Source organism: Rhizobium vallis (genome assembly GCF_003985155.1).
GTDB lineage: Bacteria > Pseudomonadota > Alphaproteobacteria > Rhizobiales > Rhizobiaceae > Rhizobium > Rhizobium vallis.
The window spans coordinates 110,008-167,025 of sequence record NZ_ML133687.1; the positions used below are offsets into that span (position 1 = coordinate 110,008).

Sequence of the window (57,018 nt, forward strand, 5' to 3'; positions counted from 1 at the left end):
CGATGGTAACAATCCGATTTTGCCGGATCGCAAGCGCCTCAGCTCTCGGCTGGGCATCGTCCATGCTGAGAATTTTTGCATTGTGAATAATGAGGTTGGCGGGTCCTTGCGTCATGTCGTCTTCCAAATTTCGTAGCGAGCGGCCACCAACCGCCGGCTTGGTGCCGGCGGGTGGACACTTGTGGAGGTGGGAGCGAGTTACTTGCGGAGGTTCGTCCAAATCTTGTTGTACATCGTGACGACCTCGGATGGGCACGGCGCCACATATTCTGGCGTGACGCCTTCCGGGCGCTTGATCTCGGGCGCGCCGCTGAAGTCCTGGGCAAGATATTTGTCCGATCCAACGATGCCGTTGTTGTACTTGGCGAAATCGGAGATCAGCGCGGCGTTCTCCGGATCCATGATGAAATTCTGGAAGAGCTTCGCGTTTTCGATATTGGCCGCGCCCTTAAGGATGACGACGTTGTCCATAAAGCCCTCGATCCCTTCCTTGGGATAGGCGAAGACCAGAGAGTTGCGCTGGGCACGTGCGCGAAACGCGGCGCCATTCCAGATCATCGCCGCATCGACGTCCTTGGCGGCGAGTAGCTGGAGCGAGTCGTAGGAAAAGGTGCGCCAGGAAGGTTTTGCCTTGTTCAAGAGCTCGTTGACCGCCTTCAATTGCGCCTTGTCGGAGGTGCAGCGCGGGAATCCGAGATAGCGCTCCGCCGCGTGCATGATCGCCGTCATGTCGTCGAGCATGTTGACACGGCCTTTCAGCTCGGCCGGAGGATCGAAGAGAATGGAGTAGGAGTTGACGTCGCCCTTATAGACTGCCGTATCGACGACAAAGGAAGTCAACCCGAGTTGCCACGGCACGGAATAATGCCGGCCTTTGTCGAAATAGATGTCGACGATCGCCGGGTCCATGTTCTTGAAGTTTGCCATCGAGGCCGGCTCGGTCTTTTCCAGCATGCCCGCCTCGATCATGATCGCAACGGCATAATCACTAGGCACGACGATATCGAAACCGGAGCCGCCGGCTCGAACCTTGGACATCATCGTTTCGTTGGAATCGTAGAAATCCAGAGTGACCTTGACGTCGTAGGTCTTCTCGAATTTTTCGATCAGCTTCGGGTTGGTGTATTCGCCCCAGTTGTAGATATGCAGCTCTCCCGCGGCCAAGGCCGAGGAGGCGGACAGGGCAAATGCTGCAATGGCGAGCCAGGTGGATTTCAGCATGTCACATGTTCCCTTTTTCTGGAGGAGGTGCGCGGGCTTCATTGGCTCCGGCGCTTTGATATCGCGAAGGACAGGATGATGAAGATGAACGAGATCATGAGCAGCAGCGTGCACATGGCATTGATCTCCGGGGTCAGCGACCGCCGGATGCGGGTGTAAATGTAGAGCGGAAGCGTGGTTTCCCCCGGCCCGGCGATCAGCTGCGTAATCGTGAAATCGTCGAAGGAAACGATGAAGGCCAGCGCTGCGCCGGAGGAGATGCCCGGCACGAGCAGTGGCAGGGTTACATAGCGGAATGTCTGCCAGCGTGTGGCGTAGAGATCGGCGGCCGCGCTGTCGAGGGTCTCATCCATGCCTTCCAGTCGAGCCTTGATTGGCAGGTAGGCAAAGGGGATGCAGAAGGTCACATGGGCGATCAATAGTTTGCCGAGGCCTAGATTGATATCGACAAGCGCGGCGAGGGCGGCAAAGAAGGCCAGGAGAGAAATGCCCGTCACGATTTCAGGAACTACCAGAGGCGTGGTGAGGGTAATGAAGGCGGCGGTTTGGCCCCGCCACGGCCTTCCACGTGTCGTGCCCAGGGCGGCAGCCGTGGCCAGGACCGTGGCGATTGCCATGGCGGCGAACGCCAGAACGATGGAGAGAATGGCCGCGTCGTAAAATTCCCGATTTTGCAGGGCCGAGGCGTACCAGTCGATCGTGAAACCTGTCCAGGCTGCTCCGATATTGCTCGCTGCGTTGAACGAGTAGATGGCGATGATCATCAACGGCAGGTAGAGCACCGCGATGCAGATGGCCGCGATGAAGGCAAAGCCGGGTTGCCTTTTGACGTCGGCAGCGCCGTGGGTGAACCCGTTAGCCATGGCTGACCCCCATTGCCTTGCGCGCCTGGATATAAAGCGCCAGCAGGACGAACCCCATCAGAACGGTTGCGAAGGCGGAACCCAGTGGCCAATTCCTGGAAGAGCCGAATTGCAGCGCAATAAGGTCGCCGATCATCATATGGCGGCCGCCGCCGAGCAGAAGCGGCGTTACATAGGCGCCAAAAGTGGGGATGAATACCAGAACGCAGCCGGTAATGATTCCGGGCATGGCAAGAGGAATGATAATCCGCCATAAGACCTGGAAGCGGGAAGCATAGAGATCGAAACCGGCTTCGGCCATCCGGAAGTCGATTTTCTCGAGTGCCGCGTAGATCGGCAGGATCATGAAGGGCAGGAAGCTGTAGATCAGGCCGACTATGACTGCAAAATCGGTGAAGATCATGCCGACCGGCCTGTCAACAAGGCCTACCGATATCAGGGCTGTGTTGATCAGGCCTTCATCGCGGATGATGAACATGATGGCGATCGTCCTGACGAGCAGGTTCGACCAGAAGGGGATGGTGATCAGAAGCACCCATCTGTTGCGCGTATGCGGCGGTCGCGTCGCCATGAAATAGGCCGTCGGAAATCCGATCAGCAAACAGAGTGTCGTCGTGGCTACGCCGAAGGCCAGCGTCCGGACGAAGATGATCAGGTAATCCGGCGAGAAGGTGAGGGTGTCGTCGAAGATGTCCCTCTGGAACAGCAACGAAATATAGGCGTCGGATGAGAATCGCCCAATCACGCCGCCATATTCCGATGGCTGCATGAGAGAATAGCAAAGCACGGTGATCAGCGGCACCATGCCGAAGAGCAGAATGCAAAGCAGGGCCGGCGTGGTAAGCCATCGTTTATGGCTGATCTGCGCTTCCGCGATATCGAGATCGGCTGCCATGATCAATCCCTCAGCACTTGTGAGGCCCCAGCGGGCAGGATGAGGCCGATCGGGGTATTCGGTTGCGGGATGCCATTGCCGTCCCGGCGGTTCTGCTGGCGGACAACGATTGCCGTTCCATCGGCAAGGCTGGCATGGACGTGAGTGTCCGTGCCGAAATAGACGATTGTGGTGACCGTCGCCGGGATGGAACCCGCCGTATCCGGCGGGGCGATTTCGATATGTTCTGGGCGGATGACGATGGTGGCGGTGCCTTGGCGCGGCGCCGCGTCCGAAAGCCGGGCCGCTACGCGCACGCCGCTCTTGAGCCGTATGGTTCCAACGCCACCATCAACGGCCTGAAGGTCGCCCTCAAGAAAGTTGGTTTCGCCGATGAAGCCTGCCACGAACCTGTCGGCCGGATGCTCGTATATATCCCGGGAACAGCCGACCTGCAGGACCTTGCCGGCATTCATGACCGCAATGCGGTCGGACATCGTCAACGCTTCTTCCTGGTCGTGCGTAACGAAGATGAAGGTGATGCCTGTCTCGGACTGGAGACGTTTGAGCTCGATCTGCATCGATTGTCGCAGCTTGAGATCGAGCGCGGAGAGCGGCTCGTCCAGCAGCAGGATTTGCGGACGGGGCGCCAGGGCACGGGCGAGCGCCACGCGCTGCTGCTGACCGCCCGAAAGCTGGGTCACACGCCGGTCGCCGCGCCCTTCGAGCCGCACCAGGCGCAGCATCTCGTCCACCGTTGCAACGATTTCGGATTTCGGCCTGCCCAGCATCTTCAGTCCGAAAGCGATATTCTCGGCAACCGTCATATGCGGAAACAGTGCGTAGTTCTGAAAGACTGTGTTGATCGGCCTGTGGTTGGGCGGAAGATGCGAAATATCCTTTGCACCGAGAAGAATGCTGCCGGCGGTGGGGGTCTCGAAACCAGCCATCAACCTAAGAAGGGTCGTCTTGCCGCATCCCGAGGGGCCAAGCAGCGTGAAGAATTCGTTGGGCTGAATCTGCAGGGTCACATTTTCAACGGCCCTGAAGGTCCCGAAATCCTTGACGATGCCGAGCATATCGACGGCACTTCCGGATCTGGCCTGCGATTGTAGTTCGCTCATCTGATTCCCAGCTTCAGTTCGTAATCATTGCGGCGAATTGGCATGCGCACGCAGCCCCTCGCGCAGAAGGTCCGCGGCTCGGCGCCGGAAGGTCCAGGGTCATATGGAGGTGCAATAGCTGGCACCGCCGCGGGAAATCCGCCGCGCGATGCGGCCTCCTATGACCACATATGAGATTGCGTAGGGCAGGCGGCAGAATGCGGGCCGACCGGGTTCGGCCGGAAGTCCGAATGCTGCATCGCTGCCATCGCTCTCAGGTGCAAAACCTCATGATCCGCTTGATATCCATCGTTCCCATTCTTGTTTTTATGTTTGTCAATGCATGCACTGTATGTCACAAATAACTTGTGTCAATAAAATATTTTATTGCATAAAAAAGGTGAAGCATGGAGAAGACGCTGGTTGAGGACAAACCGCCGGGGCTGCGTTCGCGGCAAAAAACTCAGCGACGGGACGCCATCCTCACAACCGCCAAACGGTTGTTCGAACAGAACGGTATCGAGAACACGACGATGGCCGCGATTGCCGCGGATGTCGGCGTTTCGACGCCGACGGTCTTCAACTATTTCGGCACGCGGGACGAACTCCTGCTGGCCATCATTCTCGACGGCCACGTTCGAGCGGTTGAGAGCAACAGACGCATTCCCATGCGAAGCGGCAAGGGGTTGGCGGCAGACCTGACCGATCTGCTGACACGCTTCACAAAATACTCGATGGAGATCTTCAACAAGCCGGTCTGGCGATATGCCGACTCCGCGGCCATTCGCCAGCCGAAATCGGAGTTCGTTCAGCGTTATGCGCAGATCGACGAGGTGTTGAGGGAGGAAATCGAGAACGTCCTGAGGGATCAACCGAGCGAGACGCGTCGGGGAGGCGGCTTTGATACCGCCGCGCTGGCGGCCATCATCTACAATCATTGGAATGCGCACTATATCGCCTTCATCAAGGACGATGACATGAGCATGGAAGCCCATCTGGGAGCGCTCTCACCGCAGATAAGGGAATTACTCAGTCTTGTCTTTGCCGATGAGCATCCGGACGCATGAGTTGGTGAGGGCGAAACGCTGGAGTTAAGCGCCGTGGGCCAAGCGAATCTGAAAGATCGCGACGCGCTTTAGGGTAATCCGTTGCCTAGGTCGTTCCCAAGTGGTTCGCTTTGCGCCACTCCTCGTACTCTCCGCGGGCATCGTCATGAAGCGGATAGTAGCGCTGCAGCGACCCGCCCTCCATAAGCTTCGCCCGCGAAAACTCCTCCCAATCGTGATGCTTTTGCGCCTCGTCGATTACCTTCGAGGCCATAGCGACCGGAAGCACCACCACCCCGTCATCGTCGGCGACGATGACGTCTCCGGGCATGACCGTGACACCTCCGCAGGCAATCGGCACGTTGACGGCGTTTGGATAGATGCTGGTCTGGACATGGTAGTTGGGCGTCCAGCCGCGCAACCAGAGGGCGAGATCGAGCTTTTCGACATTGGGCCGATCGCGCATGCACCCATCAATCACGATGCCAGCGCCGCCTCTGCCTTTGAAATAGGTCGACATCATATCGCCGAAGACACCAGAACTCATATCGCCGCGCGCGTCGACCACGACCACATCTCCCTCCTGCACGTGATAAAGCACGTGCCGGTGCAACTGCGTCTCCGGATCTGCATATTCCCCCTCGTTGAAAAGGTCCGGACGCTGAGGCAGGAACTGAAGCGTCAGCGCCGGGCCCACGATCGACTTCCCGCGGCTCTGCGATACCGGGCCGACCATATGCGGATTGCGGAAGCCCATGTGGCCGAGCGTACCGGCAATGGTCGCGGCGCCGATCTCCTCCAACGCGTCGATCAGCTCTTTGGGCGGTCGCGTAATGTCGGACGTATGGGTCATTTTAAGCTCCGGTGGATGAAACTACCAGTTTGTGACAGAACCGTCGCGGCGCTTCAGGTGAGGCGCTTCCCAGAAACGAAAGCTCTCCGCCTTGACCGCCTCTTCGTTGACCTCGACGCCGAGCCCCGGCAGGTCGCTCACCGGATAGTCGGGGCCGTCGAGCCGTGGTTGCACGGGGAAGAAGTCGGAATTGTCGAAGCCGAGCTTTGCTTCAGGCGCCCTGGTCTCGAGCCAGGCGAAATTCGGGACCGCGGCGGCGAGATGGATGGTCGCGGCCGTGCAGACTGGACCAAGGGGATTGTGTGGCATCAGATCCACATAGTGCGCCTCGCTCCAACCAGCGACCTTCATCGCTTCGGTGAGCCCGCCAACGTTGCAGACATCGAGCCGGTTGAACTGATGGATGCCACGCTCGATATAGGGCAGGAACTGCCACTTGCTGGCAAATTCCTCGCCGATGGCAAAGGGGATGTAGGTCATCCCCCGCAGGGATTCGTAGGCCTCGGGTGTCTCGTCTCGTATCGGCTCCTCGAGGAAATCAAGCACGCCGCGGCCGAGCTTGTTGCAGAAGCTCGCCGCCTCTGCCACCGACAGCCGATGGTGATAGTCGATGCCGAGGACGACATCGTCGCCGAGCGCCTCGCGCGCCTTGTTCAGCATACGTGCGGTAGCGCCTATCGACTCTCGTGGCTCAAAGATGTCCTTGCTGCTTTGCCCGATGGGGAAGAAGCGGATCGCCTGCCACCCCTGTGCACGGAGTTCGTGGGCTCGTTCGATGGCAACATCGCCCTCGGCCTCGTCGCCCGTCGAGGCGAAGGTCGGGATGCGGTCGCGCTGCTTGCCACCCAGCAGTTCGTAGGCCGGCACGCCCAGCGCCTTGCCCTTGATGTCGTGAAGGGCAATGTCGATGGCGGAAATCGCCGCCTGCAGAACGCGCCCGCCTTCGAAGTATTGGCTGCGATAAATTTCCTGCCAGATCCGACCAATCTGCATCGGGTCGCGACCGATGAGAAACTCGCGATAGTGCTCGATCGCGCCGGTCACCGCCTTCTCGCGGCCGCTCAAGCCGCTCTCCCCCCAGCCGAAGATGCCGTTGTCGGTCTCTACCTTGACCAGCATCTGGTTGCGCGTTCCTACCCATACTGGATAGGGCTTGATCGCCGTGATTTTAAGCTTCGCAGTCATCAACGCCCTCGTTTCGCACGCATCCGCCTGGTCTCAGTTGGCCTTGAGGGCCATTTCCGTTTCGCCGTCGAACAGATGCATCCGCTCCTGATCGAACTCGAGCCAAATCTGTTCGTCGGGCGCGACGGCAATGGTCGGCGGGACGCTGACATTGACGATAGCCCCGGAGAGAAACGCCTGCACGAAGGTGACGTCTCCGGTCGGCTCCACCGTGTAGGCCTTGGCAGGGACGCTTCCAGGCGTCGCACTCTTATGCAGCTTGATCGTCGAGTGGCGTGCACCGAGCACGACTTTCCTGGTGGATGACCTTGCAACCTTCTGGGCGTTGTGTGGCGAAAGCTCGAGACGCCAGCCCTCCGCGCCGGTCAACACGGTCTCGCCGCCTGCCGTTGACGCCTCCAATGGGACAAGGCTCATCGCCGGGCTGCCGACGAAGCTGGCGACAAACATGTTCACCGGATGGGCAAAAACCTGCGCCGGAGTGTCGTATTGCTGGAGGTAGCCGCCGTTCATCACGGCCATCCTGTCGGCCATGGTTACGGCTTCGAGCTGGTCGTGCGTCACATAGATGATCGTTGCCTTGAGATCCTGGTGGAAACGCTTGATCTCCGAGCGCATCTGCACGCGCAGCTTTGCGTCGAGGTTGGAAAGCGGTTCATCCATCAGGAATACCGCCGGATCGCGAACGAGCGCACGGCCGAGCGCCACGCGCTGCTGTTGGCCGCCCGAAAGTTCGCGTGGTTTGCGCTCGAGCAGCTGAGTCATGTCGAGCACGCGCGCCGCTTCCCTGACCTTCTTGTCGATCTCGTCCCGTGGCAATTTGCGCATCTGCAGCGGGAACGCCAGATTTTTGTAGACCGATTTCTGCGGATAGAGCGCGTAGTTCTGGAACACCATTGCGATGTCCCGGTCCTTTGGGTCGAGGTCGTTGACCACCCTGTCGCCGATGACGATGTCGCCCGATGTGATCGGGATGAGCCCCGCCACAAGATTGAGCGTGGTTGTCTTGCCGCAGCCTGAAGGGCCGACGAGCGCAACGAATTCGCCGTCATTGACCGTCAGCGAAACATCGTTGACGGCTTTGAAGGCGCCATAGGTCTTGACCAGATCTTTGAGGACCACGTGGGCCACCGGCAACTCCCTAGTGCTTGACTGCGCCTTCCGTGAGGGCGCGTACGAAGTATCGTTGAAGAACGAGGAACAGGACCACGACGGGCACGCTCATCATGAAGCTTGCTGCCATCAGGCCCGGAAAGTCCGTGGTGTTTTCCGAGAAGAAGCGCTGGATGCCGACCGGCAGCGTCAACTGTTCGTTCTTGGAGAGGAAGGTGTAGGCGTAGATGTACTCGTTCCACGCGCCGATGAAGGAATAGATCGCCGTGGCGATGATGCCCGGCGCCGAGAGCGGCATCACGATCAGGATAAAGGCCTGGAACCGCGTTGCTCCGTCGATGCGTGCGGCCTGCTCGAGCTGCACCGGGATATTGTCGTAGAAGCCCTTGAGGAGCCAGATTGCCAGCGGCAGGCCGAATGTGAGGTAGGTGAGGACGAGTGACCCATGCGTGTTCACCAGCCCGATCGCGCGCATCAGGATGAAGAGCGGCACGAGAAAGATCACCGCCGGGAACATGTTGCGAAGCAGGACAGCGAAGAACAGGAAGTTTCGGCCCGGGAAGGTGAAGCGCGAAAACGCGTAGGCCGCCGGAACTGCCACGATCACCGAAAGGATGGTCGTGGCAGTAGAGACGAAAAGGCTGTTCCAGAAGAAGCGCAGGAAGTCCTGGCCGACGCTGTTTTGCGGATCGAGCAGCTTCTGGTAGCTGGCGAGGGTGGGTTGGTCCGGCCACCATTGCGGCGGGAATTGCATGGCCGCGAAGCCGGACTTGATCGAGGTGATCAGCATCCAGATCATCGGTAATGCGGTGTAAAGCAGCATAAACACAAGGAAGATGCGTCCGCCCCACCGCCATCCATCGATGCGCATACGGTAACGCGCCTGGCTTCGATGAGCAGTCTCGGCAACAGCGCTCATTCGCTTCCCCCCTTCTGTTCGTTACCACTCAGCGCACGGACGTAGAAGTAGCCGAGCGACATCAGGATCAGGAACAGCAGCACTGAATAGGCCGATGCCACCCCCCAGCGCTGGCGGCCGAAGGCGAGTTCATAAATGTGGGTGATCCAGATATGCGATGCGTTCGACGGGCCGCCGCCGGTCATGATCCAGGGGATGATGAAAGAATTGAAATTGGCCACTGCGAGCAGAAGGATCGTCACCGTCGAGACGTTTCTCAAGTGCGGAAAGGTGACGTGCCAGAACCGCTGCCATGCATTGGCTCCGTCGACTTTTGCGGCGCGCAGCAACTGGTCGGGAACCGTCTGCAGGCCAGCCATCATCATGATCATCGCAAACGGAAACTCCCGCCAGATATTGACGACGATCAGCGAGGGCAGCACCGTGCTGACGCTGTCGATGAAATTCGGCGGCCGGTCGGCCAACCCGAGGCCGACCAGCACCGCGCCGATGATCCCAAAGTCCGAATGGTAGATCCACTTCCAGATATAGGACGCGGCGACCGCGCTGATGACCCAGGGAATGATCAGGATGGCGCGCAGGATTCCGCGGCCGACAAAGTCGCGATGGAGCGCCAGTGCGCAGGCAAACCCCAGGACAAATGAAATGAGAGTGGATCCCAGTGTCCAGATAAGAGTATTCGAGGTGACTTTCCAGAACACCGGACTTGTGAGGATGGCGGTGTAGTTGTCGAGGCCGACAAAAATCTTGTCCCGGAGCTGCAGGCCAGGCGGTGTGTTGAAGAACGACAGTTCGATCGTGTAGTAGATAGGGTAGGCGATGACGATGAGCATCACGGCGATTGCGGGAAGCACATACGCATAGTCAGCGCGGTGCTCCCAAATCTTTCGCAGCACGCCGAACCTGTCGGGTTGCAGTCTTCGGCGAGCCTCGGCCTTGCCAGTCAAGATCGTCACTGTGCCTGCCCTCGTTCTTCGGAAGAAACCGGCTGCAGTCTCGGCGCAGCCGGTCAGATCGTGGTCAGGCTCGGACTAGAGTCCGCCGTCCGTCAGGTCTTTTACCTTCTTGGCTGCGTCGTCCGCTGCTTGGTCGACGGTCATGGCTCCAGTCAGGGCATTCTGCAGCATGTCGGGGACGATGATGTTCATGATCTCGGGCGACTGTGGCAGCGCCGGGAATGGGATGCCGTATGGCAGCATCGAGGTCGTGACATCAAGGAACTTGATGTTGTCAAGACGTTCCTTCATCCATTTGGTCGTGAAGCCGTTAAGGTTTCCCGGATTCGAGCCGGCATAGGCCATCTTCAGCGACCATTCGGGGCTCGTCCACATGCAGATGATAGCCTTTGCAGCCGGCTCGTCCACCTTGCCGCCTTCGACATATTCGGGCTTCAGGATGTGAATGTTGGAGCCGCCAAACACGACGGCACGCTTGCCGTCGGGGCCAGTCGGAATCAGGCCGTAGCGCATGTTGTCGATGACGGTCTGCGCCTTGTCCTTATCGCTGCCTGTGGTCTTCTTCTGGAGGTCGAGCATGACATTGTAGTCGGACGGGTGCGAGATCATCATGCCGAGCTGGCCAGCGAGGAAGAGGGGCTGGTTGTCGGCCTGCTGGTTGGTGAGCGCCGAAACCGGAACCGACTTGTCGCGAACATACATATCGTAGGAGGCTTGCAATGCCGCCTTGCTCTGCGGGCTATCGAGCTCGATCTTCTTATAGGTCGGGTTGGCGGTGGCTTCATCGAAGACGCCGCCGCCATAGGCCCACAACTGCGGCATGAAGCGGTACGGCGTATTGCCGGCATTCTTGCGCGCCACGAGGCCGTAACCTGCAATGCCGAGCTTGTCGTGGATCTGCTTGGAATACTTGACGACGTCGTCCCAGGTTGCCGGAGCCTTGTCCGGATCGAGGCCTGCACGCTTGAAGATGTCGGCGTTCCAGATGAACGCCATCGTCTCGTTGTTGGTTGGAATGCCGTAGGTCACCCCTTCCCAGGTTACAGCCTTCATTGCGCCGGGCCAGAAATCCTCGGTCGAATACCCTACATCCTCGGGTTTGAGCGGCTCCAGATAGCCCTTTGAGGCGAACTCGGTGCCACCAAGGATTTGCAGGCGGACCGCCATGGGCGCTGCATTGCCCAGGAGCGCAGTCCGGAACTTGTCCAGAAGGTCGTTGTAGGTGAGGGCTTGTTCCTCAAGCTGGATGTTTGGGTAGGTTTTGCGGAAGGTCTCGAAGAAGTCCTTGTAATACTGCCGCAGGAGGTCGGGGTCGCCCTCGAACACGCCCTGATACCAGAAAGTCAGTCGCCCCTTGTAGTCGAGCGGAGTGACCTTGGCGCAATCGCCGGCCGTGTCAAAATCCTGCGTGCCGGCGATGGAGCGAACGTATTGCGGCGACCACTTGCTCAGGTCAACCGGCGCAGCCAGCGCAGACGCGGACATCAACGATACCATCAAAGCAGTCGAGACAGTGCCGCGCAGGACGGCACGGCCGAGTGAAATCCTCGTCATAGGTAACCTCCCAGGTTCTCTCCCATGCCGCTCAGCGTCAGGCGAGCGGTCTTTGCTCCCCGGCCGCGGGATTTTCCTAATGTATCCCTTTGACCTGATCATACGTTTTCAGATCAAAGATTGCCTGTCAATGAGTAAGATCGTACATTGTTTACGGAAACTTCGTGTGATAACCGAATAATGTGTGTATTTTTTGGGGACAGCCTTGGCCGAAACAAGCGATTTTAAAGCACAGCCACCCGAAGGGATCGACGCTATCGGAGCCTCCAGCGAGGGGGCCTCGCTTTATCAACTGATCCGGGAAGACATCATCGAGGGCCGGCTCGCTGCCAACGAGCGGCTTGTGGTCACCGATCTCGCCCGGCGCCACGGCACCTCAACCAACCCCGTGCGCGAGGCTCTGCAACTGTTGCGCGGGGAGGGCTTTGTCACCTTCGTTCCCAACCGCGGAGCACGCGTGAGGCCCATAGATCAGGATTTTGTTCGGGACATCTACGAGATAGGAGTCTTGATCGAACCGGCACTGACGCGATGGTTCGTGAATATGGCCACCGTCGAGGACATTGCTGAACTCGAACGCATCCAAGACCTGATCGAAGAGAACAACTTCGCCGACACGTTCAGGCACAGCGAGCTGGACACCGCCTTTCACACTGTAATGTACCAGAAGCACTACAACCGCCATGCCGCCGAGCTTTGGTGGAAGCATCGCGAAGTGCTGCGAGCCGTGAGCCGACGTTTCAACTTCACGCTCGCCCGGCGTGCCGCGATCCTTAGCGAGCATCGCGAGCTCATCGCGCATGTAAAAGCGGGAAATGCGAACGAAGCGGGCGACCTCATTGCACGCCATGTCGAGGGCTCCGGCCGGCACATCCTCGAACACATGCGTGCGCGCAACGCCGCTCGGGCAGGATAGAATCCATAAGCTGAATATCATTATCCCGACCACTTCCGTTAAAGGCAGTTCAGATGAAAATCACCAGCGTTCGGCCGTGGCTGATCAGATCCGATGCTTCTTATTGGGGGGAGTTCCTTTTCGTCGAAGTGATGACCGATGAGGGGGTGAGCGGCTGGGGCGAGATCACCACCACGACGAGGCTCGCCAATCGCGCCCTCTGCACGATCCTGCGGCAGATCGGTGCCGCTATAACAGGCGAAGACCCGGCGCGGATCGAGTATCTGTGGCACAAGATATTCCGCAGCTTCACCTACATGGGCAGTCGCGGCGCCGCAGTCGAATGCATAAGCGCCATCGATATAGCCCTCTGGGACATCCGCGGCAAAGTACTTGGTAAGCCAATCTACGAGCTGTTGGGCGGACCGGTACGCGATGAAATCGCGCTCTACACCCATCCCAACCAGGCCAAGTTTACCAGCAAGGAGGCAGTGGTCCGGGAAATTCGAGATATCGTCGAGTCCGGCCACACTGCGCTCAAGTTCGATCCTTTCCCCCATCAGGGCCGCACCGCCGATGGGCAGCCGCGCGAACAACGGGACGGCTATCTCGATGGCAGCATGACCCGCAAGGATGAGCGCGAGGCGGCCGAACTCACGGCCCTGATCCGGGAAACGGCGGGCTCTGATGTTGACATCCTCATCGATGCGCACGGCCGCTTCGACGTTCCCACCGCCATTCGCCTTTGCCGGAGCCTCGAGGAAGCTGGTCAGATCGACTGGTTCGAGGAGCCCTGTCCACCCGAGAGCCTCAACGCTCTCAAGCAGGTCCGTGAGAAGGTCAGCGCCGCTATCTCGTGGGGCGAGCGCGGCCACACGAAGTGGGATTTCGTGCCGGTGCTCGAAAACAGGCTGGCCGACTACATCATGCCTGACGTCACCTGGACCGGCGGCATTACCGAACTCAAGAAGATTTCCGCCCTCTGCGAAGCCTATTACATCCCGGTCTCGCCGCATGACGCTGCAGGGCCGATCAACGTGGTTGCGGGAGCGCAAGTGATGATGACCGTTCCCAACTTCTACAAGCTCGAAACGTCGGAATGGAACCTCGGCAAATACGATCACCTCATCGACAGACCACTCGATGTTTCGAACGGCAGCCTCAAGCTTACGCCCAAGCCTGGTCTCGGCGTCGAAATGAACCGCGACTACCTTGAAAGCCACGAGATAGAGCTGGACTAGTCAGCAACGCTCTACGCCGCCCGAGCGTGCGCGGCGGCGTGCCCCACCCACCAGAACGAGGATAAATCATGTCAGAGGCACATGGAGCCGACGAGGCGCTCAATCGGGTGAATACGCATTCCAAGCCGTCCGACCTTCGCATCACCGACATGCGGGTGGCCGAAATTGTCGGCGCGCCATTCTCCTCAGTGCTGCTCAAAATTTACACGAACCAGGGCATCGTCGGGCTTGGCGAGGTGCGCGACGGTGCCAGCGCCACCTACGCGCTGATGCTGAAGAGCCGGTTGCTCGGCGAAAACCCTTGCGACATCGACCGCCTCTTTCGCCGCATCAAGCAGTTCGGCGGGCACGGCCGGCAGGGCGGCGGCGTGTCGGCGGTTGAAATCGCGTTGTGGGATCTTGCCGGCAAGGCTTATGGCGTCCCTATCTACCAGATGCTTGGCGGCCGGTTTCGGGAGAAAGTGCGCGTCTACTGCGATACCGACGCCACTGTGCCGAGCGGTACCGAGACCGGTAAGCGCCTCAAACAGCGCATGGAACTCGGCTTCACCTTCCTCAAGATGGATCTGGGATTGATGCAGATCGCCGATGTGCCCGGTGCGGTCGTGTTTCCGGCCGGCTCACTGGAAGGATACCGCAACCATCCCAGTCGCGGGCCGCTGAAGACCATTGAAGAACGGCGTCTCCGCAACGCTGCTTACGATCTGCACAACGTCCAGCACCCGTTTACCGGCCTCCACTTTTCCGACAAGGGCCTCGACCTGCTGGAGCAATACATCGCCGAGGTGCGTGAGGTCATCGGCATGGACGTGCCGCTGGCGATCGACCATATCGGGCATATCTCGATGCAGAACGGCATTCGCCTTGCCAGGCGAATTGAAAAATACGTGCCGGCCTGGCTCGAGGATGTGATCCCATGGCAGTATAGCGAGCAGTACCGACAACTCCAGGACGCCACCACGGTGCCGATCTGCACCGGCGAGGACATATACCTCAAGGAGGGCTTCGAGCCTCTGCTCGACAGCGGCGGCGTCTCCGTTATCCACCCGGACCTGCTCACCAGTGGAGGCATCCTCGAGACCAAGAAGATCGGCGACATGGCGCAGGACAGGGGTGTCGCCATGGCCATCCACATGGCGGAAAGTCCGATCGCGGCGATGGCCGCCGCACATGTCGCGACCGCGACCGAAAATTTCATGGCGCTCGAATACCATTCCGCCGATGTCGACTGGTGGGACGATATCGTCACGGGCCTTCCGAGGCCGCTGGTGAAGAACGGCTTCATCACTGTTCCGGACAAGCCGGGCCTGGGGATCGACGATGTGGTCGACGAGATGATCTTGCAGCATCTGCAGCCGGGCGTCGCCGGCATCTGGCAGCCTACCGACCACTGGGACAGCGAGTATTCCTGGGATCGCACCTGGAGCTGAGGCAAAGGAAACAAGATGAAGATCACAGATCTCCGCTGTGCCGTTATCGGCAGGCACCCGATCGTCCGGATCATCACGGACGAGGGCCTCTATGGCCTGGGCGAAGTCGAATTCACCAAGACATACCTCAAGCCCTTTGTACTGCATTTCCGTGAGGCGCTGATCGGCGAGGACCCGACCGACGTCGAAAGAGTCATGCTGAAAATCCGCCAGCGTGGCTCCTTCAAGCCATATGGCGCCGCAGTGAGCGCTATTGAGCATGCGCTGTGGGATATCGCTGGCAAGGCTGCGGGCGTACCTGCGTATAAACTGCTGGGCGGCAAAGTGCGGGATAAAGTCCGCGTCTACAACGGCTCGGTTCGCCAGAAACGCACGGGCGACCGGCCGGAGGATTACGCCGCTGACGTCAAATGGATGATGGAGCAGCCGCAGAATTTCTTCATGGTCAAGCAAGGAATCTCGTTTCACTCCAACATGAAGGACACCATCGACGGTTTCCACTACGGCGTGACGCAAAAGAAGGCCGGCTATCACGGCGCCATGGATCAGGGCGTGATCAGCGAGCGCGGATTCAACCACATGCTCGACTGCGTGATAGCGATGAAGGAAGTGCTGGGCGACAAAGTCAGCCTGGCGCTCGACTGCGGCCCGGGCTGGATGCTGCCCGATGCGATCAGGTTCGCTCGCGCCGTGGAGAAGTACAACTTGATGTGGCTCGAGGACATGCTGACCGGCGACTACGTGCCGTGGGTCAACCCTCAGGCCTATCGGGAACTGACAACCTCCACCTTGACCCCGATCCATACTGGTGAGCAAATCTACCTCAGGCACAATTTCAAGGAATTGATCGAGACGCAGGCGGTACGCGTTATCGGGCCCGATCCAGCCGATATCGGCGGCATTGCCGAACTCAAATGGGTCGCCGAGCACGCTTACATGCACTCGATCCTGATGGCACCGCACGGCACCGCTAACGGGCTGCTCGGCCTCGGCGCATTGATCAACGTCTGCGCCACGTTGCCGGCAAATTACATCGCTTTCGAATATCCGACGGCTTCCGACCCCTGGTGGGAGGATCTGGTCATCGGCCTGCCGTCGCAGATCGTCAAGGACAGCATGGTGGACCTACTGGAAGCGCCAGGGCTGGGGCTCGACATCGACGCCGAAGGAGCCAGGAAATATCTCATGGAAGAGGATGCGGGCTTTTTCGACTGAAGAGGCGCGGCCACGCATGTTGCGTTCAAAATATCGTCCGCCGTTTATCTGGCGCCCGCGTTCGTCCGCTCAATACCCAACCAACTGTCGAGGCTGCGATCTCATTCGACTTCGGGTTCCTCTTCACCGCGGTGGTAATCTCGAGCTTGCCGCTGCTGCTCCTCTACCTGCCGAGGAATGTACCGCGGTACGCTGGCTATCACCGTCTACGGGGCGATCTTTACGGCAGCTGAGCGCTACGGGCAGGCGCGCGTTTCCGACACTGATTGGCAGGGATGCCGCAGTATTGAGAGCGGCATCGACAAGCGACCAATCCTGCTCGTCGTTGCCAAACAGGGAGGCCGAGACGGTGACGCCCCAACTTTCAATTGATTCCAGCTGGAAACGCGCGCCAAAGGCCTGCTCCAGGCGGCGTGCAACTTCGGCAAGGACTCGACCGGCGGCGCCCTCCCCGAAAAATTCCGCGATGTCGCTGAGATTGTCGATGGTGACAAAGAATGCGTAGGGAACTCTCATCCCACCGGTCCTCGCACAAGCCAGCCGAGAACTCCGCCGAGGACCAGTGCAGCATAGGTGACGCCGGCAAGCGTGAACTGACCGGCAAAGACAAATCCCGTGACAGCCCCAGACAGGGCGGTCAGGACGTAGATAGGAATGGCGCCCCTTTGCCCTTGCGGATCGTCATCGGCGGTACGCTGCCGTTCGGCGGGGGTTTCGCCGATATCGCAAGGGTTGTCTCTGGAAAGAACAGCCCTGTGGTCGCGTGGATATTGCCCTTGCTCGCACGCATCCACCCCGTCGTTTCGCCCGTGCCTGCCATGCATCAAAAGATCGCCTTTCTATCCGCCGCCCGCCCGCTTCCACTTACTCATCAATCGTCGCTTCTTCGTGGAGGATATATGGAAGCGACGTGGAGGGTCGCGATCGGCGGTTTACTTTCCTCTGTTACGTTTGCTTCGTGACAACCGTCTTAGATTGCGCAAAACAAAGATCTCCCATCAAAGCGGGATCAAACACCTTTAGGAGAGAAGCAGTGCGCAGGCCGCTAAGTCGCGTGCGTGTTATTGGCCCTGTCGTCGATTCCGGGCTCAATAGTCAGATCGTCTGGACGAATTTGGGTTGTCCGGGGTCGCAGTTCAGCGGACAATTATGAGCTATGCTCGCGCATGCTATTTCCTGCGCGTGCTTCCCACTCTTTTCGCAGAATTGCGTATTGCATCGTATTCTCAAAAATCGGATCGCCGTATTCGTCGTTTTTGAACGAAACGAACTCTCTGAAAAGCCCCTCCGTCCGCATCCCCAGTCTCCCGCACAGACGCTGCGAAGCGATGTTGTGGTCCTCGACATAGGCGTAAAGGCGGCGCGCCTTTTTTACGCTGAAGAGATATCCGAACAGGGCATGCGCGGCCTCGGAAGCAAATCCTTTTCCACCGGCGTCTGCGTTAAAATTCCAACCCACCGAAAATGTGTCTCCTTCGGGCATAGCGAACACATCACCGATCAGCCTATCTGATCCTTTCAAGCATACGGCAATGTACTCATGGCTTCTGCTTCGTTTTTTTACCTCCGCTTCTGCTGCGGACAGGTCCTCGAGCGCGAGCGAGAGGAAGCAGCTGGCCACCGGTTCATGCAGATAAAGGAAAAGATCCGGAGCGTCCCGCTTTCTGAAATTTCTCAGAACAAGCCGGTCGGTTTCTATAGCGTCCATGTCACCTCTCTGTCGTTGGCGCTCTACGGTGGGATGGTGTTTTTAATTGTGCACTCGGATGATCACCCGTTGGCCAATCCTGAAGGAAGCGTCCTGGCTGATCATGACGATAGCGGTCGCCGTGCCACCACAGATGACCGAACGGTTTTGTGACGACGATTTCTCTCGAGGGTTAGTAGTGACTGGGTTTGATCGAGAAAGTGTGGAGAAAACTCGAGGGTTCAGTGGCGTGAGTCCGGGCGCTCTACGCGATTGAATGGCCAACGCAGCCAAGCAAAACAAATCATCGCGCCAGTGCGTCTTTCGGAAATCCGGCAGCCAGACAGTCGATGAACTTGCGCACCGCAGGTGGCAGGCCGCGGCGCGTCGTGAACACGAGATGCACCAGACCTCGTACGCCGCGCCATGGGGGCAGGATGCGCACGAGCTTGCCTTCATCCAGCGCTCGGCGGCAACTGTGATCCGGCAGGAGTGCGACGCCAAGTCCCGCCACTGCCGCGGCGCGAACGGCCGTGAAGTCGGCGCAACTCATCCTTGGGGCGTGGTTCAGTACATGTCTCTGGCCATCTTCGGTCTCCAGATGCCAGTCGACGTCGCCCAACTCGTCGCTGCTCGCGAGTGTCGGTTGGTTGCCGAGATCGTCGATCCCGGTGATCCGGCTGGCAATCTGTGGGCTGGCGACGAGGATGCGGACGGAGTTGCCCAGTGAGCGCATGGTCAGCGAGGCGTCGCCGTCGAGTGAGGTGCGGACGCGCAGCGCTACATCGATACGCTCCTCAATCAGATCGACCGGGCGGTCGATCGCGACGAGCTGGAGGCGCACCTTCGGATGCCGCGCCAGGAACTCGTTCAGAAGCGCCGAAATCGGCTCGACCAAACCAGTGGGGCAGCTCATGCGGATCAGCCCGTGCGGCTCCGACTGAGCCTCGGCTACCAGCGCTTCCGCCCGCTCGGCTTCCGCGACCATCGCCTTGCATCGTTCGTAAAAGGACTGGCCGACATCCGTCACACGGAAGCGGCGGCTCGAGCGCTCGATCAGCCGAACGCCGAGCCGCGCCTCGAGTGCCGCAATGCGTCGGCTGAGCTTCGATTTGGGCTCACGCAGGGCGCGTCCCGCGGCGGCGAACCCGCCATGCGCAACCACTTCGACAAAGTAGACAAAGTCGTTCAGGTCGTATCGCGTCATCGTTCTTCCTTTGGAACGCTGGGTAGCATTTTTGCTCACTGTTTGCATCAGCGTTCTATTGCCATCTTCTTGTCAACGGCAATACGCCGGGCACACAAGGAGCAGCCCAATGACAAAGAAGTTCGAAAACAAGGTTGTGGTAGTAACGGGTGGCACGAGCGGCATTGGCCTAGCCACCGCGAAAGCTTTCTCGGAGGAGGGCGCGTCGGTGTTCATCACCGGGCGCCGCAAGGAGGCGCTGGAGGCCGCCGTCAAGGCGATCGGCGGTCGCGTGACCGGTGTCCAGGGCGACATGGGCAAACTGGCCGATATCGATCGGCTCTATGATGCCGTCCAGCAAAAACACTCCCATATTGATGTCGTGTTTGCCAATGCCGGCGGCGGCGAATTCGCCCCCCTCGGCGCGATCACCGAAGAGCACTACCAGAAGACCTTCGACACCAACGTCAAGGGTGTGCTGTTCACCGTGCAGAAGGCGCTGCCGTTGCTGCGCGACAGCGGCTCCGTCATCCTCACGTCCTCGACGACCAGTATTTCCGGCACGCCTGCCTTCAGCGTCTATTCTGCGACCAAGGCCGCCATCCGCAACTTTGCCCGTAACTGGATTCTCGATCTGAAGGACCGTCATATCCGGGTCAACGCGATCAGCCCCGGAGTGACCGACACCGCGGGCGTAGACGAGCTTTTTGGCAATGGCGAAAACGCCGAAAACACCAAGAACTACCTCGCCAGCCTTATCCCGGCCGGCCGTATCGGCAAGCCGGAAGAAATCGCCAAGGCGGTGATGTTCCTTGCTTCCGACGACGCGTCTTTCGTCAATGGCATCGAGCTCTTTGTCGACGGCGGCCACGTCCAGATTTGAGCCACGAGCGAACCGGAGAACGACCATGGCAGACATAGCAATCCTGCTCGAACGGAATCTCCAGGAAATCTTTGCGGAGGGCGATGCAGCCCTCCGCCGGAAGGTTGCCGAAGAAATCATGCACGACGACGCCGTCTTCGTCGAACCGCACGGCGTCTACACCGGCAGGGATGAAATCGTCAGAATCGCGGGGGTTATCCGCGCAACGCATCCGACGTTCAGATACACGCCGCTCGCAGCGCCGGAGGTCCTCCATGACCAGGCCGGACGGGTGAAATGGGTGGCCGGAGAGCCTGGCAAGCCTCCGGTCTACGCTGGCACTGACTTTGTCGTAGCAAGAGACGGGAAGATTGCCGCCATCTATCTCTTCTTCGATGGTCAACCCGATCCGACCGGACCTGCGTTGCCCACCTGACGCTTGCCCGGCGGCGAGCCTACCGCCCCGCAACCACACCTTTCCGCTGCCGCATTGCCGCGGGGACGCGTTACACCATGGATTGCCGACGTCCGACCCGCGTTAGCTGCCGAAGGCGCGCGCGCATCTTTCGCCCATGGGCCATAAGCATGCTCTACTGGATGTCCGCCATAACCTCTGAAATAACCGCGAATTTCGAGGCCTGCCACCGTCTGTAGTCGAGGGCAAATTTCGCGGAAATCCAGCAATCCCCGCTCATTTGGGTAGCCTCCCATCCCAGTAAGCCCCGATTTTGCGCGGCCGCAAGCAATCTGCCGACTTGACTGCGGGAAATTACATATTCGGCCGCCATAAGTCGGGCAGAGACATCGCCGACCCAAGTGCGCTCACATAAGACCTGTGCCAGGGGCACACGTGACATAAGGTCATGCAATATATTGCTTCCGGATTCCGACCTCACGAACAGCGCAATGCTTTCAGGCGGATTATACCAAGCGGAATTGTGAAACAGCCGACGTGCGATATGCGGCTGGGCGCGATACAGAATCGTCTCATCCGCCTCCGACCGCTGACACCGATCTCCCGCGTCCATGCGGTCCAAGGAACGAAGGTGCCCTTCGAACCATTGCCGAATTAAGGTTTCAGCATAGGCGGTCGCTTGTAACGGGATAGCGCGCCGATCTGTCGTCTCCACCGGCTCGAATAATTTGTAATACGCCATCTCCTTCAGATGTGCGACTGCGGTGTTGTGGCTAGCAATGCGGTTCTCAATCAGGAACTTTGCGAGGTTGGAAGCGGTCAAAGGCGGGCGGGATGGGTTGAGCTTCCGCTCAAAATGTAATGCCAACGCCGACTGGCTGAGCAGCCACTTCTGCAAGTCAGCAACATAACGCACTATTCTGGGCGCTCTGCGGTGTATTGCCAGTAACTCGGATGCGGATTCCCGGAGAACTGGAGGGAAGGAGGCGTCCGCCATGAGATCTTCAACACTGTAGCTGCGGCATCTACTCTGTAATGAGGCTGAATCTAAAAATATCGACATTGAAAACCGAAGTGTAAGCGATGCTGACTCGGGATAATAAAAAAGCAGCGAATGGACAAAAGTCAGTGCCGGAGCCAGTGACTGACTGACCCTATCCAAAATTTGCTCACAATTCGAGCCGGCTTTTATCTGATCATATCAGATGGTTGCTCCCAAGCTTGATGGGTCCGCGAACTTGAATGATGTCGCGGACAGCAAACTGACAGCTTCGCGCTCTGGGCACGAGGTCCATGAGAACCGCGGTTTGCTTAATCGCTCTAGAAAGCAGCTGATGGTAGCCCGGGGCCGCTCCGACAAGGACATCGCATGGGTCCTCGCCACCGTGAGGACCCATGTCGGAAGCTGCCTTGCCAAACTCGAATGTTCCAACCGGGCGGAGGTGGCGGCACAGGTATCAAAGCTATCGCACTAAAGCATCCGCGGCAGAACGTCCGTTTCGCCGCCTCTGTGCTGTAGCCTATGTTTTAGCGCACCAGCCACGTGAAGGAGAATACAGGCCAGGAGAACGTAGGCGCAATACCTGTGAAGGGTTTGGAAGACGACGAACGCGGCGTCGTTCTTGGGCAAAATCTCCGGAATGTGGGAGATGAAAAAGAAGGGCACCCCATCGCTTTGTGTGAAGCTGCTCGACATGGAATAGCCGAGCAATGGAACAAGCAGTGTCAGCAGAATGATAAGCCGATGCGTCACATGCGACAGGTATCGTTCCCAGCGGGTCAAGGCCTCAGGTGTGTGCGGCATAGAGGCTTTGTAACGCCAGCGCAGGGCAAGATGCAGCAATGCCAAAAGCCAGACCAGTAGGCCAAACTGCTTGTGGTTCGGATATAAGAATGACGCTACGTCGATATCGCTTTCTGGAAGCCGGGTCATGTACCAACCAGATGCTATCATTCCCATGATCAGCACGGCACGCAACCAATGAAGGATCCGAATCGACAGGGGATATTTTGTCGTGCGGCTTTCTGTCGTCTTATCAGTCATGAAAGATATCTTTCGTTAGGAGAAAAGTACCATTTAAAAATCCGTCGGCACCGCTTGCCCATTGAGCGCGCGGAAAGGGCTATCGGGGATGGCTCATCAGGTGAGCCAAATTGTGTCCGTTCACTTGAAACCCGCCACCAGTTCATATTCACAAGATGTCGGCTCCGGCCTGACCGCTCCCGGTTTTCATAACGCCACGCGATCCGCCAACCTGCCGTTTCTTCACCTATTCACCAATCGTCGCGTCTTCGTGGAGGATATGTGGAGGCTCCGTGGATGATGACTGTGATCGGCGGTCTGACATCACGGTCCGCGGTCAGCTTCGAACCCCTTTGCGAACGAAGTCGGCTCACAAGATGCCGCCAATGTCCGTGTCGCCTTCAGCAATCAGTGCGAATGCGTTCATCGTTTTGAATTTCCCGGGCAATCGATGCGAGCGAACGACACCGGCGTCGATCGCTCGGGCCTGAGCTCCATAAGACGTCGATCAAACCTCCACAAAACGCCAACCCGATCGCCTTATGAGCGGTTCGGTCGCGAAAGCGTTGTCACGATTTTGAATGGAAACTCTCAATGAGCAGCATGTTCCGCTCGTTTATCGCCGTCGTACTTACGGTTCCCGTCATCTTTCTTTCGGCCTGCAAGGACGAGCAAGCTCAAGCCCAGGCGAACCCGCCTGAAAGTGAGACGGCGGCGCGCGTCAGCGTCGTCACGGTTCAGCAGAGGAAAGTTGTTGTCTTCGACGAATTGCCGGGACGGGTCTCCGCTTTTCGAACGGCCGAGATACGCCCCCAGGTCAGCGGCATCATTCAGAAACGGCTCTTCAACGAGGGAGCGGAAGTAGACCGCAATGAACCGCTTTTCCAGATCGATGCCGCACCCTTTTCCGCCGATGTCGAAGCTTCCTCGGCGATACTTGCGCGCATGGAAGCCGAGCTGCTGAACGCGCAGATCAAGTTCGATCGGGCCGAAGTGCTGTCATCCCAAAAAATCTTGAGTGCTGAATCGTTCAACAATGCCACGGCCGCCCTGGCCCAGGCCAAGGCGAATGTTGCCGAAGCAAGGGCCAATCTGACGCGTCGCAAGCTCGAACTTTCTTATGCATCCATCAGGAGCCCCATTGCCGGACTTATCGGCCAGGCCTTGATGAGCGAGGGGGGCCTGGCGTCGTCTTCGGCGACAACGCCTCTCGCAGTCGTCCAGCAAATCGACCGCGTCTATGTTGACATCAGGCAATCCTCGATGACCCGGGAAGCACTGGAGGATCTGGTTTCGGCCGGAGAGAGCGACGATGCAGCCAAACTTCCCGTGCAGATATTTACGGTGGCCGGAAAGCTTTATGAAGAGCCCGGCCAGGTGCTGTTTTCGGACATGTCGGTTGACGCCGGCACCGGCAGCGTCGGCATACGTGTCGAAGTTCCCAATCCGAACCGGCAGCTGCTGCCCGGCATGTACATTCGTGCGAAAGTCCCGCGTTCCATCCATCCCGACGCGCTGACGGTACCGCAGGAAGCAGTCCTGCGCGATCCGTCGGGACGACCGCAATTGATCATCGTTGGCGCGGACAAGACCGCCAGCCGGCGCAACGTCCAGGTCGGTTCGCTGGTCGACGGTCAATACATGATTGTCGATGGTCTCTCGGCCGGCGAGACGGTCGTTGTGCTCGGCCAGGACCGCATTCAAGGCGGCGTGAAACTGGAGACGGTTCCTTATCGTCCCGTTGTCGCCGTCAATAAAAGCTAAGGAGCGGCCGAAAATGCCGAATTTCTTCATCGACAGGCCGGTTTTTGCCTGGGTTATTGCAATCTTCATCGTGCTTGCCGGCGCCATTTCGATTACGCAGCTGCCGGTCTCCCGCTTTCCGGTGATCGCACCGCCGAGCGTCACCATCTATGCCACCTATACCGGGGCGACCCCGCAGACGATCAACGACAGCGTTACAAGTCTGATCGAGCGGGAGCTATCGAGCACGAAGAATGTTCTCTACTTCGAATCCTCGTCGGACTCGTCGGGCAGTATCAGCATCACCATAACATTTAACCCAGGGACCGATCCGGAACTGGCCCAGGTCGACGTGCAGAATCGCCTCAAGGCGATCGAACCCAGGCTTCCGGAGCAAGTTCGTCGGGCTGGCCTGACCGTCGAGGCAGCCTCGTCCGGCTTCCTGATGATCGTCTCCCTGAAGTCGACCAATGGCGAAGTCGACCCGCTGGTCCTTGATGATTATCTGGTGCGCAACATTTCGCCGGAATTGAAGCGGGTGCCCGGCGTCGGCCGGGTCCAATCGTTCGGGTCGGAAGCCGCCATGAGGGTGTGGATCGATCCGGTTCGGCTCTCCTCTTACTCCATTTCGATGGCCGAGGTCACCCAGGCCATTCAATCGCAGAATGTTCAGGTCGCTCCCGGCCGGCTTGGCGAGGCGCCCGCCGTTCCCGGCCAGAAAGTCAGCGTTCCGTTGAGCGTCAATGGTCAGTTGCAGACGTCGGAAGAGTTCGCCCAGATCATTCTGCGCTCGAAACCGGATGGATCCAAACTTACCCTCGGCGATGTTGCCAGGATCGAGATCGGATCGCAGACGACGAGTTTCTCGATCCTCGATGGCGGCAAGCCGGCAACGGCGGCAGCCATCCAGCTCATGCCGGGCGCAAATGCCGTCAGCACCTCACAAGGCGTGCGCGCCCGCCTATCCGAATTGTCGGCCACCATGCCGCAAGGCCTGAGCTATGCAATCTCCTATGACACCGCTCCTTTTGTGAAGGTGTCGATCCAGAAGGTGGTTCAGACGCTTGCAGAAGCGATGGTTCTCGTCTTCGTCGTCATGCTGCTTTTTCTGCAGAATTTCCGGTACACGCTGATCCCGGCCATCGTCGCTCCCATCGCGCTTTTGGGAACATTCGCGGTGATGCTGGCGATCGGCTATTCGATCAATGTGCTGACAATGTTCGGCATGGTTCTTGCCATCGGCATCATCGTCGACGACGCGATCGTCGTCGTCGAAAACGTCGAGAGAATCATGGTGGCCGAACGCCTGTCGCCACGTGATGCCACCCGCAAGAGCATGAAGGAGATCTCGGGAGCCGTGATCGGCATCACGCTCGTGCTGACGGCGGTGTTCCTTCCCATGGGCATGGCGAGCGGCTCGGTCGGCGCGATCTACCGTCAGTTTACCGTCTCCATGGCTGTTTCGATCCTTTTCTCCGCCTTCCTGGCGCTGAGCCTGACCCCGGCGCTCTGCGCGACGCTGTTAAAGCCTGCGGCATCAGACCATCACGAACGCAAGGGTTTCTTTGCGTGGTTCAACCGCAGCTTCGAGCGCCTCACCGGACGATATGCCAGGTGGGTGTCCGGCCTGATTTCCAATCGCGTCCGGGTGATGCTCGCCTATGTCGCGATCATCGCGGCACTCGCCTATGGTTACAACGTCCTGCCGACGGCGTTTACGCCCGAGGAGGACCAGGGCTCCTTCATGACCTCGTTCACGCTTCCGGCTGAGGCGACGGCGGAGCGGACCCGAGGGGTTGTAGATCTGTTCGAACGCCATGTTGCGACCCGGCCGGACGTCGACAACAACTTGACCATCATGGGCTTCGGTTTCTCCGGCTCCGGGCCAAACACCGCCATGTCCTTCACGACGCTGAAAGACTGGAATGAGCGCAAATCGAACGTCAACGAAGAAATCCTCGCTGCGACGACAGCGATGTCCGCGGCCGAAGAAGGGCAGATCGTCAGCTTGAAGCCGCCGGCAATCGACGAGCTGGGCACGACAGATGGCTTTGCCTTGAGGCTTCAGGACCGTGCCAACCATGGCATGGCAGCGCTTCTCGCCGCCTCGGAGCGGCTGGTTCAATTGGCCGCCAAGAGCAAGCTGGTCAGTGACGTGCGTGTCGATGGCCTGCCGGATGGCTCGAGCGTCACTCTGCGGATCGATCGCCAGAAGGCGAGCGCGCTGGGCGTTCCGTATTCAACGGTTAGCGACACGCTCGGCGCGGCGATCGGCTCGACCTATATCAACGACTTTCCGAATTCCGGCCGCCTTCAGCAGGTCGTCCTCCAGGCGGAAGCATCAAGCCGCATGCAGGTGGATGATGTCCTGAAACTGCAGGTGCGCAACGATAGCGGCGGGATGGTTTCCCTATCCGAGATCGTGGTCCCGGAATGGTCGACCATCCCGCTACAGCTGACCCGATACAATGGATATCCGTCGATCAGCATCTCAGGCAGTGCGGCCTCCGGCGTTTCGAGTGGCAGCGCCATGCAGGAAATGGAAAAGCTCGCCTCGCAGCTACCCAACGGTTTCACGGTCGAATGGACCGGGCAATCGTTGCAGGAGAGGCAATCCGGTGCACAGGCCCCCATGCTCGTGGCCCTGTCATTCCTGGTCGTGTTTCTCGTCCTGGCGGCTCTGTACGAAAGCTGGAGAATTCCCCTTTCCGTCATGCTTGTGGTACCTCTGGGCATCCTGGGAGCCGTAATCGCCGTCCATCTAAGGGGATTGGAGAACGACATCTTCTTCAAAGTGGGGCTGATCACACTCATCGGTCTTTCCGCCAAGAACGCGGTGCTGATCGTCGAGTTCGCGAGGAAGCTTCAGGAAGAAGGAAAAGGACTGGGGGACGCTGTCGTTGAAGCATCCCGCCTTCGGCTGCGGCCCATCGTGATGACCTCTCTAGCCTTCACGCTCGGCATCGTCCCCATGGTCATCGCCAAGGGTGCCAGCTCCGAAACTCAGAACGCGATCGGGACCGGACTTATGGGCGGGATGATTTCGGCCACCGTGCTAGCGGTGCTTTTCGTGCCGGTGTTTTGCGTTCTCATCATGAAGCGTCGACATCCGAATGAGCGCGTCATTTCCGAATATAAAGAGGCAGCGACATAATATGGGTCGCGGCATTCCCGGACGGTGTTCTGGCGAGGCCCGTCTCCGCCGCCCGACAGCGCCGCCGCCGCGGGGTCACTCCCCGGCGGCTGCCAGAGCAGCGAGTCGATAGTCCTCCAGGGCGGCAACGTCTTGGGTTGCCCCATTGGGCGGCGTTCGTGAATGGAAGCGAATTTCAGTCCCGTTTGCGTACGCAGATAAAGCTGCCTTGGTATCAGGCCTTCTCTGCCGTCACGTGCAATTCTTCCAACCTACTGTGCAGGCGCCGAAGATGATCCGGCTGTAACAATAAGCCAGATGCCCAAAAGGATGCCGGAGCTGCCGATGAGCTGGGAAAGAGAGACAGGTTCACCAAACAGACTCCACGCCACTCCCATTACGAAGACATAGCTGATCGCGGAGAGCGGAAACGCCTTGCTGAGATCGAGTTCCGCAAGAACCGTCGTCCAAATGATGAAGCATACGATTTCAGCGATGAGAGCTGCCAGGAACCAATGGGAATACATCAACAGTTCGAGCCACTGGCCATCAGAGCCAGTCGTTTGCTCAGCGCTTCTTTTCAAGAAGATCTGCTGGAGCGTATTCAGAACGGGCACACTAAGCCAGATTGGTTTGATCTCCATCATTTGCGCTGCTCCTTAATAGGGTCTGAAACGAGAAGCGGCGCCAGTAGGCGGAGAATCGTGTGCAGCAGCGGGCTGCGATGCCGAAAATACATCGAGTTGCGCGTAAGGCTGCTGCCTAGACGGACCTTGTTCTGATAATAGGCCTGACCGCTCTGATAGAGGCCAATATCGTTCTCCAGGCAGTATTTTAGGTTCTCGAACCAACTCAGATAGTAGAGATTGAAAGCGCGCCCTTCTTCAGCGTCCATGCAAAAGAACTTGTCGACGAGACGGCCCTCGTCGTGAAGTAGAAGGTTCCAGGCCAGGAGTTTGTCGTTAAAGAAATACATGGTGCAAAACGAGCGGCCGGGCATATTGGCCAAGACCCCCTCGAAGTAGGCTGGGGTGAGATCCTCGAACTGCCAGGCGCTACGCTCGCGAGTCTGTTGGTAGAGCTGCATTGCTCGAGGCAGCAGATCACCGAACCCCGACCAACGCTTAACGACGATTTTTTCGCGGGCCTTGAGCTTTCGCCGCATATCCTTGCGTGTGCTGGAGGACAATAGATCGAGGTAGGCTTCCAAGCTTGTAAAGGTCGGGTCAAGCCAGGCTGTCGGCATGCCGGGCACTTCCACATATTCCTTTGAAGACAAGATCCCATTCATGGCGAGGTCGAGCGGCTGGGATATGTCTTTCAATGCGATTAACACACATCCGTGCTCTTTGGCGTCTAACTCAAACGCATCGACCAGGCATCGAAAAGCTAGTTCACGCAGCTCGGTGGTCAACGTCTGATGAAAACCGACGACTCCCGTTTCCGTGCACGGCGAGCCAAGGCACGCGAGCTGTTGCGTCAGAAACCGTGGAAATCGACGGCGCACTTTTTCAATCGCGTCGCGCAAACGTCCTGGATCAAGCGTCGTCTCCAGCAAATAGCGGCAATGGAACGCGGGCATGGCCGCGACGACGATTCCCTCTCGACGGACGACAACGTAACGCCATTTGAATCCTTCGATTCCTGCCATCTCAACGGCAAGGAGATAGTCGTAGTCCTCCACCTCCGCGAAGTAACATGCATTCCATGCGTCCCTCCCGATCTCTTTGATCGACCCAACGACCTCAGTCGTCATTCCTCCGAGCGCAAGGGTATTTGGCAATGCCGCGAGTGATTTAAGACAGAGCATATTCGGCCTCGAAGAATGCCGCGCTGACATCGGCGACTTCTCTGTGCTGCCGGTCAACGTGAATCATGTGATAGCTGTCGTCGAGCCAATGGAGGTGATGCCGAGAACCGATATGATCGGCGATGAAGCGTGCATGGGACGGCCCGCTGAGATCGTCCTGCCGCGAATGGACAATGAGCGTCGGAGTGCTGATCTTGGCTAGTCTGGCTTTTACCGTCTCCCCGAGGCGGTGCATTTCGAACAGCGCTTTTGCAGGAAACGCGTCGAGTATTCCTTCCCGAGATAAGCCGGCGATCATCCGCCGCATCCGCGTGTCCTTAATCCCGAGCGACGGCGTCTCTTTGAAGCTCAACCTACCTAGAAGCGGGATGGGGGAAAGCCAACTCAGGTGTTGTGACAGAAGCGATTGATAGCGCGGGACTTGCCAGCCATCGTAGTGAAAACAGGGCGAATAGAGCGCCACCGCATCAACGTGCATCGGCGCGTTCGCCGCGGCCATGAGGCAGAGCTTGCCACCAACGCAAATGCCGGCCGCGAAGACCGCGTCATTTCTTCGGGCCAACCATTCCGCAGCCGTTTCCACGGTTTCAAGCCAGTCTTGCCAACACGATCTTCTAAGCGTGGTCGCGGTATCACCGTGCCCGGCGAGCAGAGGCGCATAAACGCTATACCCACGTCGATGGAACCGGCGGGCAACGAGCCGCATTTCGGCTGGCGCGCCGGTCAAGCCGTGAACAAGAAGGACAGCCTTGCCACTAGTTCCGGGCTCGAAGAAAGAAAGCTTGTCACCACTCATGATGAATTCCGTCGAAATACCGTGGGGCAAAAGAGAGGCTCACGACCCTGTCGTTCCAATGCAAATGATGCCAGCCATGACGAGAGCTATGCCGCAGGCATGGCGGAGATTGATCTTCTCGTTGAAGAACACGACCCCGGCTAAGGCGATGACGACATAGGTCATGGCCATCAGGGGGAATGCGATCGAGAGCGGCACCTTGGTTAGAACCCAGCTCCAGACGACCAACTCGACGGCCCAGAAGAGGATCCCCAAAAGGATTGCCGGCCGTAAGAGAAGCATCCCTACGGCATTGACTGAACCGTGCTTGAAGCAGATTTCGCGTCCCGCCTCGGTAAGGACGCAGAACACGATTGCCGTAGACGTCGAGGCGCTAAGCCCACTCACGACATTAGCCCCATAAGGCTCTCGAGCAGCGCTTGATTAGCCGCAGTGTTAATTTCGCGTACCGATTGACGATCGTGTTTCAAACGCGGTTGGTCGATCAAGATCTCGGCTCGCTTGAATGCTTGGGTTAGAAGCGATCCACCGTAATGCGGCACAGAATAGTCACCGGTGACATCTGCACCAATGATCCGGTGGCAGAAGCCAATCTCGCTTAACAGGGACAGCACATAGTCGAGCCGCAGCTTTCCCTGATCCCAGTTTGTGACTGCATCGTCACGGCAAAGGGCATCCTTGTCGATCGTTATGTAGACGTCGTCAGTATCGATTCGATCGAGAAGGCGGTCGATAAAGTTCTTGTCGCCCATCTGCAAGATCGAATGCCAGTGAAGATCAGCCCCAAGTTGGTCAAAACCCGGTCCTGATCCATATTTTCCCCGTACTCGACTTGGCGGATGGCTGTATGGGAACAGTTCTAATTTCTGGCTGCGGAGCAGCTCAAGATTAGCCCCCTTGCGCTCCGGGCTAGCCAGATCGCTACTGCAGACACCGAGAGTAATCACCTTTCGAACAAGCTGGTTATCCAGTGCCTTGTTGACCCAGGAGCCACAATGGATCCCGGCATCAAAGCATACCCAATCAGGATGATTGTCGATGTGAATGACCGTAACCGGCTTCTTGGCACGCTCTAGCGCTTGCTCCAATAACAGCACAGTGACGTGATGAAAGTCACCCGATCCTAAAAAGCAAAGGCGAGGCTGAGCGGCTTTCCTTGATGTTGCACGAACCAGCCTTCGAGAAAGTTCATCGAGCACTTGCCTGCGGGCCCAAAGGCGCAAATGAGAACCGATTGCCTTTTCGCTGACCTCGTGGGCGCCAGCCTCGAGGGCTGCTCCCACGAAGTCAGGTTGCAACTCCAAGGCATCATCCAAATGAAGAAGAAGGAGTTGCAACTGCCTTATCTCCGTTCAGCGCGCGTCAGCAGTTGATCGAGCAGCTCGATCGCCAGATCGATCTCGTCATTGCTGATCATCAGGTTTGGCGCGAACGTAATGACGTTCTTATGATAGCCGCCAACGTCGAGAACGAGGCCATACTTTCGACCTTTTACAAGGAGGTCGCCCTTCATGCCCTCGTCGGACATCCAGTCGAGCGTCGCCTTGGAGGGAGTGAAACTGTCCTCCTCGCAGATTTCCATACGCAGGGCGAGGCCGAGACCGTCGACCTCGCCGACGATGGCGTGATTGGACTGAAGCGTCTTTAGGCCATCAAGGAAGCGGGCGCCTTTCTGGATGACGCTGGCACCGAAGTCGACTTCCTCCACCATCCTGAGGGTTTCAAGTGCCACAGCGGTGCCCATTGGATTGCTGGCAAACGTGGAATGGGTAGAGCCGGGTGGGAAAATCGTGGGATTGATCAGCGCCTCTTTCGCCCAAACGCCGGAGAGAGGATTAAGGCCGTTTGTGAGGGCCTTGCCAAAGATCAAGACGTCCGGTGAGACGCCGAAATGCTCAATCGACCACAGTTTGCCTGTACGGTACACGCCCATCTGGATCTCATCCACAACCAGAAGAATGCCGTGCTCGTCGAGAACCTTTTTCAACTCAATGAAGAAATTCAAAGGCGGAATAACGTAGCCACCGGTGCCCTGGATTGGCTCGATGAAGAACGCCGCATATTCAGACTTGCCGACCTTCGGATCCCAGACGCCGTTGTATTCACTTTCAAACAGGCGAGCGAATTTTTGCACGCAGTAGTGACCGTATTCCTCCTTCGACATCCCTTTCGGTCCGCGGAAGTGGTAGGGGAATTCGATGAACTGAGCACGGTCGCTAAAATGACCGTATCGCCGGCGGTAGCGATAGCTCGAGGTGATTGCGCTCGCACCGAGGGTACGGCCATGGTAGCCGCCTTCGAATGCGAACATGAGGCTCTTGCCGCCGGTGTAATTGCGAACGAGCTTCAAAGAATCTTCAACAGCCTGCGACCCGCCGACGTTGAAATGAACGCGGCCTTTGTGCCCGAATTTGCGTTCCGCATCCTGGGCGATCAGCGTCGCAAGTTCGACCTTTTCACGATGGAGATACTGCGACGCCACCTGCGGCAGCTGGTCGAGCTGGCGATGGGCAGCTTGATTGAGCCTATCGTTGCGATAGCCGAAATTGACGGCGGAATACCACATCTGCAGATCGAGGAACGGTGTGTCCGACGAGTCGTAGAGGAAGGAACCCTCGCAACCGGTGAAAAACTTCGGGCAGTCGGAGTAATGAACGGTGTCACCGTGTGAGCAATAGGTCGCTTCAAGGCGACGCATTTCCTCTTCGGACGCCGCAGAAACGACTTCTGATCTATTCAAGTTTGAGCGCATGAATCCTCTTCTTGCGTGTGATTTGCGAGTGGGATGGCAATGGCCCGCCGGCGCGACCTGGGAGAATGGACGCGAGCGAGGCCTGGACCTCGGCGAAGCCTTGATAAGGCGAGTAGGGGATGCGATTGAGATCGCAGTACTCAGCAAGTTTTTTCTTGGCGAAGACGGCGGACGCTTGGTGCGAGACACAGAAGTCACTTCGCCCATCGCCGATATAGATGTGCTGATCGCAGTCGGCGATCACCGCGCACTTACACACTCCGGAAGCCGTGAGGCAGCCGCTTTTTGAGAATGGAGTTTGCAGGCGGAACTCCGCCCCGTCGCCGTCATCGTTCCAGACAAGATGGTTTGCGATGACTTCGATGTCCGTCACACCGTGATTGGAGAGAATGCGACGGATGAAATGATCGACTCCATCACTGACGACGACCAGTCTGACGTCATTCGCTCGGCAGAAATCGCGAAACCGAACAAAGCCTGCATCAATTTCGACGCTATCAAGAAAACGATGCAGTTCATCGATCGACGCACGGATCAGTGGGATCTGAAGTCGCATGCATTGAGCGGAGTTGATCCCCCCGCTCGCCCACTTCTCTTCAATATCGTGCCACTGCTGCAGCGCGAACTTTTCCAAAACCAGATCGGTTACATCTTCCTTGGAAATCGTGCCGTCGAAATCACAAAAGGCAATTTGCATTAGACCACAATCTTCGTTGATTAAGGACTGCCAGCCTTTGAAAACTCCGGTAGAGGTCAGGTGGCCAAAACCATTGTTTCCGCTGCGGGGGACCTTCATTCCGCTTTCGGGGGTGTTGCGTCCGATGCAGACTGGTAGGCCTCGAACGTAGACGCTTGGTCGACCTTCGATGGAAACTTGGTGGAGATTTTTCCTTTTTTGGATCGTCCGAGTCGCTGCTCGCCCAGGGATCCATCGCTCGCGGGCAGAGCTTCGGAAGCAGCCAATGATTAGGGAAAGGCGTGGTGCGTCGTCCCGCGCAAAACAAATATCGCGGTGACTGAAGGCGCTACGAAATCGAAGCGCTAATGCATCGGGAAGGTGCTCTTAGGTCGCAAAAAAGCAGCGACGTCACTGCGACACGCGGCTGCGAAATTCAAAGTAAAGGCCTACTTTGAAGCCTTGACCACCACCCTTTGACCGACGTGCAAATCAGCGTCTCCGTCCACGCGGATCACTGCACTTGCTGTTCTGATATCGCTTCGCTCTTCGTTGGAATCGCCTCGTTTAACTTGGGTCAGAACAGGAGAGATGCGGACGACTCTGCCGGCAATCGGCACGCCGGAATGGCTGTCTGGAACAATCTCGACAGGCATATCCGGCGACATGATATCCAGGAACTCCTCCGGTATTTCGGCGTGGATCACCTTGGTCGTGTTTGGCAAGATCGAAAATAGTTCGGACATGGCCTGTGCGGAAACCGTCTCGCCGACACGTGCTCCTTGCCGGACGACGATGCCGCTCACCGGCGAGCGGATAGACATCAACTGTGTCTGATGGTTCGCGATATCGCGACGCATCTGGGCGATATCCCTAGCCGAAGATGCCAATTCCAGTTCGATCGCCAAAGAAGCATGCGCGTCGGATGCCTCTTCGAGGGACTGTTTCGAAACTGCGTCACCGGCGGCTGCCTTGCGGAGCCTTTCAAGCTGCCGTGACGAGCTCTTTTCCTTTAATTGGATCAGTTGGTACTGCCGCTGAGACTGTGCGAACTCAGCCTGCGAGATCTGCGCTGTGAGCAATTCCTGCTGATCGTCCAATCGAGCAAGGACGTCACCGGCTTTGACCATTGCACCCTCGTGTACGTTGACTGCAGCGACGACACCATCACGTGAAGGCGAAATCCTCACTATCCCGCCTTCCACATCCACCACACCGCGGGCGGCGGCAACGATCTGAGTCGAGGACACCTGATTGTTCGGGTCATCCGAAGCGTTGGGCTTTCCCGAAATCAACCAGAGACCAGTGACAGCCCCTGCGGTCATCAGGATAGCGTTCCGGCGTCGAGCGGTAAAAATCTGAGCGTTCATCGTCTACGGCTCCACTTGCAATTCTGTTGTTCCGGGATCGCGTCGCAGGTCGCGGATCAGACGCCCGCCTTCCATCTCCACGATGCGATCCACAATTCGTGAAAAAAGACGGATGTCATGCGATACACATAGAACTGCTGCGTCCGTCGCCCGTGCAATCGCCCGCAACATCCGTACGACCTTTTCACCGTTATCTCGGTCCAGCGCGCTCGTCGGCTCGTCTGCCAGAAGGATAGTCGGCCGTTTGACGATCGCCCTGGCTATAGCCACTCGCTGCTTTTCACCGCCGGACAATTCTGCTGGCCTAAGGTGCCGCCGCTGAGCAAGGCCGACGGTATTAAGTGCAGATTCGGCCCTGCGTTTTGCTTCGTCGGAAGGAACGCCCAGATAGTCCAGTGGCACTTGCACCTGTTCGACTGCCGTGAGACCGGGAAAGAGATTGAATCCCTGGAAGATGAAGCCGCAGTTGCGGAGACGAAATGCATCGCGCTGTGCATCGGTGGCCTCTGAAAGATTGGTGGACCCTGAACTGACCAATCCCTCATCTGGCGGGGTCATCCCACTCAGAATTGCCAACAGCGTGCTCTTCCCACACCCTGAAGGACCTGTCAGCAGCACGAACTCTCCCTTATGAACTTCGACGCTGACATTCATTAGGGCCTGACTGGGGACATTCTGGACGATGTAGCGCTTGCTGATGCCTTCAGCCTTGATAGCGGTTTCCATGCGGTTACCTCAGCAAGGTTGCGGGATCGACGCCGCGGAGACGACGGATCGCCAAAAGCCCCGCAACCATTGCGACGATGAAGAGCACGGCAGAAGCTCCGAGGAGTATCGAGATGCGGAATTCGAAAGGTACCCGGTAGGCATTTGCAATGGCTGCGATCGTGACGCTGACGAAGGTGCTCACGGCAAGTCCACACAACCCAACCCATGCGGCCTGCTCAAGGACGATGCTCTGAAGGCCTTGGAAAGGGACACCGAGGGCCCGCAGGGTCGCATATTGCGCAATATTGCCGTTAACCGCGGCGAGCAGGGTTTGGCTTGTGATCAACGTCCCGATGACGAGAGCGATAAGAGTGGCGAAGATGAACGCGATCCCGGCACCCGATTCCATGAGCATATAGTTCGTCGAGAGGTCGGCAAGCGTTTGCGAACGCCAAATTTCAGTGCGTGGCGAAAGCGACGTGCGTTGGAGTTCGCTAACGGTGCTTACCTCGGAATCCGGATCGGTCAGTCTGCCAATGAAGTATGTTGCTCCTGTATCAGACGGCAAGGTCCGATCGATGAGGCGTGCCGTATCAAGAGAGCCGACGACGTTTACGCCTCCCAGTCCACGTAGCCCGTTGATCAGGCCGATAACTTTTACCTTCCGTCCATTGATTTCTGCGGTGTCGCCGGATGAGGTCGACAATTTGCTGCTGTCAGCCGCGTCTATAACAACCGCGCCCGGTTCCCTCAGCGCACCGCGTAGATTTGCAGAAACAATATGGGTCAAGCCGAGACCGTCGAATGCCGTGTCGATACCGACGACAGTGACGCTAGTTCCACCTTTTTCCTTGGCGCTTCTCCAGTCGCCTGAACCGAGGAGAAACGGCTCCATTCTCGCCACAGCCGGGTCTACAAAGAAATTCGTTATTGTGTCTGCAAGGATCGGACGACCGAGCTCGACGCTCTGCGTCCCGCGAAATCCTACCCAGATGTCAGCGGTTGATTGAGTAACATACAATGCGTTGGCGCCAACGATGCCGATCAAAAGAGCGCCTTGCGAAATGATAAGCACGCCAGAGAAGGCAACGGCAACGACAGCAGGAAGAAAGCGACGCCATTCGTGGAGCAAAGTCTTGCGAGCGATTGAGATGGCCATGTCAAAGCTTCACCGCTGCGGAAGAGGGCGCCGCGGTCCCATTCGAACCGAAGGCGGACTGCATGCCCGCTGCTTTATAAAACGCGACGAGTGCGAGGGCTTGTCCTTCTAGGCACTCGATCAACTGATTCTGTGCCTCCAAGTACGCAAGACGACTGTCAAGTTTGGTACGGGAGGCGGCCAACCCTTGTGTTTCCAAGAGACTCGTCCTCGCGTCTTGCAGCTTCGCCGCTGCGACCTGTGTTTTGGCACGCGCAGTACGTGTTGCCGCATCTTGATAGGCTCGGATCGAACTTGAAACTTCTTGGAATGCAGCGAGAACCGAATGCCTGTAGGCGGAGAGAGCTTCGGCGAACTGCGCTTGACGGGCCGTGACGACGTCCCTTCTTCTGCCGTAATCGAACACCGGAATCTCAAGAGACGGACCTCCTGCCAAACCAAGCATCGACCCGTCGACCGGTGATCCAATACCGATCATTCCGCTTAGATGCAGTCGCGGATAGAGATCGGCCTGAGCCATTCCCACCTCGGTCCCGGCCTGCAGCGCTGTCAATTCAGCGCGACGAACATCTGGTCGCAAGCGGAGCACATCGGACGGGCTACTTTGGACTGCGTTCGAACCTACTATTGGCTGAGGTTGAACCACCAACAGCGAAGCGTCGCCAAAAGCCGTGCCCTGAAGCGTTGCGAGTTCTTGCACGACATCGCGGATGGAGTTGTCTAGCGTCTGGCTTCTCGCGCGCGCGTCTTCGAGGCGAAGCGTCGCCTCACCGACAGCACCCGCTGCAGCAAGTCCATTGAGCCATTCGACCTTCGCGATGCGGACCCGCTTTTCTAGGATGGCGGCGCTCTGCTCGGCGTTTTGCTGGGAGTGTTGGAGTGCGCGTAGGTGAATGTATCGAGCCGTTATCTCCGCCGCAACGGCGAGCCGCGCACCTTCCACGTCCGCCTCAGCCATTGACGCTTCGAGATCGGACGATAGCGTCTTGTTTTCGCTTCGTTTGAAGAGCGGAATTTCCCAACTTGTCTCAAGGTTCAACTGCACCGGCCGACGGCTGAGGTCGTCTTGTGATCTGCCTTCCGACGCGGCGTTTGCCGATCCGCCGATGTTGGCACCGGGCCTGAAACTGATAGCAGACGAATTCGCTAGCGCCCTTGCAGCGGTCAATCTGTTTCGAGCTTGGTCGATTGAGAGATTCGAAGCGAACGCCTGGTTCAGGATAGTGTTCAGTTGTTGGTCAGCGAGAGGCGGTGACGATGCCCTTCGTTTTTCGGTCGCATGTTGGAGAATTGCCGGCCGCGGAAATGAGCTGGGCAACACCGGCGCGGTCACCTGCGATGATAGGTCTGTCACCTGGCAAGCGGCCAAGCCGCCGGCTATCGCAAAAAGCCGGGCCGTGATTTTAAGAGGCTTCATAAATGGGCACTTCCAAATCGCGATTTACCTGCTCGACAGTCACGCGACCGGAACGGTCACAATGCCGGCGATCGCGGGGAGCCAGCGATTTGCCGTGACGCCGCTTTTAGCTTCGGATTGTTCGAATTCGGTGGGCGTTTCGTTGCGATACGGTGGAGCTTCGAACGAGATCTCGGTTGATTAAAACACTAAAGCACTGCACTTCAGCGAAGCAGCGCTGGTCTGCCCGAACTCTGCGCAGGCAGCCAGCCAATGCTTCACATCTGCGCGTGCAATCGTCGCCCGCTCCCGCACGAATTTCCAGCGCCTGCCAACAGAAACCGAAAACGAACCCGATAGCGATAGTTCCGATTGAGGTTCTTAAGTGGGTACCCTTTCAAAGAGGGTTGAAAAGGCCCTTACAGAGTCTGTGCCATCCCTAGCGTGACTCCAGATCACCACCTTGGAAAAAAAGACGGCAACCAGCGCCGCGAAGATGCAGAAGACGATCAATCGTCGGACCAAAATGAAATTTTCCATGCCAGCACGGTGAACCAGCAGCGTTGCGCTTCCGTCGAAGGATCGTGGCGATTTGGTGGATCGGCTTGGAATGCGGGGTGGGGGTGCCCTGTTGCGATTTGATGGAGCCTCCGTGGAGGCTTCGTGCACAACCGTCAGAAGCTGTTGACCGGTTATGCCTCCCTGCATCAGATGGCGTCCAAGGAGCTTTCAATGGACAACGCACTCATACTGATTATCGAAGACGAGCCTGAAATCTCGGAAATCCTCGAGCGATATTTCGAGCGAGAAGGTTTTCGCGTGATTTCCGCCGGAGATGGAGAGACGGGATTATCGCATCACCAGAGGCTCCGGCCAGATCTCGTTGTTCTGGATGTGAACCTGCCGCGCATGGACGGCCATAGTGTGCTTGCAGCGATTCGGCAGAGAGCGGATACACCGGTGATCATGGCGACGGCCCTCGCGGACGATCTGGATAAACTTCAGGCGCTTCGTGGCGGGGCAGATGATTACGTGGTCAAGCCGTTCAATCCGTTGGAAGTTGTCGCGCGCGCCAAAGCGGTGCTGCGACGCACGACGGCAAGCTCCGTAAATAAAGTGATGCGGGTTGGCGGGTTGAGCGTGGATCCGATCGCCTTCATTGCGACAGTCGAGACCCCTTCGGGCCGGAACATCCTCCAATTGACGAGGACTGAATTCAGGATTCTTGAGTATATGGCCGCCTCGCCCAATCGGGCCTTCGAACGGGGCGAGATCGTCGATGCATGTCTGCCTGAAGGCGATGCCCTCGACCGGACGGTCGATAGTCACATGAGCAAACTTCGACGAAAGCTCGAGCTGGCCGGCGCCGGCAACCTCCTCAGTGGCGTACGCGGTGTAGGATATCGACTTGGCGACTTCAGTTAAGAGCAGCCTGAACAAGCAGATCGTCTGGTCGATGACGATCGTGGCGTTCGTCGCCGCCGGAACCATGTTTTTCGGATTTCTGGCCTATGTGTCCGTGCTCGATTGGCTTTTCCCAAACGCCCAGGATTCGACCGATTGGACCCCCACGGACTTCGTTGTCCTCGGGCTTATGATTGCGATCGGGCAGGCGGTCGCTGCCTATGTGGGATGGCGGCTGTCACGCAGGCTCGTCGCTCCGCTCACGGCTGTGACCGAGGCGGCCCGGTCAATTGCCGCTGGAGATTTCGCCGGTCGCGCTCAAACCGCGGGCAGCTTTGGCGAGGTAGATCGTTTGATCAGGGACTTCAATCAGATGGCGGAGCAACTGCAGCGCGCGGAACAGGAATTGCAATATTCCAATTCGGCTATCGCCCACGAACTGCGCACGCCTCTTACGATCCTGCGCGGACGCATGCAGGGTCTGGCGGATGGCGTGTTTGCGCCGAGCCCTGAGCTATTTCAAAGCCTGATCGGGCAGATCGACGGCCTGGCGCGCATCGTCGATGATCTAAAAACACTTTCATTGATGAATGCCGGCCGTATGGAATTGCAGCTCACGGAGTTCGAGCTGGCTTCCGAGGTCGAGGATGTTCTCGATTCCGTTCGCCCCTCTCTCTCGAACGCCGGCATCACCGTTACCTCGGACACCCAAATCACCTGGGTGAGGGCGGACAGGACGAGAGTGCGGCAGGTCGTGCTGGCGCTCCTGGACAACGCTCGCCGATATGCGCCCGGATCGGTCGTGGTGCTGCAGACATACGAGAAGCAGGGCAATTGGATTGTAACTGTTTCCGACTCCGGGGCTGGGATGACGGATGCCGAGTTCGAGAAAGCCTTCGAAAGGTTCTGGAGAGCAGAAAGCGCCCGCACAAGGTCCAGCGGAGGTTCAGGTCTCGGCCTTGCCGTCGTCAAGGCTATTGCCGAAGCTCATGGCGGAGAGGCAACGATCGCCCGTAGCGAGGCCGGGGGACTGGCCGTGAAACTGTCTCTTCCAGCAGCCTGAAATAAGTATCCCGGGTGAATGAGGCCGCCGACCCGCAAAGTTTGACACCAGATTCTGACAATCGGCGAGGCGACGTTCTTCGCGCCGCCCGCCGTTCACGCTTTAGCCTTTGTCAGCGGACGGATTTGAAAGCTGCGCGAAGCTCTTCCGTGAAAAGCTGAGGCTGTTCCCATGCCGCAAAATGGCCGCCTCTCGCGACCTGATTATAGTAGAACAGGCTCGGATAGGCTTGCTTGCTCCAGCTTTCAGGCGCCTGATAAATCTCCTTTGGGAATACGGAGATGGCGACGGGGACCTTGATGTCTTTGGTGTGCTGCGTCTCGGCACTGAAATTGTTGTTGTTGTTTTCCCAATAGAAACGCGAGGACGATGCTCCCGTGTTCGTCAGCCAGTAGAGCGTGATGTCGTTGAGCATTTCGTCTCTGGAGAGAACGCGCTCGGGGACACCATCGCTGTCACTCCACTGCGCGAACTTTTCATACATCCACGCCGCAAGACCGGCCGGCGAATCCGACAGCGAATAACCGATCGTCTGCGGCCGCGTCACCATCAAGGCACCATAAGCGGCATCTCGTCCGAAAAACGTGCTGAGCGACTGAAAGGCTTGCCGCTCCGGAGGCGTCAGGTTCGACGGTGCGGGGTCGCCGCCGTTGATAGCCTTGCTCAGGTCGCCGGGAATGGTCGCCGGCATATTAAGGTGGATTGCCAGCAAACCCTTTGGTGCCTGGCGGGCAAGCGCATCGGAGATGACCGAGCCATGATCGCCGCCCTGCGAAACGTAATGCTGATATCCAAGGCGCTTCATCAAAGTGTCCCACGCCCGCGCGGTGCGCTCAGGCCCCCAGCCGAGATCCGTAGGCTTCCCCGAAAAGCCGTAGCCGGGGATGGAAGGAATGACGACATTGAATGCATCCTCAGCGCGCCCGCCGTAAGCTGTCGGGTCGGTAAGAGGTCCGATCGCCTTCAGGAACTCGAATGTTGAGCCGGGCCAGCCGTGTGTCAGGACGACGGGTAGAGCGTTGGGGTGGCGAGAACGAACGTGGATGAACTGGATATCGACGCCGTCGATCGTCGTGATGAATTCCGGCAGCGCATTGAGTTGCGTCTCGGCCTTGCGCCAATCGTAATCGGTTCCCCAATAGCGGACCAGTTCCTGGACTTGCGCCAGTTGAATACCCTGCGAGGAGTCACCAACGGTTTCCTTGTCGGGCCAGCGTGTCTCCGCAATACGCCTGCGCAGATCGTCCAGCTGAGATTGTGGCACGTGAACTTGGAAGGGGCGGATACTTTCGTCGCTGTTGGTCGTATTCGGCGATATGGCCGAAACGACGTCTGCGGCATTTGCCTGAACGACATATCCGCCAGGCGCGAGCATGATGGCGCCTATCGTCACGGCGATGAGGCGGCCGGTGACATATTTTTGCGGCGAAGCCTTCGCGGGCTCGGTCATAGTTACTCTCCTTTGCTGGCGCTCTGATTGCGACGAAAGGAGGTTATGGCGGCGATGTATCTGAGATGTTTGGAGAATTGCCGGAAGTGTATCAAAACGTAGGACGGTATTGGCAGGCTTATTTTACCTGTCATTGTCGTCAGTGGTCGCGCGCTGGAGCATCCGCCCGTGCTGCGATCGATTTGACGACTGAGAACATGTCGGCGGCATGCCGCTGGTCTCTGCCACCTTCTGGCATCCGTCCGGGCGGATGAAAATATTTTCTAAAAGGGATGTTCTTTGGAATTTGATGTTCCATTCGTGGATCAAATCGGACAGTGCGCTCATTGCAAGTAATCCACTTAATTTATAGGGTTTGTGTAATTGGAGGGCCTTATGGCGGAACTGCGCATCATTGGAATATCTGGAAACGTCAAGGCGCCATCCCGAACATCGGCGTTGGTCGCGTCCGTGCTTCGGCGCATCGAGTCAGAGCTTGGTTTGCCCGCGCGGCACATCGATCTGGCTGTGTCTGCACCGGCGCTCTTTCGAGCCTTGCGGGCGGACCAGCTGGATGAGGAAGGCGCCGAGATCGTGCGCGCGGTTGAAAGCGCAGACGTTCTGGTCGTCGGCTCCCCGGTTTATCGGGCATCGTATAGCGGAGCGCTCAAGCACCTGTTCGATCTGGTTCACTATGAATCATTGATCGGCAAGCCAGTGATCCTCGCTGCAACGGGCGGAACACCATTGCATGGACTGATGATCGATCATCAGCTTCGGCCGCTATTCAGCTTCTTCAAGGCGCTGCCGCTGCCAACGTCGGTCTATGCGCTCGAAAGCGAGTTCGACTCATACGCTATTGCAAGTTCAGACATCCAGAAGCGGATCAGAGCCGCCGTGCGCGAACTGGAACTGATCGTTCCGCACGCCAGGACGCTTGCCTTGGCCCGCACCGAAGAACAGTCGCGGCTAACCGCCTGATAAATCACGAATAAGCATGGAGAGACCGATGTCACAATCGAAGAAAGAACCCTTGAAGTTTGCCTACTGGGTGCCGAACGTATCGGGCGGCCTGGTCATCAGCTCGGTCGAGCAACGAACCGATTGGGGCATCGACTACAATCGCAAGCTCGCCCAGATCGCCGAACAGTCGGGATTTGAGTTCGCCTTAAGCCAGATCCGCTTCACGGCCGGATATGGCGCCGACAACCAGCACGAGTCGGTCTCCTTTTCCCACGCACTTCTTGCTGCCACCGAAAAGCTCCGCGTCATCGCCGCCGTCCTGCCAGGCCCATGGAACCCGGCGCTGCTCGCCAAACAGATCGCCACCATCAGCCACCTCACCAACGGCCGCGTCGATGTCAACATCGTCTCCGGCTGGTTCCGCGGCGAGTTCGCCGCCATCGGCGAACCCTGGCTGGACCATGACGAGCGCTATCGCCGCTCTGAAGAGTTCATCCGTGCGATCCGTGGCATCTGGACGGAAGACGTCTATAACCTGCGCGGCGATTTCTATCGCTTCACGGATTATTCGATGAAGCCGAAGCCGATCGGCGGTGTTCCGCAAGTATTCCAGGGCGGCTCCTCGCGTGCGGCTCGCGACATGGCGGCCCGCGTGTCCGACTGGTACTTCACCAACGGCAACACGCCGGAAGGTCTGAAGGCCCAGGTCGATGACATCCGCACCAAGGAAAAGGCTTTTGGCAAGACCTGGCGCACGAAGATCGGCATGAATGCCTTCGGCATCGTCCGCTTCTCGGAGAAGGAAGCGCAGGAGGTCCTCCAGGAAATCCTCGACAAGGCCATTCCCGAGGCAGTCAAGGGTTTCCATCACGAGGTCCAGAACGCCGGGAATTCCTCGCCGGAGCGCGAAGGCAACTGGGCGAAATCAACCTTCCAGGATCTGGTGCAATACAATGACGGTTTCCGTTCGAACCTGATCGGCACGCCGGAGCAGGTGGCCGAACGCATCATCGGTCATAAGCGGGCCGGCGCGGACCTCATTCTGCTCGGCTTCCTGCATTTCCAGGAAGAGGTGGAGTATTTCGGCAAGCACGTCCTGCCGATCGTCCGCGAACTGGAAGCGATCGAAGACCAGCGACTGGAAGCCGCCGAGTAACGGCTTCCTTCCCAAATTGAAATGGCGAACGGCTCCCCCATTCCAGGGGAGCCGGATGGTGGCGTGTGTCTTCAGGCTGGCCCTGCGGATTTCCGCGCACAACGGAGCAGACGATGGCGAATGCGCATTATACGGCACACGATGAGACTTCTGCGGTGAGGGAATATTCCCCGCTGCCGGTCTCCGGTCCATCGAGCCGTCGCGTGACGAATGTCGACAGCCATGCGCTGAGCCACCCGCCGATACTGGCGCTTGCTGGTATCACGCTCTCCTTCGGCGGCGTCACCGCGATCTCGAGTGTCGATCTTGCGGTCCAGCTGGGCGAGATCCGCGCGATCATCGGCCCGAACGGCGCCGGTAAAAGCTCGCTGATCAACGTGATTTCAGGGCAATACCGGCCGGATTCCGGCCATGTCAGCCTCAATGGCAAGACCTATAAGCAGGTTCCGGCACAGAAAGCCGCGCGGCTCGGCATCGCCCGCACTTTCCAGAACCTTGCCCTGTTCAAGGGGCTGACGGTTCTTGAAAACGTCATGACCGGCCTGACATTCCAGCGCCGCTCGACTTTCGTCGGCCAGGCGTTCGGCTCGCCCCGCGCCCGCCGCGAGGAGCGCGAGGCGCGTGAACGGGCACGGCAGGTCATCGATTTCCTGCATCTCGGCCATGTTGATGACCGGCTGGCCGGCTCGCTGCCCTATGGCCTGCAGAAACGCGTCGAACTTGCTCGCGCACTAGCGCCCGATCCGCAGATCCTGCTGCTCGACGAACCGATGGCCGGCATGACTGCCACCGAAAAGCAGGAAATGGCAGGCTTCGTCCGCGCTGCGCGGGAGGGTTACGGCACGACGATCATCCTGATCGAGCACGATATCGGCGTGGTCATGGGACTTTCCGACCGGATCGCCGTGCTCGACTACGGCCGCAAGATCGCCGACGGCACGCCGGCCGAAGTGCGCGCCGACCAGGCCGTCATCGACGCCTATCTCGGCGTTGCCCGCGAAGACCATGAACAGACGGACGCGTGATGGAAAGCTTCGACTATCTCTTCTTCCTCGAGGTGCTGACCGGCGGATTGCTTTCCGGCGTCATGTATTCGCTCGTCGCGATCGGTTTCGTGCTGATCTACAAGACCTCGGGCGTCTTGAATTTCGCGCAAGGGGCGCTGCTCCTGTTTGCCGCTCTCACCTTCGTTTCGCTGGTAGAGCGTGGGGTGCCTTTCTATCTCGCGCTGGTGCTGACCTTCGCTATCATGGTGCTGCTCGGCATCGGCATCGAACGCGCCGTGCTCCGGCCGCTCGTCAACAAGCCGCCGATCACGCTGTTCATGGCGACGCTCGGGCTTTCCTACATCATCGAAGGTGCCGCCCAGCTTCTCTGGGGCACGCAGGTCCATGCCCTGGAACTCGGCATCGAGGACGTGCCCTTCGAATTTCACGGCGTCTTCATCTCGCAATTCGATCTCTTCGCTTCGGCCGTCGCAGCGCTCATGGTCATCGGGCTGACGCTCTTCTTTCGCTATACCCGGGTCGGCCTGACCTTCCGCGCCGTGGCGGACGACCAGTTCGCGGCACTCGCCGTCGGGCTTCGCCTGCCGCGCATATGGGCCACGGTCTGGGCAACCTCCGGTCTCGTCGCTTTGGTCGCCGGCCTTCTCTGGGGCGCGCGCAGCGGCGTGCAGTTCTCGCTCTCGCTCGTGGTGCTGAAGGCCCTGCCGGTGCTCGTGCTCGGCGGTTTCGATTCGATCGCCGGCGCCATCGTCGGCGGCCTGCTGATCGGCGCTTCGGAAAAGCTCGCCGAAGTCTATATCGGCGAATATTTCGGCGGCGGCATCGAAGGCTGGTTCGCCTATGCGATTGCGCTGGTCTTTCTGCTCATCCGCCCCTCCGGCCTGTTCGGTCAGAAGCTCGTGGAAAGGGTCTGAACCATGGCTGCCATCGCCTCCCAACCCGTTGCTTCGGCAAAACTCCCAGCCTGGATCGCGCCGCTTGCCATCCTCGTCATCGCCTTCGGCATCGTGCCCTTCATCGGCTCAAGCTATCTGATCGAAGCGCTGCTATTGCCGTTCCTGGCGCTGTCGCTCGCCGGCGTCGGCCTTAACCTGCTCACCGGCTATGCCGGGCAGGTATCGCTCGGCAGTGCGGCCTTCATGGCCGTCGGCGCCTTCGCCGCCTTCAATTTCAATCTGCGTATCGAGGGCTTGCCGCTTCTCGTCTCCATCACGCTCGCCGGCGGCATCGCGGCTGCGGTTGGCATCGTCTTCGGCCTGCCAAGCCTGCGCCTGCGCGGCTTCTACCTCGCCGTTTCCACGCTTGCGGCGCAGTTCTTCGTGCAATGGGCGCTCACCAAGTTCGGCTGGTTCTCCAACGACAATCCGTCCGGCGTAATCGACGCGCCGAAGCTCACCATCGCCGGCATCGATTTCGACAGTTCGACCGGGCGCTACTATTTCGCGCTGATCGTCGTCACCGCGCTGACCTTCTTTGCCTGGCGCGTCGCATCCTCCCAGACCGGCCGCAACTTCATCGCCATTCGCGACAATGAGACGGCAGCCCGGATCATCGGGGTTCCGGTGCTGCGCACCAAGCTGCTCGCCTTCGCACTTTCGTCCTTCATCATCGGCGTCGCCGGTGTTCTCTGGGCCTTTGCCTATCTGCGCACGGTCGAGCCGGCCGGCTTCAATCTCGACCGGTCGTTCCAGATCCTGTTCATCGTCATCATCGGCGGGCTGGCGACGATCCGCGGCGCCTTCCTGGGCGCGGCGCTGATGGTGGTCTTTCCGGTCGTGCTGTCGCGGGTCGGATCGTTCCTGCTGGGCGATCTGTTCGACTCCGGCGTGCTCGACATGAGCCAGCGCATCGTCATCGGCGCACTCATCATCGCCTTTCTGATCCTCGAGCCCGATGGGCTCGCGGCGCTCGGAAGGCGGCTGACCGGACGCTTCAGGTCAAGCACGCCCGAACCCGTCGGCTGAAGCCGCCACATCATCTTCTTTAAACGCATTGGAACACCGGCATAGCCGGTCAACAGAGGGAGTTTGTCCAATGAAAAGTCTGAAAACCACAGTCAAGGCGGCGGTCGCAGCGCTCGCCATCATCGGCGGAGCCGGCTTGATGCCTGCCCATGCCGATGAGCAATATTTTCCGCTGCAGAGCTATCGCGTCGGTCCTTATGCCGCCGGCGGCACCGGTTTCTTCGGTGGCTTCATCGACTACCTGAACCTGATCAACACCCGGGACGGCGGCGTGAACGGCGTCAAGCTCACCTGGGATGAATGCGAAACCCAGTATGAGGTCGAGCGCGGCGTCGAATGCTACGAGCGTCAGAAGAGCCATCCGAATGCGGCCGCCTGGAACCCGCTTTCGGTCGGCATCGCTTATGCCATGATCGACCGCATCACCGGCGACAAGGTGCCGCTGATCACGGTGAACCATGGCCGCACCGACTCCACCGACGGTCGCGTCTTCCCCTACGTCTTCCCGTTGCTGCTCAACCCCTATTCCGAGACCTCGGGCATCGTGAACTACCTTGCCTCAAAGGAAGGTGGCCTCGACAAGCTCAAGGGCAAGAAGATCGTCGTGCTTTATCACGGCTCGCCCTATGGCAAGGAAACCATTCCGATCTATGAATTGCTGGCTGAGAAATATGGCTTCACCGTCCAGCAGATCGAAGTTCCGCATCCCGGCAACGAGCAGCAGTCGCAGTGGCTGACGATCCGCCGCGCCAAGCCCGACTACGTCGTTCTGCGCGGCTGGGGCGTGATGAACCCGGTGGCGCTGAAGACGGCCGCCAAGGTCGGCTTCCCCGCCTCCAAGATCGTCGGCAATGTCTGGTCGAATTCGGAAGAAGACGTGATCCCCGCCGGCGAGGCGGCGGTCGGCTATACCGCAATCACCACCCAGGCCTCGGGTCAGCAATATCCTGTCCTGCAGGAGATCGTGAAGACGCTCTACGACCAGGGCAAGGGTAATCTCGAAGACAAGAAGCGCATCGGCTCGGTCTACCATAACCTTGGCATCGTCAATGGCATCCTGAATGTCGAGGCGATCCGCACCGCACAGGAAAAGTTCGGTAAGCGTACGCTGACCGGCGACGAAGTGCGCTGGGGCTTCGAGCACCTGAAGCTCGATGAGGCCAAGGTCGCAGCACTCGGCGCCAAGGACCTGTTCCACTCCATCAACGTCTCCTGGGACAACCACGAAGGCGATGGCTACGTGACCTTCCAGCAATGGGACGGAAAGAAGTGGAACGTCGTCTCCGACTGGATCGCGCCGGACTGGAAGCTGCTGCGTCCGATCATCGAAAAATCCTCCGAAGCCTACGCCAAGGAAAAGGGCATCAAGCTGCGCACGGCGGCCGATGCCGAAGGCATCGCAACCACGAACTGACGATCTGAGGGATGGCGCAAGCCGCCATCCCTTATCGCATACCCGGTGCGGCGGATCCGGTTGGCTGCGCCGCACCTCTCCTGCCGATTGATTTTGGAACGAGCGACATGTCCGACGAAACGATCCTTCTTGATATCAAGGCCGTGCATGCCGTCTACAACAAGACGATCAAGGCCCTGAACGGCGTGAGCTTTCAGTTGCGGCGCGGGGAAATCCTCGCCCTGCTCGGGTCGAATGGCGCCGGCAAGACGACGGCGCTGAAGGCCATCTCGAACCTGCTGCCGGCCGAACGAGGCCAGGTGACATCGGGCACGATCTGTTTCGAAGGCCGCGATGTGCTGAGCGAGAAGCCCGCCGATCTGGTGCGATCGGGCCTGGTGCAGGTTCTCGAAGGGCGGCATTGCTTCAAGAGCCTCTCGGTCGAGGAAAATCTCATCGCCGGCGGCCTCGGTCGCTCGTCATCCAGGCGCGAGATCGCTGCCGACCTCGAGCGCATCTATGCCATTTTTCCCCGACTTAAGGAGAAGCGCCGTACGTCGGCGGGGCTTACGTCAGGAGGCGAGCAGCAGATGACGGCGATCGGCCGCGCGCTGATGTCGCGGCCACGGCTGCTGGTTCTCGACGAGCCCTCGATGGGTCTGGCGCCTCTCGTGATCAAGGATATCTTTCGCTCGCTCAAGGCGCTGAACCGCGAAGACGGGCTTTCCATCCTGGTTGCCGAACAGAATTCGACGGTAGCGCTTCAGTATGCCGACCATGCCACCGTCATCGAAAACGGTGTCGCCGTGCTGTCGGGCTCCGCCGCCGAATTGCGCAGCCGTGACGACATCAAGGCTTTTTATCTCGGCGAAGGCGCAGCCTTCGCTCACGGCAGGCCGGCGGCCTAATCCCACTCACATCCATCATTCAGAAGGGAGACCAAAAATGAACGTCATCGCCAAAACAGACAGGGTTGCCGTACCCGGCGTCAAACGCCCGGAAAAGCCTGCGCATATCATCAAGGACGACGCAGAAGCGATCGCGGTCGCCCACCGGCTCGCCGCGGAGTTCGTCAAGGGTTCCGCAGATCGCGACCGCGAGCGGATCTGGCCGGCGGAAGAGCTGGATGCCTTCTCGCAGAGCGGGCTCTGGTCGATCAATGTGCCCAAGGCGTTCGGTGGACCGGAAGTCTCCTATGTCACGCTTGCAAAGGTGGTCGAGATCATTTCCGAGGCGGATTCGTCGATCGGACAGATCTCGCAGAACCATCTCGGCGTCGTAGCGGCGATCCGTACGGTTTCGGACAAAGCGCAGCAGGAACTGCTGTTCGGCGAAATCCTCAAGGGCACCCGCTTCGGCAATGCCTTTTCGGAATTCGGCTCCAAGCGCGCGGTCGATTTCGAAACCCGGTTTGTCGACCATGGCGACCACGTGGTGGTGAACGGTCAGAAATTCTATTCTTCCGGCGCCCTGCTTGCCCATAAGGTGCCGATCGTGGCGCTCGATGACGACGGCCGCGCCTGGTACGCGATCGCCGATCGCGATGCGCCGGGTCTGACCGTCATCGACGACTGGTCGAGCTTCGGCCAGCGAACCACGCTCTCGGGCACCGTCATCCTCGACAATGTCAAGGTCGACAAGGCCTGGCTGGTGCCGGGTTACAAGGGTTATGACAAGCCGACGGCCGACGGCGCCATCTTCCAGATCATCCAGGTCGCCGTCGATACCGGCATCGCATCGGCAGCAATCAAGGAGACGATCGACTTCGTCCGCACCAAGTCCCGCGCCTGGGTCGACAGCGGCCTCGACCACGCCTGGGAAGATCCCTACACGATCCAGGCGGTCGGCGCCCTCCAGCTCCGCCTGCATGCGGCGCAGGCCCTGCTTGAGAAAGCCGGACATGCGATCGACCGGGCGGTTGCCGATCCCAATGCCGATACCGTGGCGGAAGCCCAGGTCTTCACGGCCGAGGCCAAGATCCTCTCGACCGAGATCGCTATCGAGGCGACCAACAAGCTGTTCGAACTGGCAGGCACCCGCTCGACGCTTGCCGAACATAATCTCGATCGCCACTGGCGCAACGCCCGGACGCATACGCTGCACGACCCGGTGCGGTGGAAATACTCGATCCTCGGCAAATACTTCCTCAATGGAGAGAAGCCGCCGTTGCACGCCTGGAGCTGAAGCGGGACCATCGTTCCGCTCGGAACCGGAATATTGCGGTGGCGAGAGAGGCTCGATCGCCACCGCCTGCTATTTCAGTGTTCTCGATGCCGGATCGGAAAGGGGTTCGATGTTTCCGATCTCCTTCCGAATTCAGGCACCCGAAGCTTATCGTCGAGCGATATCCCTGCACATTATTGCCTTAGCGCCGTCGCAAGCCCCGGCGAAGTTTTGGCCGCAAAACCTGTCAAATCGGAGGGAGGCAGGGCTTAATCCGGTCGCAGCGTCTTGCCCGATTCCGCATCAAAAAGATGAAGCTTCCCCGGCCGAGGGGCTATCGTCACGACCTGCCCGGGCGCAAAATCGTGCCGTTCGGAAAACACCGCGACAACCTCGCCAGGCCCGTAGCGCAGGAACACCATCGTCTCGTGGCCGGTGGGTTCGGTGACATTGACAGTCGCCTTGAGCCCGCTTTCGGCAAGGGACAGATGCTCAGGCCGCACCCCCAGGAGGACAGCCTGCCCATCCGACACCTCCGGCGTGAAGCCGAGCGCAATCTCGTCGCCGGTCTCGGTGACGAAGATCGCGCCATCGGCCTTGTAGCGGCCTTTCAGCAGATTCATCGACGGCGAACCGATGAACGTTGCCACGAACGTGTTGTTGGGGCGGTCGTAGAGTTCCAAAGGCGTGCCGATTTGTTCGATCTTGCCGCCCTGCATCACCACGATCTTGTCAGCCATGGTCATGGCTTCGACCTGGTCGTGGGTGACATAGATGGTCGTGGTCCGCAGCCGCTGATGCAACTCCTTGATCTCTTTGCGCATCTGCACGCGGAGCTTGGCATCGAGGTTGGACAAGGGCTCGTCGAACAGGAACACTTGCGGTGACCTGACAATGGCTCGGCCCATCGCGACGCGCTGGCGCTGGCCGCCGGAAAGCTGGCGCGGATAGCGGTCGAGGTATGGCACGAGGTCGAGGGTCTCGGCCGCCGCCTGCAGGCGCTGTTTGATGACGTCGGCCGGCTGCTTCTGGAGGCGCAGCGCAAAGACCATGTTTTCGGCGACGGTCTTGTGCGGATAGAGCGCATAGCTCTGGAAGACCATCGCGATGTCGCGGTCTTTTGGCGGCAGATTGTTGACGACTTTGCCGCCAATCGAAATGGTGCCGCCCGTGATGCTTTCGAGGCCCGCGACCATGCGCAACAGAGTCGACTTGCCGCAACCGGACGGGCCGACGAGCACCACAAACTCGCCGTCACGAATTTCGATATCTACGCCATGCAGGACACTTAAGGGGCCATATGCCTTCCGTGCCTCTGAAATATTGACCTCAGCCATATGCCTCCCACTCGCTTTCCCGCACTCGAGCCGCCTCGAGGGTCCTTCATCTCTTGCCTGATATTTTCAAGCACGCGGGCGGGCAGAACCGTCCTCTGCGCCTCTTGAAAGCACTCGGCAAACCTCCTCCATGAAACGTTTCATTTCTTGTTGACTTTTTCCGCCTGCCGTCTGATGTTCGAAAACGAGACCGGGAGGAGCGGTTTCAAGCGAGATATGAAACGTTTCATTTCTCTGCTTACCAGATAGTTTTGCACCAGGCCAGTTCTAAAATCGGACTGGAGCCAGCCCGGCAAGGCCGGATCGGCGTAGCGCAACAAACGTGGAGGAGGAATATATGAAAGTCGAAATATACGATGCACTGATGCGCCGTCAGGCAAGCCGCCGCGACGTCTTGCGCGGAACGGCGAGCGCTGCGGCTCTGCTCGGCCTGTCCGGCGCAATGGGCGGAATTCCCGGCATGGCATTTGCCGCCGATGATGTGCGCGCCCAGATCCTGAAAATTCCGGGAGTAGGGAAGGGCTCGCCGACGGACGCAGACTGGCAGAAGGTGGGTGAACTCTGCCTCGGTCCGACCAAGGCCAATGTCAAGCAGGGCGAATTTGCTGGTGTCGAGCTGACCTTCATGGGGCTCAACAACCAGAATCTGCATAACTTCCTGTTCCGCGGCTTCCTGAAGCCGTGGGAAGCGTATACGGGCGCCAAGATCAACTGGATCGACCTTGCCCAGGCCGACTACAACGCCCGCCTTCAGCAGTCGATCGCGACCGGCACTGTTGACTTTGACATCCTGGAAATGGGCGCACCCTTCGAAGGCGATACCGCCGGGCGCGGGCTGCTGGACGAAATGCCCGACTGGGCCGCAAAGCAGATCGAGGCCGACGATCTGGTGAGCTACCTGAAGCCACCGGTCGGCACCTGGGGCGGCAAGACTTACCGCGTGACGATCGACGGCGACTGCCACACCTTCGCCTATCGCAAGGATTACTTCGGCGCGGGCTCGATCAGCGGCATGGCCGAGCCGCCGAAGACCTGGCAGGAAGTCAACGCGGCTTCCAAGGCATTGATCGGCAAGACCGATCCGCTGACCGGCCAGCCGGCCTACGGCTATCTCGACCCGCTTAAGGGGTGGGGCGGCTTCGGCTTCTATTTCATCGAGAACCGCGCGACGGCCTATGCCAAATATCCTGGCGACCCGGCCTGGCTGTTTGATCCTGACAACATGAAGCCGCTGGTCAACAACCCCGCCTGGGTCCAGGCGATCCAGGACGTCCTGGATCTGATCGCGGCCAAGGCCTATCCGGCCGACCAGATCAATGCGGACCCCGGCACCACGGCCTTCTCGCAGTTCCTGGCGGGCACCGGTGCAATGCTGATGTGGTGGGGCGATGTCGGCTCCAGCGCCCGCACCTCGGATACTTCGGTCGTGGGCGACGTGGTCGGCTTCGGCATCAACCGCGGCTCCAACCGCGTCTACAACCGCAAGACCGGGCAATGGGAAGACAAGTATAACGAAGCGCCCAACATGGCCTATCTCGGCTGGGGTATCTACGTCACCAAGCAGGTCTCCGGTGACGAGAAGAAGCGCAAGGCGGCCTGGTCTGCTGCTGCCCATCTCGGCGGCAAGGACCTGTCCCTCTGGACCTCGGCCTATCCCTCCGGCTTCCAGCCCTATCGTCAGTCCAACTTCAACTATGACGAATGGGAAAAGGCAGGTTACGACCGTGCCTATATCGAGGATTATCTCGGTTCGAATGCCGACAGCTACAACCATCCGAACGCTGCCATCGAACCGCGTATCCCCGGTATCTTCCAGTATTACTCTGTCGCCGAGGACGAACTGGCGAAGGGTTTTGCCGGACAATATAAATCGGCACAGGAAACCGCGGATGCGATTGCGGCAGCCTGGGAAAAGATCACCGACCAGATCGGCCGCGATAGCCAGCTGAAGCTCTATCGGGCGAGCCTCGGGCTCTGATCGGTTGACGAAACGCGCTGGCGGATCGGAAGCGATTTCGCCAGCGCCCATTCTGTCCGGGCGAGGAATATCATGTCGACAGTCGAAGGCGACCTGCTCCATACGGTCGAAGCCGGCTCCATTTCAGCGAGCCGTCGTTTTTGGGGCCGCTCGGCTCTGTGGCTGAGCGCCATATGGTTCATAACATCGTTTGCATTACAGGGCGCCCACGAACTGGCCTGGACCGATTGGGGTTTTTCGAACTGGCGCCCGGTTCTCTATGCCTATTTTCTCTGGGCCGTAATTCTCTGCATCACCCGCGTCGTCATTCACGGCGAGGCCGGCAAGAAGGCGCTTTTTGTTTTGCCGGCGGCACTTTTCGTCGTGTCGATGGTGGTGTTCCCGCTGCTCTTCGCACTCTGGATCGGCTTTTCCGACTGGAACCTCGCCTCCTCGACCGGACGGCGGTTTAATGGCCTCGACAACGTCCGCCGGATGATCGCCGACCCGTTTTATGCCAATGCTCTGTTCAACATGATCCTTTATTGCCTCGCGATCGTGGTCGAATATGCGATCGCCTTCGGTCTGGCATTGCTGCTCAACCAGGAAATCCTCGCCCGCAAGTTCTGGCGCGTCACCTTCCTGGTGCCTTTGATGCTGTCGCCGGTCGCGGTGAGCTGGATGGTCGGCAAGTCGATGATGGAGACCCGTTTCGGTCCGGTCGCCCGCTTCGCCCGCTGGCTCGGCTGGGAAAATCCCTCCTTTTTCGGTGATCCGCTGACGGCGCGGCTATCGATCATGATCATGGATGCCTGGACCTTCATTCCCTTCATGATGATCATGCTGCTTGCAGGATTGCAGGCCTTGCCCAAGGAGGTGCTGGAGGCGGCCGAAGTCGATGGCGCCACCAAGTGGCAACGCTTTTGGCAGGTCATTTTCCCGCTCATGCTGCCGGTGTCGGTAACGGCGGTCATGATCCGCATCATCTTCAAGCTCAAGCTCGCCGACATCATCATCACGGTGACATCGGGAGGCCCCGGCGGGGCAACCGATTCCGTCACCAGTTTCATCTATCGCGAATATCGCGACCGTTCGAATGTCGGATATGGGACCCTGCTCGCGCTCGTCTATCTCGTCATCATCGTCCTCGGTATGACGGCGCTGATGAAAATTTCCGACCGTATCGTGAAGCGGATGACAGGAAGACTCTGATGGTTCGGATCGATTTCGACAAATACGCGCGCGGCCAGCGCATTCGCTGGTGGGCCATGCGTTTCACCGTCTACAGCCTGCTCGTCATCTGGGCATTCGTTTGCATCTTCCCGCTGTTCTGGACGGTTTCGACCTCGTTCAAGACGGCCGCAGATGTCATGCGCGGCAACCTCGTCCCCTGGTTCAACTTTGCGCCGAACTGGCTCGGCTGGCGTTCGCTTGGGCTCTCTCCGGATACGATTCCCCAGATATCGACAGTGCGTGACGAGTTCATGCGCAGGCTCTGGAACAGCGTCGTCATTTCCGTCACGGCATCCGCCCTAGCGGTTGTACTCGGATCGCTCGCGGCCTATGGCCTCAGCCGCTTTTCCTACAAGTTCGGCCATATGCGTAACTCCGACATTTCCTTTTTCTTCCTGTCGCAGCTCATTATGCCACCCGTCGTCCTCGCCCTACCGTTCCTGGTGCTCTACAAGGAACTGGCGCTGCTGGACACTTATGTGGGGATGATCGCCGTCTACACGCTGATGGTCCTGCCGATCGTTGTCTGGATCATGCGCGATCAGTTCGCCACCATACCGGTGGAGCTCGAGGAGGCTGCGCTGGTCGACGGTCTGTCGATCTGGGGTGCATTTGCCCGCATCATCGTGCCGCTCGTTCTGCCGGGCATGGTGGCCGCGTTCCTGCTGGCGCTGATCCTCTGCTGGAACGAGTATTTCTTCGCCGCACTGCTGACCTCCACCAATACCAACACGCTGCCGGTCATGATCGCCAGCCAGACAGGCAGCCAAGGCATCAACTGGTGGTCGATGGCCGCCCTTTCCACCGCCGGTATCCTTCCGCTTGTTATCGTCGGCGTCGTGCTGGAAAAACACATCATCGCCGGAATGACGGCAGGCGCGGTCAAGTAGCTGCGGGATGTCGAAAATGTCAAAGATGCCCACAGTCAAGGATGTCGCCCAATATGCGGGCGTATCTGTGGGCACCGTGTCGCGAGTGCTGTCGGGCGAAGCCGCGGTCAAGCCCGCGCTGCGTGAAAAGGTCAACGACGCCATTTCGGCGCTCGGTTACCGACCCAATGTGACCGCGAGAGCGCTGCGCACCAGCAGGACCGATGTCATCGGCCTCGTCGTTCCTGACATCACCAATCCGTTCTTCGCGCAGCTTGCGGCAAGCGTCGAGCGCGCCGCGCTCGAATGTGGGCACAGTCTGATGCTGGCAAGTTCGCATGACGATCGGGCGGCGGAACAGAGCCACGTTTCAGCCTTTCTCGACCGGTCGGTGCGCGGGATCATCGTGGTGGCTTCGAGCGACGGTTCGGGCCGCTATCTGGAGGCAGCGGTCCCGATCATATCGCTGGACCGGCGCTTCGGCACCTTTCCCCTGGTGTCGACCAACCACGCGCAGGCCGCCGCGCTGATTGCGGATCACCTTTATGAGCTCGGGCACCGGCGCATCGCCTATATCGCAGGGCCGCCCGACACCGAGGCAGGGCGGATGCGCAGGGAAGGGTTCGTCAGCCGCATCGATCGGTTCGGCGAGACCGGCGAACCCGTCGAACTGGAAATTGCCTATGGCAGGTTCGACTACGAGTCCGGTGAAAGAATTGCCCGCGACCTGCTTTCGCGCCGGCCACAGAACCGGCCCACGGCGATTGCGGCTGCCAGCGACCAGCAGGCCATCGGCGCGCTGCGCGCGGCTCGCGACCTGAAGATCGACGTGCCGCGAAAGCTGTCGGTCACGGGGTTCGATGACATTTCGCTCGCCAATCTCGTCGTCCCCCGGC

Annotated in this window: 53 protein-coding genes (2 of these 53 cut by a window edge); 23 read left to right on the top strand and 30 right to left on the bottom strand. The window is 58.9% G+C overall.

Annotated elements, in window-relative coordinates; translation table 11 throughout:
- The 5 genes from EFQ99_RS05800 to EFQ99_RS05820 form a co-directional block, all read right to left on the bottom strand.
- A protein-coding gene (locus EFQ99_RS05800; RefSeq protein ID WP_126919719.1) for an amidohydrolase crosses the window boundary here: on the bottom strand, positions 1–115 show its beginning. Its footprint begins 1,559 nt before the window's first position; the window shows 115 of its 1,674 coding nt (coding positions 1–115); the start codon lies at positions 113–115; the stop codon falls past the left edge of the window.
- Between the two features lie 83 nt (positions 116–198).
- Positions 199–1,221, bottom strand: coding sequence for an extracellular solute-binding protein (locus EFQ99_RS05805; protein ID WP_126919721.1), 1,023 nt, complete (start codon positions 1,219–1,221; stop codon positions 199–201).
- Positions 1,222–1,259: 38 nt separating this feature from the next.
- Positions 1,260–2,084, bottom strand: a complete 825-nt coding sequence (locus EFQ99_RS05810; protein ID WP_126919723.1) for an ABC transporter permease — start codon at positions 2,082–2,084, stop codon at positions 1,260–1,262.
- Positions 2,077–2,979 carry an ABC transporter permease gene (locus EFQ99_RS05815; RefSeq protein WP_126919725.1) on the bottom strand — a complete coding sequence of 301 codons (903 nt, stop codon included), beginning with the start codon at positions 2,977–2,979 and terminating at the stop codon, positions 2,077–2,079. The genes EFQ99_RS05810 and EFQ99_RS05815 overlap by 8 nt, the downstream gene beginning before the upstream one ends.
- Before the next feature lie 2 nt (positions 2,980–2,981).
- Entirely contained in the window at positions 2,982–4,082 is a 1,101-nt protein-coding gene (locus tag EFQ99_RS05820) for an ABC transporter ATP-binding protein (protein WP_126919727.1), read from the bottom strand.
- Positions 4,083–4,468: 386 nt separating this feature from the next.
- On the opposite strand from EFQ99_RS05820, the gene EFQ99_RS05825 reads away from it, so the two are divergent.
- Positions 4,469–5,128, top strand: coding sequence for a TetR/AcrR family transcriptional regulator (locus tag EFQ99_RS05825; protein WP_126919729.1), 660 nt, complete (start codon positions 4,469–4,471; stop codon positions 5,126–5,128).
- Between the two features lie 85 nt (positions 5,129–5,213).
- On the opposite strand, the gene EFQ99_RS05830 is transcribed toward EFQ99_RS05825, so the two are convergent.
- The 6 genes from EFQ99_RS05830 to EFQ99_RS05855 form a co-directional block, all read right to left on the bottom strand.
- Positions 5,214–5,960, bottom strand: coding sequence for a ribonuclease activity regulator RraA (locus EFQ99_RS05830; RefSeq protein ID WP_126919731.1), 747 nt, complete (start codon positions 5,958–5,960; stop codon positions 5,214–5,216).
- 21 nt (positions 5,961–5,981) lie between these two features.
- A complete protein-coding gene (locus tag EFQ99_RS05835; RefSeq protein ID WP_126919733.1) occupies positions 5,982–7,145 on the bottom strand; it encodes a mandelate racemase/muconate lactonizing enzyme family protein in 1,164 nt (387 codons plus the stop codon).
- A 33-nt stretch (positions 7,146–7,178) separates the two neighbouring features.
- Positions 7,179–8,276: an ABC transporter ATP-binding protein gene (locus EFQ99_RS05840; protein WP_126919735.1), complete on the bottom strand. Its 1,098-nt coding sequence runs from the start codon at positions 8,274–8,276 to the stop codon at positions 7,179–7,181.
- A gap of 10 nt (positions 8,277–8,286) precedes the next feature.
- Positions 8,287–9,177 carry a carbohydrate ABC transporter permease gene (locus tag EFQ99_RS05845; RefSeq protein ID WP_126919737.1) on the bottom strand — a complete coding sequence of 297 codons (891 nt, stop codon included), beginning with the start codon at positions 9,175–9,177 and terminating at the stop codon, positions 8,287–8,289.
- A complete protein-coding gene (locus tag EFQ99_RS05850; RefSeq protein WP_126919739.1) occupies positions 9,174–10,133 on the bottom strand; it encodes a carbohydrate ABC transporter permease in 960 nt (319 codons plus the stop codon). Before EFQ99_RS05850 ends, EFQ99_RS05845 begins: the two co-directional genes overlap by 4 nt.
- Before the next feature lie 75 nt (positions 10,134–10,208).
- Positions 10,209–11,687, bottom strand: a complete 1,479-nt coding sequence (locus EFQ99_RS05855; RefSeq protein WP_126919741.1) for an ABC transporter substrate-binding protein — start codon at positions 11,685–11,687, stop codon at positions 10,209–10,211.
- A 205-nt stretch (positions 11,688–11,892) separates the two neighbouring features.
- Between EFQ99_RS05855 and EFQ99_RS05860 the strand changes: the two genes are divergently transcribed.
- The 4 genes from EFQ99_RS05860 to EFQ99_RS05875 all read left to right on the top strand — a co-directional run bounded on the left by EFQ99_RS05860 (position 11,893) and on the right by EFQ99_RS05875 (position 16,468).
- Positions 11,893–12,603 carry a GntR family transcriptional regulator gene (locus EFQ99_RS05860; protein ID WP_126919743.1) on the top strand — a complete coding sequence of 237 codons (711 nt, stop codon included), beginning with the start codon at positions 11,893–11,895 and terminating at the stop codon, positions 12,601–12,603.
- A gap of 53 nt (positions 12,604–12,656) precedes the next feature.
- Positions 12,657–13,823, top strand: a complete 1,167-nt coding sequence (locus EFQ99_RS05865; protein ID WP_126919744.1) for a mandelate racemase/muconate lactonizing enzyme family protein — start codon at positions 12,657–12,659, stop codon at positions 13,821–13,823.
- 68 nt (positions 13,824–13,891) lie between these two features.
- On the top strand, positions 13,892–15,253 hold the full coding sequence (locus EFQ99_RS05870) for a mandelate racemase/muconate lactonizing enzyme family protein (protein ID WP_126919746.1): 1,362 nt from the start codon (positions 13,892–13,894) through the stop codon (positions 15,251–15,253).
- A 15-nt stretch (positions 15,254–15,268) separates the two neighbouring features.
- Positions 15,269–16,468, top strand: a complete 1,200-nt coding sequence (locus EFQ99_RS05875) for a mandelate racemase/muconate lactonizing enzyme family protein (RefSeq protein WP_126919748.1) — start codon at positions 15,269–15,271, stop codon at positions 16,466–16,468.
- Positions 16,469–16,591: 123 nt separating this feature from the next.
- Here the strand turns inward: EFQ99_RS05875 and EFQ99_RS05880 are convergent, their stop codons facing one another.
- From EFQ99_RS05880 to EFQ99_RS05895, 4 genes are all read right to left on the bottom strand, one after another.
- Positions 16,592–16,984, bottom strand: a complete 393-nt coding sequence (locus EFQ99_RS05880; RefSeq protein WP_126919750.1) for a hypothetical protein — start codon at positions 16,982–16,984, stop codon at positions 16,592–16,594.
- On the bottom strand, positions 16,981–17,292 hold the full coding sequence (locus EFQ99_RS05885; RefSeq protein ID WP_126919752.1) for a hypothetical protein: 312 nt from the start codon (positions 17,290–17,292) through the stop codon (positions 16,981–16,983). The genes EFQ99_RS05880 and EFQ99_RS05885 overlap by 4 nt, the downstream gene beginning before the upstream one ends.
- A gap of 323 nt (positions 17,293–17,615) precedes the next feature.
- A complete protein-coding gene (locus EFQ99_RS05890; protein WP_126919754.1) occupies positions 17,616–18,176 on the bottom strand; it encodes a GNAT family N-acetyltransferase in 561 nt (186 codons plus the stop codon).
- Positions 18,177–18,459: 283 nt separating this feature from the next.
- Complete coding sequence (locus EFQ99_RS05895; protein ID WP_126919756.1) at positions 18,460–19,362, bottom strand: LysR substrate-binding domain-containing protein; 903 nt, start codon at positions 19,360–19,362, stop codon at positions 18,460–18,462.
- Between the two features lie 109 nt (positions 19,363–19,471).
- Between EFQ99_RS05895 and EFQ99_RS05900 the strand changes: the two genes are divergently transcribed.
- Positions 19,472–20,224, top strand: a complete 753-nt coding sequence (locus EFQ99_RS05900) for an SDR family NAD(P)-dependent oxidoreductase (protein ID WP_126919758.1) — start codon at positions 19,472–19,474, stop codon at positions 20,222–20,224.
- A gap of 25 nt (positions 20,225–20,249) precedes the next feature.
- Positions 20,250–20,639, top strand: a complete 390-nt coding sequence (locus tag EFQ99_RS05905) for a nuclear transport factor 2 family protein (protein ID WP_126919760.1) — start codon at positions 20,250–20,252, stop codon at positions 20,637–20,639.
- Positions 20,640–20,793: 154 nt separating this feature from the next.
- On the opposite strand, the gene EFQ99_RS05915 is transcribed toward EFQ99_RS05905, so the two are convergent.
- Both EFQ99_RS05915 and EFQ99_RS05920 read right to left on the bottom strand, forming a co-directional pair.
- The gene (locus EFQ99_RS05915; RefSeq protein WP_245441447.1) at positions 20,794–21,516 is read right to left on the bottom strand and encodes a hypothetical protein; all 723 of its coding nucleotides are present in this window, start codon (positions 21,514–21,516) and stop codon (positions 20,794–20,796) included.
- 573 nt (positions 21,517–22,089) lie between these two features.
- Entirely contained in the window at positions 22,090–22,662 is a 573-nt protein-coding gene (locus EFQ99_RS05920; RefSeq protein ID WP_126919764.1) for a cytochrome b, read from the bottom strand.
- A gap of 573 nt (positions 22,663–23,235) precedes the next feature.
- Between EFQ99_RS05920 and EFQ99_RS05925 the strand changes: the two genes are divergently transcribed.
- On the top strand, positions 23,236–24,405 hold the full coding sequence (locus EFQ99_RS05925; RefSeq protein ID WP_126919766.1) for an efflux RND transporter periplasmic adaptor subunit: 1,170 nt from the start codon (positions 23,236–23,238) through the stop codon (positions 24,403–24,405).
- A gap of 13 nt (positions 24,406–24,418) precedes the next feature.
- Positions 24,419–27,538: a multidrug efflux RND transporter permease subunit gene (locus tag EFQ99_RS05930; protein WP_126919768.1), complete on the top strand. Its 3,120-nt coding sequence runs from the start codon at positions 24,419–24,421 to the stop codon at positions 27,536–27,538.
- A gap of 251 nt (positions 27,539–27,789) precedes the next feature.
- On the opposite strand, the gene EFQ99_RS05935 is transcribed toward EFQ99_RS05930, so the two are convergent.
- From EFQ99_RS05935 to EFQ99_RS05985, 11 genes are all read right to left on the bottom strand, one after another.
- Positions 27,790–28,164: an EamA family transporter gene (locus EFQ99_RS05935; RefSeq protein WP_208722724.1), complete on the bottom strand. Its 375-nt coding sequence runs from the start codon at positions 28,162–28,164 to the stop codon at positions 27,790–27,792.
- The gene (locus EFQ99_RS05940; protein WP_126919770.1) at positions 28,161–29,273 is read right to left on the bottom strand and encodes a peptidogalycan biosysnthesis protein; all 1,113 of its coding nucleotides are present in this window, start codon (positions 29,271–29,273) and stop codon (positions 28,161–28,163) included. Before EFQ99_RS05940 ends, EFQ99_RS05935 begins: the two co-directional genes overlap by 4 nt.
- 40 nt (positions 29,274–29,313) lie before the next feature.
- Entirely contained in the window at positions 29,314–30,123 is an 810-nt protein-coding gene (locus EFQ99_RS05945) for an alpha/beta hydrolase (protein ID WP_126919772.1), read from the bottom strand.
- 39 nt (positions 30,124–30,162) lie between these two features.
- Positions 30,163–30,510 carry an EamA family transporter gene (locus EFQ99_RS05950; protein WP_245441449.1) on the bottom strand — a complete coding sequence of 116 codons (348 nt, stop codon included), beginning with the start codon at positions 30,508–30,510 and terminating at the stop codon, positions 30,163–30,165.
- Positions 30,507–31,460 carry an arginase family protein gene (locus EFQ99_RS05955; RefSeq protein ID WP_126919774.1) on the bottom strand — a complete coding sequence of 318 codons (954 nt, stop codon included), beginning with the start codon at positions 31,458–31,460 and terminating at the stop codon, positions 30,507–30,509. Before EFQ99_RS05955 ends, EFQ99_RS05950 begins: the two co-directional genes overlap by 4 nt.
- A 5-nt stretch (positions 31,461–31,465) precedes the next feature.
- Entirely contained in the window at positions 31,466–32,875 is a 1,410-nt protein-coding gene (locus EFQ99_RS05960) for an aspartate aminotransferase family protein (protein ID WP_126919776.1), read from the bottom strand.
- A complete protein-coding gene (locus EFQ99_RS05965; RefSeq protein ID WP_245441451.1) occupies positions 32,856–33,671 on the bottom strand; it encodes an MtnX-like HAD-IB family phosphatase in 816 nt (271 codons plus the stop codon). Before EFQ99_RS05965 ends, EFQ99_RS05960 begins: the two co-directional genes overlap by 20 nt.
- A gap of 329 nt (positions 33,672–34,000) precedes the next feature.
- Positions 34,001–34,921, bottom strand: coding sequence for an HlyD family secretion protein (locus EFQ99_RS05970; protein WP_126919778.1), 921 nt, complete (start codon positions 34,919–34,921; stop codon positions 34,001–34,003).
- A gap of 3 nt (positions 34,922–34,924) precedes the next feature.
- Positions 34,925–35,647: an ABC transporter ATP-binding protein gene (locus EFQ99_RS05975; protein WP_126919780.1), complete on the bottom strand. Its 723-nt coding sequence runs from the start codon at positions 35,645–35,647 to the stop codon at positions 34,925–34,927.
- Positions 35,648–35,651: 4 nt separating this feature from the next.
- On the bottom strand, positions 35,652–36,788 hold the full coding sequence (locus tag EFQ99_RS05980) for an ABC transporter permease (protein ID WP_126919782.1): 1,137 nt from the start codon (positions 36,786–36,788) through the stop codon (positions 35,652–35,654).
- A gap of 1 nt (position 36,789) precedes the next feature.
- On the bottom strand, positions 36,790–38,205 hold the full coding sequence (locus EFQ99_RS05985) for a TolC family protein (RefSeq protein WP_126919784.1): 1,416 nt from the start codon (positions 38,203–38,205) through the stop codon (positions 36,790–36,792).
- Between the two features lie 711 nt (positions 38,206–38,916).
- Between EFQ99_RS05985 and EFQ99_RS05990 the strand changes: the two genes are divergently transcribed.
- Both EFQ99_RS05990 and EFQ99_RS05995 read left to right on the top strand, forming a co-directional pair.
- Positions 38,917–39,609 carry a response regulator gene (locus EFQ99_RS05990; RefSeq protein ID WP_126920849.1) on the top strand — a complete coding sequence of 231 codons (693 nt, stop codon included), beginning with the start codon at positions 38,917–38,919 and terminating at the stop codon, positions 39,607–39,609.
- Complete coding sequence (locus EFQ99_RS05995) at positions 39,593–40,651, top strand: ATP-binding protein (RefSeq protein ID WP_245441453.1); 1,059 nt, start codon at positions 39,593–39,595, stop codon at positions 40,649–40,651. Before EFQ99_RS05990 ends, EFQ99_RS05995 begins: the two co-directional genes overlap by 17 nt.
- Positions 40,652–40,763: 112 nt before the next feature.
- Here the strand turns inward: EFQ99_RS05995 and EFQ99_RS06000 are convergent, their stop codons facing one another.
- Entirely contained in the window at positions 40,764–42,026 is a 1,263-nt protein-coding gene (locus tag EFQ99_RS06000; protein ID WP_425376269.1) for an epoxide hydrolase family protein, read from the bottom strand.
- 450 nt (positions 42,027–42,476) lie between these two features.
- On the opposite strand from EFQ99_RS06000, the gene msuE reads away from it, so the two are divergent.
- From msuE to EFQ99_RS06040, 8 genes are all read left to right on the top strand, one after another.
- Positions 42,477–43,061, top strand: a complete 585-nt coding sequence (msuE, locus tag EFQ99_RS06005; RefSeq protein WP_126919788.1) for an FMN reductase — start codon at positions 42,477–42,479, stop codon at positions 43,059–43,061.
- 28 nt (positions 43,062–43,089) lie between these two features.
- Complete coding sequence (sfnG, locus tag EFQ99_RS06010; RefSeq protein ID WP_126919790.1) at positions 43,090–44,199, top strand: dimethylsulfone monooxygenase SfnG; 1,110 nt, start codon at positions 43,090–43,092, stop codon at positions 44,197–44,199.
- Positions 44,200–44,312: 113 nt separating this feature from the next.
- On the top strand, positions 44,313–45,224 hold the full coding sequence (locus EFQ99_RS06015) for an ABC transporter ATP-binding protein (protein ID WP_126919792.1): 912 nt from the start codon (positions 44,313–44,315) through the stop codon (positions 45,222–45,224).
- A complete protein-coding gene (locus tag EFQ99_RS06020) occupies positions 45,224–46,120 on the top strand; it encodes a branched-chain amino acid ABC transporter permease (RefSeq protein WP_126919794.1) in 897 nt (298 codons plus the stop codon). The genes EFQ99_RS06015 and EFQ99_RS06020 overlap by 1 nt, the downstream gene beginning before the upstream one ends.
- Positions 46,121–46,123: 3 nt before the next feature.
- On the top strand, positions 46,124–47,170 hold the full coding sequence (locus EFQ99_RS06025; protein WP_126919796.1) for a branched-chain amino acid ABC transporter permease: 1,047 nt from the start codon (positions 46,124–46,126) through the stop codon (positions 47,168–47,170).
- A gap of 70 nt (positions 47,171–47,240) precedes the next feature.
- Positions 47,241–48,584, top strand: coding sequence for an ABC transporter substrate-binding protein (locus EFQ99_RS06030; protein ID WP_126919798.1), 1,344 nt, complete (start codon positions 47,241–47,243; stop codon positions 48,582–48,584).
- 107 nt (positions 48,585–48,691) lie between these two features.
- Positions 48,692–49,471, top strand: a complete 780-nt coding sequence (locus tag EFQ99_RS06035) for an ABC transporter ATP-binding protein (protein WP_126919800.1) — start codon at positions 48,692–48,694, stop codon at positions 49,469–49,471.
- Positions 49,472–49,508: 37 nt separating this feature from the next.
- Positions 49,509–50,747 (top strand): SfnB family sulfur acquisition oxidoreductase, encoded by a 1,239-nt coding sequence (locus EFQ99_RS06040; protein WP_126919802.1) that lies wholly within the window; start codon positions 49,509–49,511, stop codon positions 50,745–50,747.
- A gap of 248 nt (positions 50,748–50,995) precedes the next feature.
- Here the strand turns inward: EFQ99_RS06040 and EFQ99_RS06045 are convergent, their stop codons facing one another.
- Positions 50,996–52,063 (bottom strand): ABC transporter ATP-binding protein, encoded by a 1,068-nt coding sequence (locus EFQ99_RS06045; RefSeq protein WP_126919804.1) that lies wholly within the window; start codon positions 52,061–52,063, stop codon positions 50,996–50,998.
- Positions 52,064–52,400: 337 nt separating this feature from the next.
- On the opposite strand from EFQ99_RS06045, the gene EFQ99_RS06050 reads away from it, so the two are divergent.
- The 4 genes from EFQ99_RS06050 to EFQ99_RS06065 all read left to right on the top strand — a co-directional run.
- Positions 52,401–54,041, top strand: a complete 1,641-nt coding sequence (locus EFQ99_RS06050) for an extracellular solute-binding protein (protein ID WP_126919806.1) — start codon at positions 52,401–52,403, stop codon at positions 54,039–54,041.
- A 72-nt stretch (positions 54,042–54,113) separates the two neighbouring features.
- Positions 54,114–55,232 (top strand): carbohydrate ABC transporter permease, encoded by a 1,119-nt coding sequence (locus tag EFQ99_RS06055; protein WP_126919808.1) that lies wholly within the window; start codon positions 54,114–54,116, stop codon positions 55,230–55,232.
- Positions 55,232–56,143 (top strand): carbohydrate ABC transporter permease, encoded by a 912-nt coding sequence (locus tag EFQ99_RS06060; RefSeq protein WP_126919810.1) that lies wholly within the window; start codon positions 55,232–55,234, stop codon positions 56,141–56,143. The genes EFQ99_RS06055 and EFQ99_RS06060 overlap by 1 nt, the downstream gene beginning before the upstream one ends.
- A gap of 16 nt (positions 56,144–56,159) precedes the next feature.
- Positions 56,160–57,018: the 5' portion of a LacI family DNA-binding transcriptional regulator gene (locus tag EFQ99_RS06065; RefSeq protein WP_126919812.1), read on the top strand. Its footprint extends 158 nt past the window's final position; 859 of the gene's 1,017 nt are visible here — the first part of the coding sequence; it begins with the start codon at positions 56,160–56,162; its stop codon lies off the right edge, out of view.

What these genes read in the sequence shown, in the direction of transcription:
- EFQ99_RS05820 (WP_126919727.1), bottom strand. Translation starts at nt 4,082, where the DNA reads ATGAGCGAACTACAATCGCAGGCCAGATCCGGAAGTGCCGTCGATATG.
- EFQ99_RS06055 (WP_126919808.1), top strand. Translation starts at nt 54,114, where the DNA reads ATGTCGACAGTCGAAGGCGACCTGCTCCATACGGTCGAAGCCGGCTCC.
- EFQ99_RS06020 (WP_126919794.1), top strand. Translation starts at nt 45,224, where the DNA reads ATGGAAAGCTTCGACTATCTCTTCTTCCTCGAGGTGCTGACCGGCGGA.
- EFQ99_RS05940 (WP_126919770.1), bottom strand. Translation starts at nt 29,273, where the DNA reads ATGACGACTGAGGTCGTTGGGTCGATCAAAGAGATCGGGAGGGACGCA.
- EFQ99_RS06050 (WP_126919806.1), top strand. Translation starts at nt 52,401, where the DNA reads ATGAAAGTCGAAATATACGATGCACTGATGCGCCGTCAGGCAAGCCGC.
- EFQ99_RS06040 (WP_126919802.1), top strand. Translation starts at nt 49,509, where the DNA reads ATGAACGTCATCGCCAAAACAGACAGGGTTGCCGTACCCGGCGTCAAA.
- EFQ99_RS05990 (WP_126920849.1), top strand. Translation starts at nt 38,917, where the DNA reads ATGGACAACGCACTCATACTGATTATCGAAGACGAGCCTGAAATCTCG.
- EFQ99_RS05880 (WP_126919750.1), bottom strand. Translation starts at nt 16,984, where the DNA reads ATGAGAGTTCCCTACGCATTCTTTGTCACCATCGACAATCTCAGCGAC.
- EFQ99_RS05945 (WP_126919772.1), bottom strand. Translation starts at nt 30,123, where the DNA reads ATGAGTGGTGACAAGCTTTCTTTCTTCGAGCCCGGAACTAGTGGCAAG.
- EFQ99_RS05975 (WP_126919780.1), bottom strand. Translation starts at nt 35,647, where the DNA reads ATGGAAACCGCTATCAAGGCTGAAGGCATCAGCAAGCGCTACATCGTC.
- EFQ99_RS06025 (WP_126919796.1), top strand. Translation starts at nt 46,124, where the DNA reads ATGGCTGCCATCGCCTCCCAACCCGTTGCTTCGGCAAAACTCCCAGCC.
- EFQ99_RS05855 (WP_126919741.1), bottom strand. Translation starts at nt 11,687, where the DNA reads ATGACGAGGATTTCACTCGGCCGTGCCGTCCTGCGCGGCACTGTCTCG.
- EFQ99_RS06015 (WP_126919792.1), top strand. Translation starts at nt 44,313, where the DNA reads ATGGCGAATGCGCATTATACGGCACACGATGAGACTTCTGCGGTGAGG.
- EFQ99_RS05920 (WP_126919764.1), bottom strand. Translation starts at nt 22,662, where the DNA reads ATGACTGATAAGACGACAGAAAGCCGCACGACAAAATATCCCCTGTCG.
- EFQ99_RS05925 (WP_126919766.1), top strand. Translation starts at nt 23,236, where the DNA reads ATGAGCAGCATGTTCCGCTCGTTTATCGCCGTCGTACTTACGGTTCCC.
- EFQ99_RS05965 (WP_245441451.1), bottom strand. Translation starts at nt 33,671, where the DNA reads ATGAAGGTCCCCCGCAGCGGAAACAATGGTTTTGGCCACCTGACCTCT.
- EFQ99_RS06030 (WP_126919798.1), top strand. Translation starts at nt 47,241, where the DNA reads ATGAAAAGTCTGAAAACCACAGTCAAGGCGGCGGTCGCAGCGCTCGCC.
- EFQ99_RS05935 (WP_208722724.1), bottom strand. Translation starts at nt 28,164, where the DNA reads ATGATGGAGATCAAACCAATCTGGCTTAGTGTGCCCGTTCTGAATACG.
- EFQ99_RS05845 (WP_126919737.1), bottom strand. Translation starts at nt 9,177, where the DNA reads ATGAGCGCTGTTGCCGAGACTGCTCATCGAAGCCAGGCGCGTTACCGT.
- EFQ99_RS06060 (WP_126919810.1), top strand. Translation starts at nt 55,232, where the DNA reads ATGGTTCGGATCGATTTCGACAAATACGCGCGCGGCCAGCGCATTCGC.
- sfnG (WP_126919790.1), top strand. Translation starts at nt 43,090, where the DNA reads ATGTCACAATCGAAGAAAGAACCCTTGAAGTTTGCCTACTGGGTGCCG.
- EFQ99_RS05905 (WP_126919760.1), top strand. Translation starts at nt 20,250, where the DNA reads ATGGCAGACATAGCAATCCTGCTCGAACGGAATCTCCAGGAAATCTTT.
- EFQ99_RS05815 (WP_126919725.1), bottom strand. Translation starts at nt 2,979, where the DNA reads ATGGCAGCCGATCTCGATATCGCGGAAGCGCAGATCAGCCATAAACGA.
- EFQ99_RS05810 (WP_126919723.1), bottom strand. Translation starts at nt 2,084, where the DNA reads ATGGCTAACGGGTTCACCCACGGCGCTGCCGACGTCAAAAGGCAACCC.
- EFQ99_RS05885 (WP_126919752.1), bottom strand. Translation starts at nt 17,292, where the DNA reads ATGCATGGCAGGCACGGGCGAAACGACGGGGTGGATGCGTGCGAGCAA.
- EFQ99_RS05930 (WP_126919768.1), top strand. Translation starts at nt 24,419, where the DNA reads ATGCCGAATTTCTTCATCGACAGGCCGGTTTTTGCCTGGGTTATTGCA.
- EFQ99_RS06035 (WP_126919800.1), top strand. Translation starts at nt 48,692, where the DNA reads ATGTCCGACGAAACGATCCTTCTTGATATCAAGGCCGTGCATGCCGTC.
- EFQ99_RS05895 (WP_126919756.1), bottom strand. Translation starts at nt 19,362, where the DNA reads ATGACGCGATACGACCTGAACGACTTTGTCTACTTTGTCGAAGTGGTT.
- EFQ99_RS05980 (WP_126919782.1), bottom strand. Translation starts at nt 36,788, where the DNA reads ATGGCCATCTCAATCGCTCGCAAGACTTTGCTCCACGAATGGCGTCGC.
- EFQ99_RS05805 (WP_126919721.1), bottom strand. Translation starts at nt 1,221, where the DNA reads ATGCTGAAATCCACCTGGCTCGCCATTGCAGCATTTGCCCTGTCCGCC.
- EFQ99_RS05960 (WP_126919776.1), bottom strand. Translation starts at nt 32,875, where the DNA reads ATGCGCTCAAACTTGAATAGATCAGAAGTCGTTTCTGCGGCGTCCGAA.
- EFQ99_RS06000 (WP_425376269.1), bottom strand. Translation starts at nt 42,026, where the DNA reads ATGCTCGCGCCTGGCGGATATGTCGTTCAGGCAAATGCCGCAGACGTC.
- EFQ99_RS05870 (WP_126919746.1), top strand. Translation starts at nt 13,892, where the DNA reads ATGTCAGAGGCACATGGAGCCGACGAGGCGCTCAATCGGGTGAATACG.
- EFQ99_RS05985 (WP_126919784.1), bottom strand. Translation starts at nt 38,205, where the DNA reads ATGAAGCCTCTTAAAATCACGGCCCGGCTTTTTGCGATAGCCGGCGGC.
- msuE (WP_126919788.1), top strand. Translation starts at nt 42,477, where the DNA reads ATGGCGGAACTGCGCATCATTGGAATATCTGGAAACGTCAAGGCGCCA.
- EFQ99_RS06045 (WP_126919804.1), bottom strand. Translation starts at nt 52,063, where the DNA reads ATGGCTGAGGTCAATATTTCAGAGGCACGGAAGGCATATGGCCCCTTA.
- EFQ99_RS05835 (WP_126919733.1), bottom strand. Translation starts at nt 7,145, where the DNA reads ATGACTGCGAAGCTTAAAATCACGGCGATCAAGCCCTATCCAGTATGG.
- EFQ99_RS05970 (WP_126919778.1), bottom strand. Translation starts at nt 34,921, where the DNA reads ATGAACGCTCAGATTTTTACCGCTCGACGCCGGAACGCTATCCTGATG.
- EFQ99_RS05865 (WP_126919744.1), top strand. Translation starts at nt 12,657, where the DNA reads ATGAAAATCACCAGCGTTCGGCCGTGGCTGATCAGATCCGATGCTTCT.
- EFQ99_RS05830 (WP_126919731.1), bottom strand. Translation starts at nt 5,960, where the DNA reads ATGACCCATACGTCCGACATTACGCGACCGCCCAAAGAGCTGATCGAC.
- EFQ99_RS05890 (WP_126919754.1), bottom strand. Translation starts at nt 18,176, where the DNA reads ATGGACGCTATAGAAACCGACCGGCTTGTTCTGAGAAATTTCAGAAAG.
- EFQ99_RS05875 (WP_126919748.1), top strand. Translation starts at nt 15,269, where the DNA reads ATGAAGATCACAGATCTCCGCTGTGCCGTTATCGGCAGGCACCCGATC.
- EFQ99_RS05900 (WP_126919758.1), top strand. Translation starts at nt 19,472, where the DNA reads ATGACAAAGAAGTTCGAAAACAAGGTTGTGGTAGTAACGGGTGGCACG.
- EFQ99_RS05825 (WP_126919729.1), top strand. Translation starts at nt 4,469, where the DNA reads ATGGAGAAGACGCTGGTTGAGGACAAACCGCCGGGGCTGCGTTCGCGG.